General features: G+C 68.5%; 51 protein-coding genes. 31 read left to right on the top strand and 20 right to left on the bottom strand.

Translation table 11 applies throughout. From position 1 onward, the window contains the following. The first annotated feature begins 435 nt into the window (after positions 1-435). From gltB to MHN80_RS19365, 4 genes are all read left to right on the top strand, one after another. Entirely contained in the window at positions 436-5,019 is a 4,584-nt protein-coding gene (gene gltB / locus MHN80_RS19380) for a glutamate synthase large subunit (RefSeq protein ID WP_064569922.1), read from the top strand. Next, positions 5,012-6,466, top strand: a complete 1,455-nt coding sequence (locus MHN80_RS19375; RefSeq protein WP_004021447.1) for a glutamate synthase subunit beta — start codon at positions 5,012-5,014, stop codon at positions 6,464-6,466. The genes gltB and MHN80_RS19375 overlap by 8 nt, the downstream gene beginning before the upstream one ends. Positions 6,467-6,699: 233 nt before the next feature. Beyond that, positions 6,700-7,587 carry a cutinase family protein gene (locus MHN80_RS19370; RefSeq protein WP_239403065.1) on the top strand — a complete coding sequence of 296 codons (888 nt, stop codon included), beginning with the start codon at positions 6,700-6,702 and terminating at the stop codon, positions 7,585-7,587. 127 nt (positions 7,588-7,714) lie between these two features. Next, on the top strand, positions 7,715-8,386 hold the full coding sequence (locus MHN80_RS19365) for a DedA family protein (RefSeq protein ID WP_004021445.1): 672 nt from the start codon (positions 7,715-7,717) through the stop codon (positions 8,384-8,386). A gap of 471 nt (positions 8,387-8,857) precedes the next feature. Here MHN80_RS19365 and MHN80_RS19360 read toward each other — a convergent pair whose 3' ends face one another. Beyond that, complete coding sequence (locus MHN80_RS19360; RefSeq protein ID WP_004021444.1) at positions 8,858-9,103, bottom strand: RNA-binding S4 domain-containing protein; 246 nt, start codon at positions 9,101-9,103, stop codon at positions 8,858-8,860. Between the two features lie 134 nt (positions 9,104-9,237). Between MHN80_RS19360 and lysX the strand changes: the two genes are divergently transcribed. Beyond that, positions 9,238-12,651, top strand: a complete 3,414-nt coding sequence (gene lysX, locus MHN80_RS19355; protein WP_239403064.1) for a bifunctional lysylphosphatidylglycerol synthetase/lysine--tRNA ligase LysX — start codon at positions 9,238-9,240, stop codon at positions 12,649-12,651. 132 nt (positions 12,652-12,783) lie between these two features. Here the strand turns inward: lysX and MHN80_RS19350 are convergent, their stop codons facing one another. Then, complete coding sequence (locus tag MHN80_RS19350) at positions 12,784-13,269, bottom strand: MBL fold metallo-hydrolase (protein ID WP_239403063.1); 486 nt, start codon at positions 13,267-13,269, stop codon at positions 12,784-12,786. Between the two features lie 418 nt (positions 13,270-13,687). Here MHN80_RS19350 and sigK point away from each other — a divergent pair, with 418 nt between their 5' ends. The 7 genes from sigK (at position 13,688) to MHN80_RS19315 (ending at position 20,538) form a co-directional block, all read left to right on the top strand. After that, positions 13,688-14,302, top strand: coding sequence for an ECF RNA polymerase sigma factor SigK (gene sigK, locus MHN80_RS19345; RefSeq protein ID WP_064569920.1), 615 nt, complete (start codon positions 13,688-13,690; stop codon positions 14,300-14,302). A 68-nt stretch (positions 14,303-14,370) separates the two neighbouring features. Then, positions 14,371-15,279, top strand: a complete 909-nt coding sequence (locus tag MHN80_RS19340) for an alpha/beta fold hydrolase (RefSeq protein ID WP_101821804.1) — start codon at positions 14,371-14,373, stop codon at positions 15,277-15,279. Positions 15,280-15,313: 34 nt separating this feature from the next. Continuing rightward, positions 15,314-15,805 (top strand): ribonuclease E activity regulator RraA, encoded by a 492-nt coding sequence (gene rraA, locus MHN80_RS19335; RefSeq protein ID WP_064569919.1) that lies wholly within the window; start codon positions 15,314-15,316, stop codon positions 15,803-15,805. 85 nt (positions 15,806-15,890) lie between these two features. Continuing rightward, entirely contained in the window at positions 15,891-17,444 is a 1,554-nt protein-coding gene (locus tag MHN80_RS19330) for a succinic semialdehyde dehydrogenase (protein ID WP_239403062.1), read from the top strand. A gap of 120 nt (positions 17,445-17,564) precedes the next feature. Further along, a complete protein-coding gene (locus MHN80_RS19325) occupies positions 17,565-18,773 on the top strand; it encodes a sorbosone dehydrogenase family protein (RefSeq protein ID WP_239403061.1) in 1,209 nt (402 codons plus the stop codon). A gap of 3 nt (positions 18,774-18,776) precedes the next feature. Beyond that, the gene (locus tag MHN80_RS19320) at positions 18,777-19,592 is read left to right on the top strand and encodes a cyclase family protein (protein WP_239403060.1); all 816 of its coding nucleotides are present in this window, start codon (positions 18,777-18,779) and stop codon (positions 19,590-19,592) included. 19 nt (positions 19,593-19,611) lie between these two features. Beyond that, the gene (locus MHN80_RS19315; RefSeq protein WP_239403059.1) at positions 19,612-20,538 is read left to right on the top strand and encodes an alpha/beta fold hydrolase; all 927 of its coding nucleotides are present in this window, start codon (positions 19,612-19,614) and stop codon (positions 20,536-20,538) included. Here MHN80_RS19315 and MHN80_RS19310 read toward each other — a convergent pair. Beyond that, positions 20,518-21,222 (bottom strand): hypothetical protein, encoded by a 705-nt coding sequence (locus MHN80_RS19310; RefSeq protein WP_239403058.1) that lies wholly within the window; start codon positions 21,220-21,222, stop codon positions 20,518-20,520. The genes MHN80_RS19315 and MHN80_RS19310 overlap by 21 nt on opposite strands. Positions 21,223-21,321: 99 nt before the next feature. Further along, on the bottom strand, positions 21,322-22,014 hold the full coding sequence (locus tag MHN80_RS19305; RefSeq protein ID WP_101821810.1) for a DUF6474 family protein: 693 nt from the start codon (positions 22,012-22,014) through the stop codon (positions 21,322-21,324). Between the two features lie 225 nt (positions 22,015-22,239). Here MHN80_RS19305 and MHN80_RS19300 point away from each other — a divergent pair, with 225 nt between their 5' ends. Further along, entirely contained in the window at positions 22,240-23,970 is a 1,731-nt protein-coding gene (locus tag MHN80_RS19300) for a TM0106 family RecB-like putative nuclease (protein ID WP_239403057.1), read from the top strand. Here the strand turns inward: MHN80_RS19300 and MHN80_RS19295 are convergent. Further along, positions 23,896-24,945: a hypothetical protein gene (locus MHN80_RS19295; protein WP_239403056.1), complete on the bottom strand. Its 1,050-nt coding sequence runs from the start codon at positions 24,943-24,945 to the stop codon at positions 23,896-23,898. The genes MHN80_RS19300 and MHN80_RS19295 overlap by 75 nt on opposite strands. A gap of 293 nt (positions 24,946-25,238) precedes the next feature. Between MHN80_RS19295 and MHN80_RS19290 the strand changes: the two genes are divergently transcribed. From MHN80_RS19290 to MHN80_RS19280, 3 genes are all read left to right on the top strand, one after another. Next, positions 25,239-25,814: a helix-turn-helix transcriptional regulator gene (locus MHN80_RS19290; protein WP_004021431.1), complete on the top strand. Its 576-nt coding sequence runs from the start codon at positions 25,239-25,241 to the stop codon at positions 25,812-25,814. Between the two features lie 124 nt (positions 25,815-25,938). Then, positions 25,939-26,451, top strand: a complete 513-nt coding sequence (locus MHN80_RS19285; RefSeq protein ID WP_004021430.1) for a hypothetical protein — start codon at positions 25,939-25,941, stop codon at positions 26,449-26,451. A 48-nt stretch (positions 26,452-26,499) separates the two neighbouring features. After that, complete coding sequence (locus MHN80_RS19280; protein WP_374206395.1) at positions 26,500-27,666, top strand: MAB_1171c family putative transporter; 1,167 nt, start codon at positions 26,500-26,502, stop codon at positions 27,664-27,666. A gap of 109 nt (positions 27,667-27,775) precedes the next feature. Here the strand turns inward: MHN80_RS19280 and MHN80_RS19275 are convergent, their stop codons facing one another. From MHN80_RS19275 to MHN80_RS19265, 3 genes are all read right to left on the bottom strand, one after another. Next, positions 27,776-28,537: an SDR family NAD(P)-dependent oxidoreductase gene (locus MHN80_RS19275; protein ID WP_239403054.1), complete on the bottom strand. Its 762-nt coding sequence runs from the start codon at positions 28,535-28,537 to the stop codon at positions 27,776-27,778. Between the two features lie 137 nt (positions 28,538-28,674). Continuing rightward, positions 28,675-29,370: a TMEM165/GDT1 family protein gene (locus tag MHN80_RS19270; RefSeq protein ID WP_033204719.1), complete on the bottom strand. Its 696-nt coding sequence runs from the start codon at positions 29,368-29,370 to the stop codon at positions 28,675-28,677. Between the two features lie 148 nt (positions 29,371-29,518). Continuing rightward, entirely contained in the window at positions 29,519-30,040 is a 522-nt protein-coding gene (locus tag MHN80_RS19265; protein WP_239403053.1) for a peptidase, read from the bottom strand. A gap of 215 nt (positions 30,041-30,255) precedes the next feature. Here MHN80_RS19265 and MHN80_RS19260 point away from each other — a divergent pair, with 215 nt between their 5' ends. Further along, on the top strand, positions 30,256-32,400 hold the full coding sequence (locus MHN80_RS19260) for an ABC transporter ATP-binding protein (protein WP_239403052.1): 2,145 nt from the start codon (positions 30,256-30,258) through the stop codon (positions 32,398-32,400). Beyond that, positions 32,397-33,149, top strand: coding sequence for an energy-coupling factor transporter transmembrane protein EcfT (locus tag MHN80_RS19255; RefSeq protein WP_004021424.1), 753 nt, complete (start codon positions 32,397-32,399; stop codon positions 33,147-33,149). The genes MHN80_RS19260 and MHN80_RS19255 overlap by 4 nt, the downstream gene beginning before the upstream one ends. Positions 33,150-33,218: 69 nt before the next feature. Here the strand turns inward: MHN80_RS19255 and MHN80_RS19250 are convergent, their stop codons facing one another. Together MHN80_RS19250 and MHN80_RS19245 are read right to left on the bottom strand one after the other, a co-directional pair. Next, positions 33,219-33,848, bottom strand: a complete 630-nt coding sequence (locus MHN80_RS19250) for a superoxide dismutase (protein ID WP_004021423.1) — start codon at positions 33,846-33,848, stop codon at positions 33,219-33,221. Between the two features lie 219 nt (positions 33,849-34,067). Then, positions 34,068-34,220 carry a hypothetical protein gene (locus MHN80_RS19245; protein WP_231895856.1) on the bottom strand — a complete coding sequence of 51 codons (153 nt, stop codon included), beginning with the start codon at positions 34,218-34,220 and terminating at the stop codon, positions 34,068-34,070. A gap of 175 nt (positions 34,221-34,395) precedes the next feature. On the opposite strand from MHN80_RS19245, the gene msrA reads away from it, so the two are divergent. Continuing rightward, entirely contained in the window at positions 34,396-35,106 is a 711-nt protein-coding gene (gene msrA, locus MHN80_RS19240) for a peptide-methionine (S)-S-oxide reductase MsrA (protein ID WP_064569904.1), read from the top strand. Positions 35,107-35,157: 51 nt separating this feature from the next. Beyond that, the gene (locus MHN80_RS19235; protein ID WP_239403051.1) at positions 35,158-36,231 is read left to right on the top strand and encodes a winged helix DNA-binding domain-containing protein; all 1,074 of its coding nucleotides are present in this window, start codon (positions 35,158-35,160) and stop codon (positions 36,229-36,231) included. Positions 36,232-36,269: 38 nt separating this feature from the next. On the opposite strand, the gene MHN80_RS19230 is transcribed toward MHN80_RS19235, so the two are convergent. Continuing rightward, the gene (locus tag MHN80_RS19230; RefSeq protein WP_239403050.1) at positions 36,270-37,019 is read right to left on the bottom strand and encodes a VOC family protein; all 750 of its coding nucleotides are present in this window, start codon (positions 37,017-37,019) and stop codon (positions 36,270-36,272) included. A gap of 96 nt (positions 37,020-37,115) precedes the next feature. On the opposite strand from MHN80_RS19230, the gene MHN80_RS19225 reads away from it, so the two are divergent. The 5 genes from MHN80_RS19225 (at position 37,116) to MHN80_RS19205 (ending at position 41,532) form a co-directional block, all read left to right on the top strand. After that, the gene (locus MHN80_RS19225) at positions 37,116-37,979 is read left to right on the top strand and encodes a S49 family peptidase (protein ID WP_004021419.1); all 864 of its coding nucleotides are present in this window, start codon (positions 37,116-37,118) and stop codon (positions 37,977-37,979) included. A 394-nt stretch (positions 37,980-38,373) separates the two neighbouring features. Beyond that, complete coding sequence (locus tag MHN80_RS19220; RefSeq protein ID WP_033204771.1) at positions 38,374-38,724, top strand: rhodanese-like domain-containing protein; 351 nt, start codon at positions 38,374-38,376, stop codon at positions 38,722-38,724. 227 nt (positions 38,725-38,951) lie between these two features. Beyond that, positions 38,952-39,746: a DUF4328 domain-containing protein gene (locus MHN80_RS19215; RefSeq protein ID WP_239403049.1), complete on the top strand. Its 795-nt coding sequence runs from the start codon at positions 38,952-38,954 to the stop codon at positions 39,744-39,746. Beyond that, on the top strand, positions 39,743-40,552 hold the full coding sequence (locus tag MHN80_RS19210; RefSeq protein ID WP_064569901.1) for a glycerophosphodiester phosphodiesterase family protein: 810 nt from the start codon (positions 39,743-39,745) through the stop codon (positions 40,550-40,552). The genes MHN80_RS19215 and MHN80_RS19210 overlap by 4 nt, the downstream gene beginning before the upstream one ends. A gap of 56 nt (positions 40,553-40,608) precedes the next feature. Continuing rightward, positions 40,609-41,532 carry a DUF5926 family protein gene (locus MHN80_RS19205; RefSeq protein WP_004021415.1) on the top strand — a complete coding sequence of 308 codons (924 nt, stop codon included), beginning with the start codon at positions 40,609-40,611 and terminating at the stop codon, positions 41,530-41,532. 129 nt (positions 41,533-41,661) lie between these two features. Here MHN80_RS19205 and MHN80_RS19200 read toward each other — a convergent pair whose 3' ends face one another. Both MHN80_RS19200 and MHN80_RS19195 read right to left on the bottom strand, forming a co-directional pair. Beyond that, the gene (locus tag MHN80_RS19200) at positions 41,662-42,198 is read right to left on the bottom strand and encodes a ferritin (RefSeq protein WP_033204722.1); all 537 of its coding nucleotides are present in this window, start codon (positions 42,196-42,198) and stop codon (positions 41,662-41,664) included. An 85-nt stretch (positions 42,199-42,283) separates the two neighbouring features. Next, positions 42,284-43,210, bottom strand: coding sequence for an LCP family protein (locus tag MHN80_RS19195; RefSeq protein WP_004021413.1), 927 nt, complete (start codon positions 43,208-43,210; stop codon positions 42,284-42,286). A gap of 595 nt (positions 43,211-43,805) precedes the next feature. On the opposite strand from MHN80_RS19195, the gene MHN80_RS19190 reads away from it, so the two are divergent. Further along, positions 43,806-45,209: an APC family permease gene (locus tag MHN80_RS19190; protein ID WP_239403048.1), complete on the top strand. Its 1,404-nt coding sequence runs from the start codon at positions 43,806-43,808 to the stop codon at positions 45,207-45,209. 189 nt (positions 45,210-45,398) lie between these two features. Here the strand turns inward: MHN80_RS19190 and MHN80_RS19185 are convergent, their stop codons facing one another. The 3 genes from MHN80_RS19185 to MHN80_RS19175 all read right to left on the bottom strand — a co-directional run bounded on the left by MHN80_RS19185 (position 45,399) and on the right by MHN80_RS19175 (position 48,451). After that, entirely contained in the window at positions 45,399-46,646 is a 1,248-nt protein-coding gene (locus MHN80_RS19185) for an oxygenase MpaB family protein (protein ID WP_239403047.1), read from the bottom strand. Between the two features lie 184 nt (positions 46,647-46,830). Beyond that, entirely contained in the window at positions 46,831-47,628 is a 798-nt protein-coding gene (locus MHN80_RS19180; protein WP_239403046.1) for a CPBP family intramembrane glutamic endopeptidase, read from the bottom strand. A gap of 70 nt (positions 47,629-47,698) precedes the next feature. Further along, positions 47,699-48,451 carry a DUF2470 domain-containing protein gene (locus tag MHN80_RS19175; protein WP_239403045.1) on the bottom strand — a complete coding sequence of 251 codons (753 nt, stop codon included), beginning with the start codon at positions 48,449-48,451 and terminating at the stop codon, positions 47,699-47,701. Positions 48,452-48,608: 157 nt separating this feature from the next. Here MHN80_RS19175 and pheA point away from each other — a divergent pair, with 157 nt between their 5' ends. After that, the gene (gene pheA / locus MHN80_RS19170) at positions 48,609-49,580 is read left to right on the top strand and encodes a prephenate dehydratase (RefSeq protein WP_239403044.1); all 972 of its coding nucleotides are present in this window, start codon (positions 48,609-48,611) and stop codon (positions 49,578-49,580) included. Beyond that, positions 49,580-50,239: a histidine phosphatase family protein gene (locus MHN80_RS19165; RefSeq protein ID WP_239403043.1), complete on the top strand. Its 660-nt coding sequence runs from the start codon at positions 49,580-49,582 to the stop codon at positions 50,237-50,239. The genes pheA and MHN80_RS19165 overlap by 1 nt, the downstream gene beginning before the upstream one ends. 151 nt (positions 50,240-50,390) lie before the next feature. On the opposite strand, the gene MHN80_RS19160 is transcribed toward MHN80_RS19165, so the two are convergent. From MHN80_RS19160 to MHN80_RS19145, 4 genes are all read right to left on the bottom strand, one after another. Beyond that, positions 50,391-50,891 (bottom strand): hemerythrin domain-containing protein, encoded by a 501-nt coding sequence (locus MHN80_RS19160; protein WP_239403042.1) that lies wholly within the window; start codon positions 50,889-50,891, stop codon positions 50,391-50,393. Positions 50,892-50,986: 95 nt separating this feature from the next. Further along, entirely contained in the window at positions 50,987-51,337 is a 351-nt protein-coding gene (locus MHN80_RS19155; protein WP_004021405.1) for a metallopeptidase family protein, read from the bottom strand. Between the two features lie 4 nt (positions 51,338-51,341). Then, complete coding sequence (locus MHN80_RS19150; protein ID WP_101822587.1) at positions 51,342-52,499, bottom strand: septum formation family protein; 1,158 nt, start codon at positions 52,497-52,499, stop codon at positions 51,342-51,344. Between the two features lie 109 nt (positions 52,500-52,608). Further along, positions 52,609-53,352 carry a PaaX family transcriptional regulator C-terminal domain-containing protein gene (locus MHN80_RS19145; protein ID WP_239403041.1) on the bottom strand — a complete coding sequence of 248 codons (744 nt, stop codon included), beginning with the start codon at positions 53,350-53,352 and terminating at the stop codon, positions 52,609-52,611. A gap of 123 nt (positions 53,353-53,475) precedes the next feature. On the opposite strand from MHN80_RS19145, the gene MHN80_RS19140 reads away from it, so the two are divergent. The 3 genes from MHN80_RS19140 to MHN80_RS19130 all read left to right on the top strand — a co-directional run bounded on the left by MHN80_RS19140 (position 53,476) and on the right by MHN80_RS19130 (position 57,616). After that, complete coding sequence (locus tag MHN80_RS19140) at positions 53,476-55,125, top strand: acyl-CoA dehydrogenase family protein (protein WP_239403180.1); 1,650 nt, start codon at positions 53,476-53,478, stop codon at positions 55,123-55,125. After that, the gene (locus MHN80_RS19135; protein WP_239403040.1) at positions 55,118-56,137 is read left to right on the top strand and encodes a crotonase/enoyl-CoA hydratase family protein; all 1,020 of its coding nucleotides are present in this window, start codon (positions 55,118-55,120) and stop codon (positions 56,135-56,137) included. Before MHN80_RS19140 ends, MHN80_RS19135 begins: the two co-directional genes overlap by 8 nt. Positions 56,138-56,506: 369 nt before the next feature. Continuing rightward, the gene (locus MHN80_RS19130) at positions 56,507-57,616 is read left to right on the top strand and encodes a DUF222 domain-containing protein (protein WP_239403039.1); all 1,110 of its coding nucleotides are present in this window, start codon (positions 56,507-56,509) and stop codon (positions 57,614-57,616) included. Positions 57,617-57,671: the final 55 nt, after the last annotated feature.

Genomic DNA, 57,671 nt, shown 5'->3' with positions numbered 1-57,671 from the left:
GACGGCGTCGCAACCGACATCGACGGCTTCGCGGAGAGTCATGCGGGGGAGTCCTCGAAACGCCCGATTCCCGTCTGACGTGCACCTGCGGTGCCATTGTGGTAGCCGGATTTCTTGACTCGGCCCTTCGCGTGGAAAAATGGCTCACAATGCTCATACGGCTGCCCGGGGGCGCTCTGGCGTGCTGCGCGCGGTAGCTGCGATGAGCAGGGTGGTTCGGGTCCCGACGATGCGGCCCGAAGGGACCGTCAGCAACGGCGCTGACCGGGACTCACCGCCGCTGTGATCGTCGGCTCTGCCCAGGTCAGCCCCGATGCGGGTGGATGACGACGACGCCGGGGACATCGTGGTCCGCGGTCCGACACGGCCGGGTGTGGCCCCAGACATTGACGACGGGTAGTGCGTGCACCCCTCGTGCGCAAAGTGAGGCGAACTATGAAGCAGGCTCCGGGACCGGTGGGTCTCTACGACCCACGCAACGAGCACGACTCGTGCGGCGTGGCGTTCGTCGTGGACATGCATGGGCGGCGCAGTCGCAACATCGTCGACAAGGCGATCATGGCGCTGGTGAATCTCGAGCACCGCGGCGCCGCGGGCGCCGAGCCGAACACCGGTGACGGTGCCGGGATCATGATCCAGGTCCCGGACCGCTTCCTGCGGGAGACCGTGGACTTCGAGCTGCCCGCCGAGGGCAGCTACGCGACCGGTATCGCCTTCCTGCCCCAGGGCTCGGAGGACGCGCGCCTCGCCTGTGAGGGCGTGGAGAAGGTCATCGAGGCCGAGGGCCTGACCCTGCTCGGATGGCGCGAGGTGCCCACCAACGAGAGCTCGCTCGGAGCGCTCGCCCGCGATGCCATGCCGACCTTCCGCCAGGTGTTCGTCGGCGGCGCAGAGGGCATGGAGCTCGAGCGTCGCGCCTACGTCGTGCGCAAGCGCGTGCAGTACGAACTCGGCAACAAGGGTGCAGGCGCCGACGGCCCGGGCCGCGAGACCGTGTACTTCCCCAGCCTGTCCGGACGCACCTTCGTCTACAAGGGCATGCTGACGACCCCGCAGCTGCGGGAGTTCTACGTCGACCTGCAGGACTCGCGCGTCGAGAGCTCGCTCGGTCTGGTGCATTCGCGCTTCTCCACCAACACGTTCCCGTCGTGGCCGCTGGCGCATCCGTTCCGCCGCGTCGCCCACAACGGCGAGATCAACACCGTCACCGGCAACGAGAACTGGATGCGGGCCCGCGAGGCGCTCATCGACACCGAGGCCTTCGGGGCCGACGCGGCGTCGAAGATCTTCCCGATCTGCACCCCCGGTGCGTCGGACACCGCCCGGTTCGACGAGGTGCTCGAGCTGCTCCACCTCGGTGGACGGACCCTCCCGCACGCCGTGCTCATGATGATCCCGGAGGCGTGGGAGCGGCACGAGTCGATGAAGCCCGAGCACCGGGACTTCTACCGCTACCACTCCGCGCTGATGGAGCCCTGGGACGGACCGGCGTCGGTCTGCTTCACCGACGGCACCGTCGTGGGCGCCGTGCTCGACCGAAACGGTCTGCGCCCCAGCCGTATCTGGGTCACCAAGGACGGCCTCGTGGTGATGGCCTCCGAGGTCGGCGTGCTCGACATCGACCACTCCGACGTCGTGCAGAAGATGCGTCTGCAGCCGGGCCGCATGTTCCTCGTGGACACCGCGGCCGGCCGGATCGTCGACGACGAGGAGATCAAGGACGAGCTCGCCGCCGAGCATCCCTACGGGGAGTGGCTCGAGCAGGGACTGGTCCCGGTCGACGACATCGAGGCACCGCCGCACCAGCACATGCCGCATGACCGAGTCGCGCTGCGGCAGCAGGTCTTCGGTTACACCCGTGAAGAACTCGACCTCCTGGTCGCGCCGATGGCCAAGACCGGTGCCGAGGCACTCGGCTCGATGGGCACCGACACCCCGATCGCGGTGCTCTCCAAGCGCCCGCGCATGCTGTTCGACTACTTCCAGCAGCTGTTCGCCCAGGTGACCAACCCGCCGCTCGACGCGATCCGCGAGGAGATCGTCACCAGCGTCGGCGGCACCATCGGCACCGAGGCCGACCTGCTGAATCCCGGCCCCGAGTCGTGCCGGCAGATCGAGCTGACGTCGCCGGTTCTCGACAACGACACTCTCGCCAAGCTGGTGGAGATCAACACCAACGACGCGCTGCCCGGTTTCCGCAGCGTCCACATCCACGGCCTCTACCCGGTGGCCGAGGGCGGTGCCGGACTGCGCACGGCGCTCGACGAGGTGCGTGCCAAGGTCAGTGCCGCGATCGACGACGGCGCGAACCTGGTGATCCTGTCCGACCGCGAGTCCGACGAGACCTACGCACCGATCCCGTCGCTGCTCCTCACCGCCGCGGTGCACCACCATCTCGTGCGCGAGCGCAAGCGGACCCAGGCCGGCCTGATCGTCGAGTCCGGCGACTGCCGCGAGGTCCACCATGTCGCCGCGCTCGTCGGCTTCGGTGCTGCAGCGGTGAACCCGTACATGGCCTTCGAGTCGATCGAGGACATGATCGAGCGCGGTGTGCTCGGCAACCTCGACCTGGCCACGGCGCAGAAGAACTACATCAAGGCCGCCGGCAAGGGTGTGCTCAAGGTGATGAGCAAGATGGGCATCTCGACCCTCGCCTCCTACACCGGCGCACAGCTCTTCCAGGTGATCGGTCTGTCGCAGGAGACGGTCGACGAGTTCTTCACCGGCCTCAACAGCCAGCTCGACGGCATCGGCCTCGACGAGATCGCCGCCGACGTCGCGGTGCGGCACGCGCTGGCGTTCTCCGATCGTCCCTCTGAGCGCGCGCACCGCGAGCTCGAGGTGGGCGGCGAGTACCAGTGGCGTCGTGAGGGCGAATACCACCTGTTCAACCCGGACACGGTGTTCAAGCTCCAGCACTCCACGCGCACCGGCCAGTACAAGGTGTTCAAGGAGTACACCAAGCTGGTCGACGACCAGTCCCGCCAGATGGCCTCGCTGCGTGGCCTGTTCGACTTCAACTTCGGTGATCGCGACCCGATCCCGATCGAGAAGGTCGAGCCGGCGAGCGAGATCGTCAAGCGCTTCTCGACCGGCGCGATGAGCTTCGGCTCGATCTCCGCCGAGGCCCACGAGACCCTGGCCATCGCCATGAACCGTCTCGGCGGCCGGTCCAATTCGGGTGAGGGCGGCGAGGATCCGCGTCGCTTCCACCACGACGAGAACGGCGACTGGCGGCGCAGCGCGATCAAGCAGGTCGCGTCGGGACGCTTCGGCGTCACCTCGCACTATCTGTCGAACTGCACCGACATCCAGATCAAGATGGCGCAGGGCGCCAAGCCCGGTGAGGGCGGCCAGCTCCCGCCGCACAAGGTGTACCCGTGGGTCGCCGAGGTCCGCGGTTCGACGCCCGGCGTCGGGCTGATCTCGCCGCCGCCGCACCACGACATCTACTCGATCGAGGATCTCGCTCAGCTGATCCACGACCTGAAGAACGCCAACCCCAAGGCGCGCATCCACGTGAAGCTCGTCAGCGAGGTCGGCGTGGGCACCGTCGCGGCGGGCGTGTCGAAGGCACACGCGGACGTGGTCCTCATCTCCGGTCACGACGGTGGCACCGGTGCCACCCCGCTGACCTCGATGAAGCACGCCGGGGCGCCCTGGGAGATCGGCCTCGCCGAGACCCAGCAGACCCTGCTGCTCAACGGATTGCGCGACCGCATCGTGGTGCAGGTCGACGGCCAGCTCAAGACCGGCCGGGACGTCGTCGTCGCCGCCCTGCTCGGTGGCGAGGAGTTCGGCTTCGCGACCGCACCGCTGGTGGTCTCCGGCTGCATCATGATGCGCGTCTGCCACCTGGACACCTGCCCCGTGGGCGTGGCGACCCAGAACCCGCTCCTGCGTGAGCGTTTCGCGGGCAAGCCGGAGTTCGTCGAGAACTTCTTCCTGTTCATCGCCGAAGAGGTCCGGGAACTCCTGGCGCGCCTCGGCTTCCGCACCCTGCAGGAAGCCGTCGGTCACGTCGAGGCCCTGGACACCACCAAGGCGCTGGCGCACTGGAAGTCCGAGAAGGCCGGCAAGCTCGACCTGTCGTCGATCCTGACGATGCCGGAATCGCCCTTCATGAACCAGGATCTGTACTGCTCGGGCGTGCAGGACCATGCACTGGACAAGGCGCTCGATCAGCAGCTGATCGCACAGAGTCGTGAGGCGATCGACCACGGGACCCGGGTGTCCTTCACCTCGAAGATCACCAACGTGAACCGCACCGTCGGCACGATGCTGGGCCACGAGGTCACCAAGGCCTATGGCGCACAGGGTCTCCCCGACGGGACGATCATCGTCGACTTCACCGGTTCGGCGGGCAACAGCTTCGGCGCCTTCGTGCCGAAGGGTGTCACGCTGCGCCTCGAGGGTGACGCCAACGACTTCGTCGGCAAGGGATTGTCGGGCGGTCGTCTGGTGGTCCGTCCGGCACGCAATGCGCCGGCCGACTTCGTCGCCGAGCACAACATCATCGCCGGCAACGTGATCGGGTTCGGTGCCACCGCGGGCAAGATCTTCCTGCGCGGCATCGTGGGTGAACGCTTCTGCGTCCGCAACTCGGGTGTCACGGCGGTCGTCGAGGGCGTGGGTGACCACGGTTGCGAGTACATGACCGGCGGGCGCGTCGTCGTCCTCGGTGAGACCGGCCGCAACTTCGCGGCGGGCATGTCCGGCGGTATGGCCTTCGTCTACGACCCCGAGGGCAAGCTGGCCGACAACCTCAACACCGAGCTCGTCGACCTCGAGCCGCTCGTCGACGAGGACATCGAGTTCCTCGCCGCGATCATCGACGAACACCGTGCCGAGACCGATTCCCCGGTTGCCGCCGCACTTCTCGGCGACTGGGACACCGCCCAGACCAAGTTCGCCAAGGTCATGCCGCGCGATTTCAAGCGTGTGTTGCTGGCCATCTCCGACGCGGAGAAGTCCGGGCGAGACGTGAACGAAGCGATCATGGAGGCCGCACGTGGCTGACCCCAGAGGATTCCTCAAGCACCCCGAGCGGGAGCTGCCCGACCGCCGTCCGGTGGAACTGCGTCTGCTGGACTGGAAAGAGGTCTACACCGACTTCGACAAGGGCCACCTGAAGACGCAGGCGAGCCGCTGCATGGACTGCGGTATCCCGTTCTGCCACAACGGCTGCCCGCTGGGGAACCTGATCCCCGAGTGGAACGACCTGGTCTACAAGGACCAGTGGCGCGACGGTATCGAGCGTCTGCACGCGACGAACAACTTCCCGGAGTTCACCGGCCGTCTGTGCCCGGCTCCGTGCGAGGCGTCGTGCGTGTTGGGGATCAACCAGCCGCCGGTCACCATCAAGCAGGTCGAGGTCGAGATCATCGACAACGCCTTCGACAACGGCTGGGTCACCCCGGTCCTGCCGTCGGAGAAGACCGGCAAGTCGGTGGCCGTCGTGGGCTCCGGCCCCGCGGGACTGGCTGCGGCGCAGCAGCTCACGCGTGCCGGGCACGACGTGACCCTGTTCGAGCGGGCCGATCGCATCGGTGGTCTGCTCCGCTACGGAATCCCCGAGTTCAAGATGGAGAAGCGCCACATCGACCGCCGTCTGGCGCAGATGGAGGCCGAGGGCACCGTCTTCCGCACCGGCGTCAACGTGGGCGTCGACGTCACGGTCGAGCAGCTCCGCGCCGACTTCGACGCGGTGATCCTGGCCAACGGTTCGACCATCGGCCGTGACCTGCCGATCCCCGGGCGTGAGCTCGACGGCATCCATCAGGCGATGGAGTTCCTGCCGCAGGCCAACCGGGTGCAGCTCGGCGACGACGTCGAGGGCCAGATCTCGGCGAAGGGCAAGAAGGTCATCATCATCGGTGGTGGCGACACCGGTGCCGACTGCCTCGGCACCTCGCTGCGCCAGGGCGCCGAGATCGTCCACCAGTTCGAGATCATGCCGAAGCCGCCGATCGAGCGTGCCGAGTCGACCCCGTGGCCGACCTACCCGCTGATGTACCGCGTGTCGTCGGCTCACGAAGAGGGCGGCGAGCGCGTCTTCTCGGTCAACACCGAGCAGTTCACCGGCGAGGACGGCAAGGTCACCGGGCTCAAGGCGCACGAGGTTCAGATGCGCGACGGTCGCTTCGAGAAGGTCGAGGGTTCGGACTTCGAACTCGAGGCCGATCTGGTGCTGCTCGCCATGGGCTTCGTCGGTCCCGAGCGCGAGGATCTCCTCGACAAGATGGGCGTCGAATACGATCCCCGCGGGAACGTGAAGCGCGACAACAGCTTCGCTGCTGTCGGACAGCCGGGTGTCTTCGTTGCCGGCGACGCCGGCCGCGGGCAGTCGCTCATCGTGTGGGCAATCGCCGAGGGCCGGTCGGCCGCCGCGGCCGCCGACAAGTTCCTCACCGGGGCGTCGGACCTGCCGGCACCGATCGTGCCCACGCAGGTCGCGCAGCGCTGATCGCGCGGTCGCACAGAACCCCACCGAACTCCCGCTCACCCGCTGAGGGTGGGCGGGAGTTCTGCGTGTAGGAGACAGGCGTGTCGGGTAGGTGTCTCCCGGCCCTGCGACCGGGGCGGGGTCAGCGTTCCTCGGGTGTTCCGCGGGCCGCAACGCATCGGCGGGTCGCCGGTCCTACACTCGCCTCATCGCTGTCGGCCGGCCCTCACCGGCCAGTACGAAGGGAACGGACCATGCGTCGGATCGTCGCGACCGTGTGCGCGCTGCTGTGTGCCGTCTTGGCCGGAGGTGGCCCCGCCCTTCCGAAAGCCGACGCCGCGCCGCGCGGGTGCCCGGAGATCTATGTGCTCGCCGTGCCCGGCACCTGGTCCAACGGTGCCAATCCGGGCCTGCTCGCCGAGGTCACCGCCGGACTCGGACCGGAGACCCGTGTGCAGTACGTCGGATACGACGCCACGGCGTTCCCCTGGGAGAAGGCGATCTACGGGAAGTCGAAGGCACAGGCCGTGGCGAACACCACCGGACTGGCCCTGCAGATGCTGCGCCGATGCCCCGGCACCCGGATCGCGTTGGTGGGTTACAGCCAGGGCGCCGACGCCGCCGGCGACCTCGCCTCCGAGATCGGCACCGGACGCGCAGCCATCAAGCCGGGTCAGGTGGCCGGCGTCGTGCTGATCGCCGACCCGCGCCGGTCCAAGCGCGACAACCTGGTCGGCCCGCCGCTACGCGGCGAAGGCAGCGGCGGACCGCGCCTCGACAGCATGGGTTGGGTACTGCCGAGGGCGTTCACGATCTGCGAACCCACCGACGTCTACTGCAACGTGCCCCGCGACTACTACGTGACTCGGATCGTCGGTTACCTCGCGGAGACCAGTGACCCGACGCCGAGCCAGATCGGCCAGTACCAGGCGGAGGCGGGGGCGATCCTCGCCGAACTGCTCACCCTCGGTGGTCCCGGGGAGATCGTGCAGGAACTCGGCGACGAGCGGGCCCGCGAACAGATCAGGACGTTCAACCGCTTCCTGCAGTCCGGATCCCACGGCACCTATCGCGACTTCGAGGTCCGTCCCGGGGTGACGGCGGTGCAGTGGGCCAATCGCTTCCTCGCCGGCCTCGCGTGAGGGATGCCGGTCGGCTGACCTGTGCCGAAACCGGATGAATCGGACGCCCGGCTAGAGTGGCGGCCGAGGCGGTCACCGATGCCGGAGACCAGCCACCCGCCCGCCCTCGGACAGACGGACTCAATCCTTGTCAACGCAGCTCGCCGCCGTACTCGCCCAGACCGACCCGTCCCAGGGTCACAGCGGTTTCATCGGCTGGATCCTCGACCTGATGGACACGCTCGGGGAGCTGGGCGTCGGGGTGGCGATCCTGCTCGAGACCTTCCTGCCGCCCATCCCGTCCGAAGCGGTCCTTCCCGGCGCCGGGTTCCTCGCCTACGAGGGCCGCATGAACGTCTGGCTCGCCTGGGCGGCCGCGACCGTCGGTTCGCTCGTCGGCGCCTGGCTCTGGTACTGGATCGGTGCCGCTCTGGGGCGCGATCGCACCCGACGTCTCGTCGGACGGCTCCCGCTGTTGGACTACGACGACTTCGACAAGGCGGAGGAGTACTTCGTCCGCTGGGGCGGTTTGGCGGTTCTGCTCGGGCGGTGCGTGCCGCTCGTGCGATCGTTCGTCTCGATACCCGCCGGCATCGAGAAGATGCCGTTCTGGCGCTTCACCGCCTATACGACGCTGGGTTCGGGGGTGTGGAACGCGCTGTGGATCGGGATCGGTTTCGGGTTCGGCCCGGCCATCGCTCCGGCGCTGGAACGCTGGAGCGGCGTGCTGTCGAACATCGTGATCGTCGTACTGGTCCTCATGATCGCCTGGTTCGTCGTGAAGCGGATCCGCCGCCGACGCGTGAGCTCCGCGGGATGAGAAGGGCGTCGGGAACGCCTCCCGGTGCCGGCCCCGATGAGGCCACGGACGACGCCTGGGTCATTCATGCAGGTGAGGGGCGCGTCGCTCCCCGCGCGGTAACGCTTCGCGTGCGACGATCGATCTAGCCGTCGTGTGCGGCACTCGCCACTCCGAGACCCGGACGAGCGAGATCCACACGTGTCGGTGGTCGGGGGGACGTGGCGAAAGCCACGCGAAAGTCCGGCGACATGATCCGGATCAGCCGCTACAGTAGAACAAAGTTTGAGTCCGTTGTAACGAATGTGAAGTATCAGGAAGTGATTGGTCATGAAGTTGGCTGACACCTTTCATGCACCCCGCCGGGGCTCCCTGCTGAACTCGCTCACCGGTGGGCGACTCGGGGGCCGCCCCTCCACGCCGGTGTTCCCCGCTGAAGCGGAACGCCTCATCACCCCCGCCGAACTCAGACGGTTCGGCGTTCGGACCTAGTCAGGGGGCGGGCTGCTCGTCGCTCTCCGAGGCGACTCGTACGCTCATCCCGCCGACGGACACCACGTCGCCGATCGCCAGCTGCCGGCCCCGCCGGGTCTCCACCTCGTCGTTGACGGTGACCAGGCCGTCGGCGATCACCTCCTTGGCCTCGGCCCCGGACTCGATCAGGTTCGCGAGCTTGAGGAACTGGCCGAGGCGGATGGACTCGTCGCGGATCGTCACGTCGTACACGGCTTCGATCATGCCGGTACCGGGCGTGCGCGGCCACCCCGGTCGGAGCTGCGACGACATGCGCCGAGGCGAGACGATCTGAGCCGGACATGGCCGATCCGCGTGGAGTGCCGGGACAGATCCCCGTTCCCGACTACCGTTTACGCATGGCCACCGACACCCCCCTCGCGCCGGTCGACCCCGAGAACCCCGACGAGCACCACATCGGTACCTCGCGCGCACCCACCGCGGCCGATCGTCGTTCCCTGGCGCTCCTCGACAAGATCAGGCGCCCCACGGGGTTCGGGACCCGCGCACCGCACGTCGCGGGCACCGTCGTCGGTGTCCTCGCCGCTATCGCGTTGCTGTCCAGTCTCTTTCCCGCGATCCGGCATCTGATACACGACCCGCGACGCTACGTCGACGACTACATCATCACCCTGCCCGACACCAGTTTCGCCTGGGCGTTCGTCCTCGCGCTCCTCGCGGTCGCCCTGTCGGCGCGCAAGCGGATCGCCTGGTGGATCAGCGTCGTCTATCTCGTGCTGTTCATGACGGCCAACGTTCTGTATCTGATACCGGCACTCGAAGACGACCTCGGAGTCACGGCATGGGACCGCACCAACATCTACCTCGGCCTGTTCATCGACGCCCTCGCGTTGATGTTCCTGCTCTCCACCCATCGCCAGTTCTATACGCGGGTCCGCAAGGGGGCGATCCCCGCGGCGTTCGGCACCCTCATCGCCGGACTGGTCATCGCGACGCTGCTGGGCTGGGCGCTGGTATGGGCGTTCCCGCACACGCTGACCCGGGGCGACCGGTTGCCCTACGCGTTCAACCGGGTTGTCGCCTTCGGTGCCATCGACCAGGACGCGTCGTTCGACGGCCGGCACACGCACCTCTTCGTCAACGGGTTGCTCGGGTTGTTCGGTGCGCTGGCGCTGATCGCGGCGGCGATCGTGCTGTTCCGGTCGCAGCGGCTGCGCTGGCTGATCACCGCCGAGGACGAAGCACTCATCCGCGCACTGATCGCGCGGTTCAACGACGACGACTCGCTGGCGTACTTCTCGACCCGGCGCGACAAGGCCGTGGTGTTCTCACCCGACGGCCGCGCGGCCATCACCTACCGCGTCGAGGTCGGCGTCGGACTCGCCGGCGGTGACCCGATCGGCGACCCGGAGTCGTGGCCCGACGCCATCGCCGAATTCCTCACGCTCTGCGAGAAGTACGGGTGGCATCCGGCGTCGATGGGGTCGAGCCCGCGCGGGGCGGCCGCCTTCGACGCCGCCGGCTTCGTCTCGCTCAACATCGGCGACGAGGCCATCCTGCACACGCGCGAGTTCAGCCTCAGCGGGTCGGCGATGAAGGCGGTGCGCCAGGCCGTGACCCGCACCCGCCGTGCCGGGGTCGGCGTCCGCATCCGACGGCACAACGAGATCGGCGACACCGAGATGGCGCAGATCGTCGCGCGCGCCGACGACTGGCGCGACACCGACGAGGAACGCGGCTTCGCGATGGCGCTCTCGCGCATCGGTGACCCCGCGGACGGCGACTGCCTGCTGGTCGAGGCCGTGCTGGACGAAGGCGAACCCGGCGAACGGGTCGTCGGCATGCTGTCGTTCGTTCCGTGGGGGCGTCGTGGCGTCTCACTCGACCTGATGCGTCGTGACCGGCACGGACCGAATGGTGTCGTGGAGACGATGGTCGCCGAATTGTGCCGTAACTCAGAGCAGTTGGGCATCACCGAGGTGTCGCTCAACTTCGCCGCGTTCCGCGCGTTCTTCGAACAGGGACCCCAGATCGGTGCCGGACCGGTGATGCGGATGGGCTATTCGGTGCTGATGTTCGGCTCGCGGTTCTTCCAGATGGAGTCGCTGTACAAGTCGAACGCGAAATACCTGCCGGACTGGCAGTCGCGCTACCTGTGCTTCGAGGACAGTCGGATTCTGCCCCGGGTGGGCCTGGCCGCCATCGTGACCGAGGGTTTCATCACGTTGCCCCGGTTCGGCCGGGCCAAGCACTACACGCAGGGGCCGCCGTCGATCCCGACCGGTGTCGACGCCCCCGCCCTCATCGCCGAGCTCGAAGCCGAGACGGCCACCCCCGAGGGTGCGGTCGTCCATCGACCGGAACAGGTCCGTGTCCGGCTCGAGAAGATGGACCGGCTCGTCGAGCGGGGTTTCGATCCGTACCCGCCGGCAGATCAGCCCACCCACACGATCGCGCAGGCCAAGGCCGAGCCCGAGGGAACGGTCGTCACCGTCGCCGGCCGCGTGACGCGGCTCCGCGACTTCGGCAAGGTCGTGTTCGCCGACGTCCACGACTGGTCCGGCGAGGTCCAGGTGCTGGTCGAGGACTCTCGGGTGATCCCGGGAACCCCCGATTTCGGCACAGACGTCGACCTCGGCGACCTCATCCAGGCGCGTGGCGTCGTGGGCACCAGCCGCAAGGGTGAACTGTCGATCCTGATCGACGCCTGGCGGATCAACGGCAAGTGCCTGCGTCCGCTACCCGACAAATGGGCCGGCCTCACCGATCCGGAAGCGCGTGTCCGCCAGCGCTATGTCGACCTGGCGATCAACGAGCAGACGCGAGCATCGCTCGCCACCCGCAGCCTCGTCGTGAAGTCGTTGCGCGACTTCCTCTCCGCGCGTGGCTACCTGGAGGTGGAGACGCCGATCCTGCAACAGATCCACGGCGGCGCCAACGCGACCCCGTTCCAGACGCACATCAACGCCTACAACCTCGACCTGTATCTGCGCATCGCTCCGGAGCTCTACCTCAAGAGACTCTGCGTCGGTGGCGTCGAGAAGGTCTTCGAGATCGGCCGCAACTTCCGTAACGAGGGCGTGGACTTCAGTCACAACCCGGAGTTCACGAGCCTGGAAGCGTATGAGGCGCACAGTGATTACCTCAAGATGCTCGACCTCACCCGCGAGATGATCCAGCACGCGGCGACGGCGGCCTACGGGGAGCCGGTGATCGTGCGCACCGACGCCGACGGAAACGAAGAACGCGTGGACATCTCGGGGGAGTGGCCGGTCAAGACCGTCCACCAGGTGGTGTCGGAAGGTGCGGAGCAGGAGATCACGCCGGAGACCTCCGTCGAGGAGTTGCGCGCGGTGTGCGATCGCCTCGAGATCAACCACCGGCCGGATTGGGATGCGGGGCAGATCGTGTTGGAGCTCTACGAGCATCTCGGCGAGGACCGGACCACGTTCCCGACCTTCTACACCGATTTCCCGACGTCGACATCGCCGCTCACGCGCGCACACCGGAGCAAGCCGGGCGTCGCGGAGCGATGGGACCTCGTCGCCTGGGGCGTCGAACTCGGCACGGCCTACACCGAACTCACCGACCCGGTCGAACAGCGCAAACGTCTCACCGAACAGTCGATCCTGGCGGCCGACGGGGACCCCGAGGCCATGGAGCTCGACGAGGACTTCCTGCAGGCGCTCGAATACGCGATGCCGCCCACTGGTGGTCTCGGCGTCGGCGTCGACCGGGTGGTCATGCTCATCACCGGGCAATCCATCCGCGAGTCGCTGGCGTTCCCGCTCGCGAAGCCGCAGGACGCCTGAGTCGACCGCGTCAACCGCAGAGGCCGTCGACGGCGTCGTGGTCGTGCGTCGGGATCACTCGCAGCGCGTGACGGGCCAGGTGGAGAGCGCCCCTCGGACACCGCCGACCGGTGGATCGGTGCCGGTCAGCACTCACTCGCGTTCCACCCGGTGCAGCCGCACCGGCAGGTCGGTCAGGTCGTGCAGCCCGCACACGTGATCCCAGTGAGCGTGTGTCGGCAGGGCGAAGTCGGGGGTCCGGCGCAACGGCCGCAGCTCGAGACCCTCGGCCGTGCTGATCGTCGAGCGAGGCGGGGTGATCAACGGACGCAGGACAGTCGGGAGCTCGGGTAGCACCCGGAGATGAGCGTCCCGGCAGAAGCCCGGATCGACCAGAAACGTCGCCTCGGGGTGTTCGACCACGAAGGTCGTCATCGCGGAGGGCAGGCGACGGAAGGTCAGGGCTCCCTCGACGAGTCCGGCGGCCGGCACCCGACGCGCGACCTGAGGCAGAGCGCGCACGCGCACCGTGGTCATCGCCTCGGGAAGTCCGGCGTCCACGATCGCGCTGATGAGCCGCTGGTCGGGTGATCGTGGCCGGATGGCGCCACGTACGGCGAGCGCGCTCGTGCGGAGCATCTCGGTCGGTGTCGGACCCGGTTGGCGAAAGGTGGCCGCCGCGTAGTACTACCCCGACGGCCAGGTGCGCGCGCCGATTCCGGGCATGTGGTTGTCACATGTAGTTCACCGGGGGGAGGTTTTGGGTAGCACTCCGCCGTCGTTGAATGGTCCTGGCTCTCCGAAGGGCTGCTGTCGTCTCAACGGGCTACAACAGATCACAATGTGTAACGACGGGCTAGGGTCGAACGACCTACTTCACGACCCCCGCCGTCTGACGAGAGGTGCCCCGGATGATCCTCCAAGAGCCCGTACAGCAGGACCCTCGGGCGGGCCGTCGTTGACATGCACCCGGGTCAAATTCCGTTCACGGCGACGGTTCTCGCGGAGCCTCTGAGTCGGCACGTGCCTCGACCTCGAGCCGGCAGCAGCTGAACCCGTGGCGCCGAGGGAGAGCGACGCGACCGCGGATGCGGATCATGGGGGCGGGGGCGAATCGCAGGTGCTCAGCGACCTGCTGGCTCTGGTGGCCGACGGGGATCGCGCGGCGTTCACACGCTTCTACGATCTGACCAGTTCCCGGATCTACGGCCTGGCCGTCCGGGTGGTCCGTGATCGGCACTACGCCGAAGAGGTGGTCCAGGAGGCCTACCTGCAGTACTGGCAACAGGCCGTCGACTACGAACCCGCACGTGGGTCGGTGATCACCTGGATGATGACCATCGCGCACCGTCGCGCCGTCGACCGGGTCCGCACCGAGAACATGCAGACCGAGAGAATGTCGGAGTACGGGGTCAGGAGCGTGGAACCCGAAGCGACGCAAAATCTTCCGTTGGAGGCCGTGGTCCGCACGGCGGAGGTGAACGCGGTGCGCACCTGCCTCGGACACCTCACCGATCTGCAGCGCGGAAGCCTCGAGATGTCGTACTTCGGGGGACTCTCGTACCCGGAGGTGGCCGCACGCATGGACACGCCCCTGCCCACCACGAAGTCTCGGATCAGGGACGGCCTGCGAAAGCTGCGCACCTGCCTGGACTCTCATGAGGACGGCTGATCACACCGCACTGAGCCCGGTCGCGTCGTCCGACGACGCCGTCCGGCTCACCCGGGCACACTGAACGCGTGCACGAGACGACACGCGACGACGGTTTGAGGTCACCCGGTGAGTTCGTGACGGTCGGGGAGCATCGTCTCCATGTGCTCGACGAGGGTTCGGGTCCGCCGCTGTTGCTCATGGCGGCGCTCGGGAGCAACTGGTTCGATCTCGATCCGCTGGTCGCGCGACTCTCCTCGTCGTGGCGGGTCCTGCGGTACGACCGTCCGGGCTACGGATTGTCCGATCCCATCGGCCGGGGCCACCATCCGTCGCTGCTCGGCGAGGTGGAGCGGATGGCCGCCGTGCTCGACGCGCGTGGCGTCGACGAACCGGTTGTCGTCGTGGGTCATTCGCTGGCGTCGTTGTACGTGGAGGCGTTCGCTCGGCGGTATCCGGAGCGGACCGCTGGCGTGGTCGTGCTCGACGGGTCGTTCGTGTTGTTGCCGTGGCGGATCGTCCCGCTGTCGTTCCGTGTCGGCAACGCGCATCGGCTGGTCGGCGCGGCGCGCGCGGTGACCAGTCGCGTCGGCATTCGCCGCTGGCCGAGTTTCCAGGTGTGGAGCCGTGTGGTGCCGGCTCCCCCCGAGGGTCGCGGAGAGCAGCAGCAGCGGTGGAGCACCCACGTCTTCGGGCAGCCGCCCTATCTGCTCGCCCTGCTCGTCGAGAACGCCGCGTTCGGGTCGATGAACCAGACGTTGCGCAGTCTGCGCCGGTCCGCGCCGATGCCCGGTGTCCCCACGATCGTCGTCGTGGCGTCGTCGAGGCTGCCCGGATGGCGTCACTTCTGGGAGTGGAAGCAGCGGCGATACGCCGAGGTGCTCGACGCCGGTGAGATCGCCGTTCTGCCGCGGGCGAGACATTTCCTCGTCTCCGAACGGCCCGACGACGTCGCCGAGATCATCGATGGCGTCCGATCGCTCCCTACCCGCGAGTAACCAGCTACTTGCGGTTACACCTAAACTGTTCGGCATGAGCGAGCTCACCTTCACCCCGACGGCCGATCTCGTCGACGAGATCGGTGCCGATGTCCGCAGCTGTGACACCCAGTTCACCCAGTTCGGCGGCAACCGGGAGTTCGTCGGACGGGTGTCGACGGTCCGATGCTTCCAGGACAACGCCCTGCTGAAGTCGGTCCTCGGTGAGTCCAACCCCGGCGGGGTGCTCGTCGTCGACGGCGATGCGTCGGTCCACACCGCGCTGGTGGGAGACCTGATCGCCGAACTCGGCCGGTCCAACGGCTGGGTCGGGATCATCGTCAACGGCGCCATCCGCGACGCCAAGACCATCGGTGGGATGGAGATCGGGGTCAAGGCCCTGGGCACCAACCCGCGCAAGTCGACCAAGACCGGCGCCGGTGAGCGCGACGTCCCGCTGACCATCGGCGGCGAGACGTTCACCCCCGGCGACGTCGTCTACTCCGACGACGACGGCATCGTGCTCGTCGCGGCGGAGCCACGGTAGAGGCCCAGCAAGCCCCCGGTCGCCGAGACCGACGATCGTCATCGAACAGAACACCGGATATCCGACAGCGCTGAGGAGCACCGCCATGCCGAAGCCCACCGCCGACCATTTCGCTCGCCTGGGTGCGCTCGTCGCCATCGACGACGCCGCGAGTCGTCCGACGCGCCCCGTTCTGGAGGCGTTCAGCGGGACCGAGATGGCCACCATCCCGGTCGCCACCGCAGACGATCTCGAGGTGGCGGTCGCCCGTGCCCGCCAGGCGCAGCAGGGGTGGGCGGCTCGCACGCCGGCCGACCGCGCCGCGATCATCGACCGTTTCTCCGAGCTGGTCCACTGCAACGCGGCATCGCTGATGGACATCGCCCAGGCCGAGACCGGCAAGGCGCGCATCTACGCGCAAGAAGAGGTCATCGACGTCTCGATCACCGCGCGGCACTACGCGACCAACGGACCCAAGCTGTTGGCCGACCGCAAGGTCAAGGGCATGCTGCCGGGCGCGACGAGCGTACGCGTGCGGTATCTGCCCAAGGGCGTGGTGGGCGTCATCAGCCCGTGGAACTACCCGCTCACGCTGGCGGTGTCCGACGCGGTGGCCGCGCTGATCGCCGGCAACGCCGTGGTCATCAAGCCCGACAGCCAGACTCCGTACTGCGCACTGGCCCTGGCCGAGTTGCTCTACGAGGCAGGTCTCCCGCGCGAGCTCTACGCCGTGGTGCCCGGGCCGGGAGGCGTTGTCGGACAGGCCATCATGGCCTCCACCGACTACGTGATGTTCACCGGTTCCTCGGAAACCGGGGCCACCCTCGCCGAGCAGGCCGGGCGCAGGCTCATCGGATTCTCGGCAGAGCTCGGCGGCAAGAACCCGATGGTGGTCACCGCGAGCGCCGACATCGCCAACGCCGTCCGGGGCGCGGCGCGGGCGGCGTACTCCAACTCCGGGCAGCTGTGCATCTCGATCGAACGGATCTACGTCGACAAGAAGATCGCCGACGACTTCGCCGAGCGGTTCGCCGCGTACGTCTCGACGATGAAGCTGTCGGCCTCCTACGATTTCACCGCCGACATGGGGTCCCTGGCCTCGGCCGCCCAGATCGACACCGCCGAGGCGCACGTGGAGGATGCGGTCGCCAAGGGTGCCAAGGTACTGGCCGGCGGCAAGCGACGCGCCGATCTGGGGCCGTTCTTCTTCGAGCCGACGGTCCTCACCGACGTCACCGACGACATGGTGTGCTTCGCGAACGAGACCTTCGGACCCGTCGTCTCGATCTACCCGGTGGACTCCACCGACGAGGCGATCAAGCTCGCCAACGACACCGACTACGGTCTGAACGCCAGTGTCTTCGCCGGGAGCAGTGCCGAGGCGCAGCAGGTCGCCGAGCAGCTCCGGGCCGGGACGGTCAACATCAACGAGGGTTACGCGGCGGCGTGGGCGTCGACGGCGGCTCCGATGGGCGGCATGGGCATCTCCGGAGTGGGACGCCGCCACGGCGACGAGGGTCTGCTGAAGTACACCGAGCCCCAGACCATCGCCGAGCAGCGCTTCATCGGCATCGACCGCATGCCGGTGGTCCCGACGAGCATCTACCGCGCCATCACCCCGACCGCGGTCCGCGCGCTCAAGTACCTGCCCGGCCGCTAGGAGCAGAGGAGACGCCCGCGAGCTCGCTCCTCCGGCACGTACCGGCCCGGCGAGACGCCGGATGTCCTGCCCGATCGGTGTGAGCGTGGTTACGGTAGCCCTGTGACCCGGAGCCCCCGCATGCGCAGAGACCCCGTAACCCGATCCCGCCGGACGCGTCTGGGGGTGCTGACCGCGGCCGTCTCGGCTGCCCTCGTCGGCGCCCTGGTGTCCGCGCCCGCCGCCGACGCGGCACCCGCACTGCGGGTGACCACCGTCGCCGACGGACTGAGCATCCCGTGGGGCGTCGTGGTGGCCCCGGACGGAACAGTGCTGACCGGAGAGCGGTCGGGACGGTTCGTCGCAGTCCGCCCGGGCGGGCAGCGGGTGAACGTCCGCGCCGACCTGTCGCGCATCTTCGCGCAGGGCGAGTCCGGGCTGATGGGCCTCGCGATCGATCCGCGATTCGAACAGACCCGCCGCGTGTACTCGTGCCAGGCGGAGGCAACCGTGCCGGGTGCGCCGGGGGCGCCCGGTTCGCTGTCGAACATCCCGATCGAGTTCCCGCAGACCGGTCAGACCATCCAGGTCGTGTCCTGGCGGGTCGGCGCCGACTGGACCCAGATGGCCCGTGAACGCACTGTGCTGAGCGGGATCCCGGTCAACTCGTCGGGGCGGCACGGCGGTTGTGGTCTCGCGGCCACCGGGGACAGCCTCTGGGTCGGAACCGGCGACAATGCCACCCCGTGGATTCCGCAGTCCCGGACCTCGCTGGGCGGCAAGGTGTTGCACATCAAGCTCGACGGGACGCCCGCTCCGGGAAATCCGAACCCCCGCAGTCCGATCTACAGTCTCGGGCATCGCAACGTGCAGGGTGTGGCGGTCCAACCCGGTACGGGTCGCGTGTACGCCATCGAGCAGGGCACGACCCGCGACGACGAACTCAACCGGATCGTCGCCGGCGGCAACTACGGATACAAGCCCGACCGCCTGCCGGTGATCTACGACGAGTCGGTGCCGATGACCGATCCCGTCCGTGTCCCGGGTGCGATCGGTCCGGTGTGGAGTTCGGGCGACCAGACGATCGCCCTCCCGGGTATCGCCTTCCTGCCCGACACAGGGTGGGGCGAGTACAGCGGCGGTCTCGTGCTCACGGCGCTCAAGGGCAAACGACTGGTGTTCCTGAAGCTCTCCGATGACGGGCGACGCGTGGTGTCGGAGACCGAGGCCTTGAAGGACGCCCACGGCCGTCTGCGCGGGGTGGCCGTCGCCCCCGACGGCTCCCTGGTCCTGACGACCAGCGACGGTGAGGGTTCGGATCGCATCCTGCGCGTGCGCTGGAACGGCTGAGCCGTGTGCGACGACGCGATCGTCGGACATGCCCACGACGAAGCCCGTCGGATGTCTCGTCGAACCGCGCTGAGGGTTGCTGCCGGTGTGGCGACCGGGATCTCGGCGTCCATGGCGGCCGGAACCGCCCTGGCTGCCCCCTCGCGTGGCGCGCCGGGCGGCGCGGCAGTCGGCCGGGTCGTCGACCTCACCCACACGCTGTCGCCGTCGTTCCCGGTGTGGCCGGGTAATCCGCCCATGGTCTCGGTCCCGACGTCCCGTGTGCGGGGCAGAGATTCGGGCTTCTCGACCAACTGGGTCTCGTTCGCCGAGCACACCGGTACCCACGTCGACGCCCCTGCCCACAAGATCGGGCGCGGGATCACCGTCGACCGCATCGACCCGGCCGACCTCGTGGCACCTCTGGTGGTGATCAGCATCGAGACGAGGGCACGTCGTGACCGGCGGGCCCAGTTGACCGAACGTGATGTCGCGGAATGGGAATCGACTCACGGGCCGATCCCTCGCGGCGCGCTGGTCGCGTTGCACACCGGGTGGCGACCACGCACCGGCGGTGCGGATGCCGCCGGGTTCTCGCCGTCCGCGGTCGGCATGCTCGTGACCGAGCGGGGGGCCGTGGCCATCGGGACCGATACGCTCAGCGTCGACATCCGCGGCGCCACCGGTGCCCACACCGCGATCCTCGGCAGCGGACGATACGCCGTCGAGGCGATGGCGAACCTGGAAACCGTTCCGGCGCAGGGTTCGACGGTGGTCGTCGGCGCGCCGACGTTCGCCGGCGGCACCGGCGGTCCGGCGCGGGTACTCGCGCTGGTGTGAACCGACAGGAAGGTCATCGATGACCACACGCCTCACCCGATTCGGTCGCGGACCGTACACCTTCGATGTCATCGACGCCGGACCGGCAGACGGGGAACCGATCGTGCTGCTGCACGGTTTCCCCCAGCGGGCCTCGTGCTGGGAGCTCGTTGCACCGATATTGCACGACAAAGGGTTTCGGACACTCGCGCCGGACCAGCGCGGCTATTCGCCCGGCGCGCGGCCCGCGCGGCGACGGGATTACTCACAGGGGGAGCTGGTGTCCGATGTGCTCGCCCTGCTCGACTCTGCCGACATCGAGCGAGCGCACCTCGTCGGCCACGACTGGGGTGCGATCGTCGGGTGGACGGCGGCGGCGCATCATCCCGACCGGGTCGAGACGCTCACCGCCCTGTCCGTCCCGCACGCCGGGGCGTTCATGCGTGCCATGCCCCGGGGCCAGATTCTCCGGTCCTGGTACATGGCCGCCTTTCAGATTCCGGTGCTGCCGGACAAGCTCCTCGGCTGGGCGATGCGGACACAACCGGATTTCGGGGAGCGGATGGGACTCCCGCAGCCGTTCGCATCGCGGGTGGCAACCGAGATCGGTGACCACGGTGCATTGCCCGGCGCGCTGGGGTGGTATCGCGCGATGTTCCTGCCGGACAAGCGGTCCGCGCCACGACCGGTCCGTGTCCCGACCACTTTCGTGTGGGGTGACGCCGATGTCGCGATAAGCGGGGCCGCGGCCCGGTTGTGTTCGGGCTGGGTGGAGGCGAACTACGAGTTCATCGCTCTTCCGGGCGCGGATCACTGGCTGCCGGAGGCGCACCCCGACGAGGTCGCGGCCGCGATCATCGCCCGAGTCGGCCGCCCGTACACCGGTTCCGGCGCAGCGGGTTCGGTGCGGTCACACGGACCGGGTGCGGCCTCGGCGGACGAGACGTCAGCGCAGGATACGGCGTAACACGACGAAGACGATCAGCGCGACCGCGGCCGCCAGCCCGGCGAATGCGGGCGTCAGGTTGGTGGTCGGGGCTTCAGTCGGGGAGCCCGAGCGCAACTGTGCGAAAGTCGCTCGGGCAGCGTCTGATTCGGCGACCACATCGACCGGCGGATGTGCCGGCGGAGCCGAGGGTGTGGGCGGGGTGGCGGGGCGGGGGGTGGACGTCGGCTCCGGGGAACGGGTCACCGGCGGGGCGGGAGGAGACGCCGGGGTCGGGGCAGGCACCTGGGGCGCTTCGGGTTCGGGTGCCGCAGCCTGCGATTCCGGCACGGGCGGCGCCGACTTGGCCGGTGCCTTCTTCGGTGGCGCCTTCTTGGCGGCCGACTTCTTCGCCGGTGCGACGCCCGCTGCCTTCTTCGCCGGACTCTTCTTGGCCGGCGCCTTGGCCGGAGGTGTCTTCTTGGCGGCCTTCTTCGGCGGGAGCTGGTCGCCGCCGGACTCCGCGGCCGCCGTCTCCGGTGTGGTCTTCTTCGCGGGCGCCTTCTTGGCCGGCTTCTTCGCTACCGGCTGCTCGGGCGCGGGCGCCGGAGCGTCGGGTGAGCTGCTGGACCCGGGATCGCCCGGTGTGGCGATCGGGAACAGTGCCTGCTCGTCGCGGTTCGGGTCATCGTCGGACGGTGTGACGTTCGGATCCGGCTCGGTCATTCGGCGCTCCCTCGCAAGTGTCCGGCACGCGCTCGGAAACCACTCCGCGGCGCGACCCGTTTGGGGCCATCTTAGTCGTTGTGTTCCCTGGGATTCGTGTCAGGAACGGACGCCGAGCCGGGCCAGGATGTCGGCGTCGACGGCCTCGAGCTCGTCGGCGATGGCCTTGTGGGCGGTGCGACGCTGACCGGCCGACATCGTCTCGGCGGTCTGTACCGCGATGTCGAGGTTGTCGAGACGCTTGGTCATCGCGGCGACGAAGTCCTTGGCATCGGCACTGGTGTCCTGGCCCACGACCTTCTCCAGGGCCGTGCGGGTGGTGGCGATGCGCGCGGACAGGGCGGCGCCGTGACCGCTGAACTGGCGCAACACTTCCGGCGAGACCCCGGCACGACTCGCCTGTAGCGTCGAGAGCTGCTCGCGACCGGCGACCGCGGCCCGGTAGACGACGGGTACGGCGATCGGCGCCACGAGTCGCGCGACGGTGAGGTAGCGCTTCACACTGGCCGGGCTGAGCGCCTTCGCGTCGGCAGCCGCCTGTGCCTCGACGGCGAACTTCTTCGCCTCGGCCTTGCTCACCTTCGTCTGGGACTTGGCGAGCTGCTTGGCGGTCTTGCGCTCGGCCTTCATCTCCTTCTGGAAGTACTTGTGCTCGTTCTTGCGTCGAGCCTTGTGTTCCTTGCGCCGCGACTTGGCGTCGAACTTCGCCTCCAGCTTGGCTTTGGCCTTGAGGGCCTTGGCCTCTGCCTTGCGCTGCGCTCGAGTCGTACCGTCGGACGAGAACAATCCCATCGAATGCCCTTTCGCTGGTGGCGAGAAGACCGCAGTCGACCCCCGGCCCGCTCTCGTTCCGCTCCCGGCGCCGGTCGACCGGCTCGCTGCCCGCGTCCGGCGCCGCACTTCCGTGGCCCCGCTCGCATCGCTCCCGGCGTCAGGTGCGCGTGATAACAAGTACAAGCATGACATGTGGTTGTAATTGACCATGTGTCTCCTCTGCCCGAGCCAGGAAGGGATGGCGTGGCCCCTGTCGTGTTGTCGCCGCGCGACCTCGCCGGCTGCGAGCACCGCGTGGCCCTCGACTTCGCCCACGCCCGGCGTCCCGCCGACGAGCCCGACCCGCCCGGTGTGCAGCGCCGGAAGGAGGCTGCCGCCGATCATCGCGCTGCGATCCGCGAACTGCTCCGAGGCGTGCACAGCGATCAGCCCGGGGTCTTCGTGGTCGTCGACCCCGACGCGAGCGCATCGGACCGCGTCGCGGCCACGCTGCGAGCCTGCGATGACGGCGCCGGATGGATCTGGAACGCGACGCTGCCCATCGACGAGGCGCACGGGCGGCGCGGCCACTCGGAGTTGCTGGTCCGGGTGGGTGACGGATACATCCCGGTCATCGTCGTGAACCACCGGGTCAGCCAACCCGCGAAGTCGGCGCCAGACCCGGACGGACGCCCGACCGGCCTGGTGACGAGTCCGTTCTGGACGTGGGCGCCGAGCCCCGATCCCTACCGGACCGGCCGGCCCAACCGCCGGGACAACCTCCGCCTGGCCCAACTCACCGCCATGCTCGTCGAGATCGGCCGGGCGTCGTCGACCGACACCGCGGATCTCCGCGGCGGGATCATCGGGGTGGACGCCGACTGCATCGTCGTCCTGGACACCGGTGCGATGCTCGACGACTATTCCGCCGTCCTCGAGCGACGACTGGCGGTCGCCGCGGGCACGATCCCGACCGAGCCCCGGCGGATCAGCGAATGCCGATCCTGCCCGTGGTGGGTGCGCTGCGGACCCGAGCTGGAGGAGAAGCGCGACGTCAGTCTGGTGGCGTCCGGCAACCAGGGAACGGTGCTGATCGACGCCGGGATCACGACGATCGATCAGCTCGCCGCCCAGCGCGGGGCACCCCCGGAGGGGTGGCCGGGTGGCGTGCGGTTCGGCGACGCGGTCGTCAACGCGATCGCGTGGCTGACCGGCACCGAACTCGTACGCCGTGTCGACTCGCCCCGGGTCCACCGCGCCGACATCGAGATCGACGTCGACATGGAGAGCTACGGCGAGCACGGGGCGTATCTGTGGGGAACGCTTCGCACCGACACCACCGATCCGTCGGTACCCGTGGAGTACCGCCCGTTCGTCACCTGGGATCCGCTGCCCACCCGCGACGAGGCGCGGTCCTTCGCCGAGTTCTGGGTATGGCTGATGGCCGAACGGGCTGCGGCGCGGGACGCCGGAAAGACTTTCGCGGCCTACTGCTACTCGCAGCAGGCGGAGAATCGGTGGCTTCTGGGTTCCGCGGACCGCTTTCCGGACGAACCGGGCATGCCGACCCGTGCCGAGGTCCAGGCCTTCATCGGGTCGTCGGAGTGGGTGGACATCTACGAGGCCGTGGGCGAGAACTTCATCTGCCCCCGTGGCAAGGGACTGAAACGGGTGGCGCCGGTCGCGGGTTTCTCGTGGCGCGATGAGGATGCGAGCGGCGAGGCGTCGATGGAGTGGTATCGGGCGGCCGTGGCGCTCGGCGGCGGGCGCCCCGACGCCGGTCAGCGCCGGCGCCTCCTCGAGTACAACGAGGACGACGTCCGGGCCACAAAGGTCTTGCGCGAGTGGATGGCCGACGGCGCGGCCACGCAGGTACCGCATGAGCGCGAGCTGCTCGAGCGGTTCCCGGACGGGAACAACTCAGGGGCGCATGGACCGCAACGAGTCGAGGAACGACCCGCTGCCGAACAGGGCGACGGCGCCCAGCAGGAGTAGCGCACCGGGCGCCACCCCGAGCACGAATTTCCGCATCGACGTCAGTGTCGAGTCGTCGGGCGCCCCCGACGACGCCTGAGGCGGGCCCGCCGGTGGCAGCGGGGCACCTGCGACCGTCTGCGACTCGTCGGTGTCGTCAGATGAGTCGTCGGGGTCGGCCTCGGCTTCCGGTCGGCCGGCACCCGACTCGCCCGCCGAACCGGCGGACGGGGTCGATCCGGACGTCCCTGCCGAACCGCCGCCGCTCGGCGGGGCGACCGACGGTACGTCGCCGATCGCCGGCCCGGTGCCGGACGGAACACCTGCAGGATCAGACCCGCCCGCACCGCCGTCCGGCGTCGACGTGGCGGCCTCCGGCATGCGGCGGCCGCGGATGATGACGCCGTCCTCGCCGTCGCCTGCGGATGACGTCTGGGGTTCGGTGGTCGTCGGGTCCGGATCATCGGACGTCGTTGTCGTCGTTGTCGTCGTTGTCGTCGTTGTCGTCGTGTCGGTGGTGTCCGTGGTCTCGGTGGTGGTCGGGTCCGATGTCTCGGTCGTGGGGGTCGACGGTCCGCATCCACAGGGATGGAACGGCGACGAGGGCCCGTCCGTGGTTTCCGGATCGGTGGTCTCCGTATCGGTGGTCTCGGGATCGGTGGTGCCGCCGTCGGTCGAGTCCGAGTCGGAGGTCTCGGACTCATCGGTCGCCGAGGACCCGGATTCGTCGGAGTCGGTGCCGGTGCCGGTGCCGTCATCGTCGTCGGTGGCGTCGAGGACCGAGTCCGAATCCGCACCCGTCGAATCCGCCGAGTCGGACCCCGCCGAGTCGGACCCCGCCGAGTCGGACCCCGCCGAGCCGGGGTCCGACGGCGCGGGCGATGCGACCCCGGGCGCCAGGACGATGAACGCGATCGCGGCGATCACGACGACGAGGACGGCGAGTCCGCGCGGCCTGGGACGGGCGCCGGGGTCAGACGGGAGACGGTGGGTCATTCTTCGTCAGGCGTACAGTCGGTGGGGAGAGACAACGCCGCTGAACCCGCGCAGCACACCGCCACACGCCCCGCGCCGGAGCCGAATGTTCACCTGCCGGATCCGTGTCGGCAACCGATAACCCCCAAGAATGTGAAGAACGCCACACTAACGATCGTTACACCATCTTCACAGGTGATACGCGCCGAGCGCGGCAGTCCGGTACTTTCTGAGCGTACCGATCGTTGCGACGGCCGTGTGCAGCGGGCTTTAATGCTTGCAAATTCAAATTTTGCGTTTCGGAGAAGATTGTCATGACTTCAGGAGGGGCGGAGAAGCCTATGGGCGACACCGGACGCACCGACTCCGATCGTTCGAGGACGACGGACACGGATGCTCTCGACCCCGGGCTGTTCGCCCGGCGGCTCGAGGAACTGTTCCGGACTGTTCCTGGTCCGAACGGTAGGGCGTACAGCGCGAAAGCGATCGCGGCTCGATCGACCGAGCGGGGGTTCCGGCTCGGCGAGTCGTATCTGAGCCAGCTGCGATCGGGGAAGGCCAAGTCCCCGTCGTTCCGCACGGTGGAGGGCATCGCGGCCGCTTTCGGGGTCGATGTGCATTATTTCCTCGAGGACCGGGCGGCGCAGCGCACTCGCGACGAGATCGATCTGATGCGGTTGCAGGCCGACACGAACGTCCAACTGGCGGCATTCCGGCTGGCCGGACTCTCGAGCGATTCCGTCACGGTGGTCAACGAGTTGATCAAGGTGCTCCGGGAGCAGCAGGGTCTGCCCAAGGATCCGCCGGACGTCATCGCGGCCGGACTCGGTGACAGCAAGCCGTCGGCCGATTCACGTCTGCGGGTCGTCGGGGACAACAGCGACGACTGACCGTAGCCGGGGCGTTCGCAGAGCCTGATCGTCCGGACCGAGGGGTGTCGGCCCGGACAGGCCAGTGACGTCGATCGCTGCGGGTGGATCGCGGCGTCGTGAGTGCTCATGATTCGATGAGGCCATGCGTCGATCAGAGCGCGCATTGCGTACGTTGTGCCGGACCACGTTGAAGGGGCTCGATCTCGATCTGCCCCTCGACGTCACTCAGCTGTGCGAACGGTACGGCGATCGCCGCGGTCGGCCCATCCGGCTGATCGCGCATCCGCTGCCCGCGGGTGTCCCCAACGGCATCTGGTTGGCCGCCACCGATGCGGATTACTTCTTCCACCAGGCCGAGACGTCACGGCTGCACCGCGATCAGATCGTCATCCACGAGTTCGGCCATCTGATCGCCGGCCACCAGGTTCTGGGTGAGGCCTCGGCACAGGGCATCGCCGCCCTCACGCAGGACGAGTCCACGGCCGCGCTCCGGCGCACGTGCTATTCCGACGACGCCGAGTGGGAAGCCGAGATGCTGGCCTCGCTGATCCTCGGTTGGGCCGAGGACGCCAGTACCGGCGTCGGGAGCACCGCGTCGCACGACGAACTGCGCGGGTTGCAACGGCTCCTCGGTGGACATCGTGGGTGGTTGTGACGTGCCCGCCGGTTGCGACCGCGCTGAGAATGTGAGTCCCTGTTGGGCGTGATCACTGTCGCGGGCGGGGGCCCGACGGTCAACCTGTCGTCCGGGGTCGACGTCGGCATCGGCGCGGTCAACGCGGTCGCCGCCGTCGTCTTCGCCTTCGCCTTCTGCTGGCGCCTCGATCAGATCCGGCGCGGCGGGTGGGGGCTGCAACCGCTCGCGATGATGGTGGCCGTCGCGGCGCTGACCCTTGCGTTCGTCGTCGTCGACGAGTCGGTCGCCGACGTGTTGAACGAAGTGGGCTTTGCCGGTCTGTCCCGGATGGCGTTCTACGCCCTCCTGGCCATCGGGGTGGCGGCGCTCGTGGTGGTGTTCTTCTTCCCCGGGCAGGTCACGCGTGAACGCCGGGCCGGCTGGGAGGCGCTGCCACTGGTGATGGCACTCGTCGGGCTGCAGGTGACCATGCTGGTCATCCCGGTCGAGATCCGCACCGCGACCATCGACGAATGGACCGTCCAGAACTGGGGTTTCGCACTCTTCATGCTGATCGCGAGCGGATACCTGACGTACGGCTTCATCGCATGCGTCAACAGTGTCCGCAAGTTCTATGCCACCGCGGATGGTTATCTCCGTGTGTCCCTTGGTCTTCTGATGACCGGCCTGACCTGCTTGGCGATCGGCGCCGTCTGTCAGATCGTCTTCGTGGTCGTCTCCGCGACGAATGTCGTTCGGTCACCGTGGCTTCTGACGACGAACCGGGTCGTCGCCGTCGTCGGTGCCGTCGCATTCCTGATGGGGATCAGTTATCCGATGATCTACGCGCGGATTCAGACGGTCGCCGCGAACCGGCGTCGCCGACGCCTCGACACCGAACTCCTACCCCTGTGGCGGCTGGTGACCGATGCCGTGCCGGAGGTGGTCCTGCCCGACGCCGGGCGTCTGGCGCCGACCACACGTCTGCATCGGCGCGTCGTCGAGACCCGAGACGCGCTGACCCAGTTGAGTCCTCGGATTCCCGCGGTGTTCGGTTATGCCGAACCCGCGGTGCAGGCGAGGTTGCTGCGGGCCGCCGTCGCCGAGCACGATCCGCGTGACGGAACGGGCGGCACCGTCCGGGATCTGGCCCCGGCCGAGGGGGACGGACTGGAGGCCGACGCCGCACCGCTGATCCGGCTGGCCCGTGCGCTGGCGACGCCACAGGCCGTCGAGGAGCCGGCCGGTCGATGATCGGCCGGCCGGCTCTCACGCGACGGAGTCGCTCAGGTCAGCCGCGACGGAGTCGCATGGATCAGCCGCGACGGAGTCGCACGGATCAGCCGCGACGGAGTCGCATGGATCAGCGCGGCGCCATGCGGATCGCACCGTCCATGCGGATGGTCTCGCCGTTGAGATAATTGTGCGCGACGATGAACTCGGCGAGCTGTGCGTACTCGTCGGGTTCGCCGAGACGCTGTGGGAACGGGATGCCCTCGGCGAGGGTCTTCTGGAACTCGGGGGTGACGCCCGCCAGCATCGGGGTGCTGATGGTTCCGGGGGCGATGGTGCACACGCGCACGCCGACCCGCGCGAGGTCGCGCGCTGCGGAGATGGTCATCGCGTGCACGCCGCCCTTCGACGCCGCGTACGCGATCTGCCCGATCTGGCCTTCGAAGGCAGCCACCGACGCGGTGTTGATGATGACGCCGCGCTGGCCGTCGCCGTCGATCGTGGACTCCTCCTGCATACGGTTGGCGGCCAGTCGCATGACGTTGAAGGTGCCGACCAGGTTGATGTCGATGACCTTGCGGAAGAGGTCGAGTTCGTGCGGGCCCTTCTTGCCGAGGATTCGTGCGGCCCAGCCGACGCCGGCGCAGTTGACCGCGACGCGCAGCGGCGCACCGGATTCGACGATGGTGTCGATGGCGGCCTGGACCTGGGTCTCGTCGGTGACATCGGCGGCGACCAGCGTGACTCCGTCGGTGGGCGCGGCCTTGTCGATCGAGGCCTGCAGGTCGAGACCGAAGACCTGGGCGCCGGCTGCGGCGAAACGCCGTGTGGTGGCTGCGCCGAGGCCCGAAGCCCCGCCGGTGACCAGTACGGAAGCGCCTGAAACGTCCATGTGTGAAGTGATCCTTTCGCGGTACCCGACCCGTTCTCCTGCCGGCCGCGTCACCGTCGTCGGCGACGCCGCTCCGGCTCATGCTGCAGTTTCACGATAGTCAGGTGCCGGAAACGGCCCTCGATCAGCCCTCTGTTTTACCGAACGAGCGCTCGGGCGCTGTCCTGAGTGCGGAGTCGGGTCTCGCGGCGGATCAAGACGACGCCGACGCCGGTGATGACCACGACCGCGCTGAGGGTGCCGGCGATCACGGGTACCGATGCACCGATCAGACCGTCGGCGATGAGCCAGGCCGCGAAGGCGAAGAACAGAACGGCCGCCCCGATGGCGATGACCCGCTCGGGGAGGTGACGGCCCAGCAGCACGCCCACGCCGATGGCGAGCGCGTCGGCGGCGACCATGCCGAGCGTGGACCCGATCCAGACCCCGAGCCAGTCGTTGTCCGTGGCGAGCGTGATGGTCGCGAGCATGGTCTTGTCGCCGAGTTCGGCGAGGAAGAACGCCGACATGACCGCGAAGAACACCGAGGCGCCCACGCGAGTCGCACGGCTGGACTCCTCGTCGTCGAGCCGGTCGCCGCGGAGGGTCCACAGACCGAAGACCAGCATCGCCAGTCCGGCGAGGATGGTCAGGAGCGCGGTGGGTATGGACAGCCCGAGGAAGTGGCCGAAGAAGACGGAGACGGCGTGGACAGCGGTGGTGGCCACGGTGATCGCGAGGAGGATGACCCACCAGCGGTAGCGCAGGGCATAGGTCATCGCCATCAGCTGTGACTTGTCACCGAGCTCGGCAACGAAGATCACGCCGAAGCTCAGGAGCAGGGCGGCAATCACGGACGCCAGGTTAGTCAGGGCTAACTCGCGGGCGCAACTCGTCGAATGGCCGTATTTTCCCAGGTAGGGCCATCAAAAACGGATGTTCGGGTGGCCGTAATCCGGTGCCCGGGAGCCCGTCGGAACGGCTTCGGGGAGCCGCCCCGCCCTACGCTGCGAGAAGCATCGCGAGCACCGCCGTGTCGGGGTCGGCGTTGGGGTCGATGCCCACCTGGTTGCGGAGGTTGACCACCGTCCCGTCGGCCTCCGCCTCGGCCCAGCCGGCCCGGTGCTCGAGCCCGAGTTCGGGGAGACCGGGCAGCAGTACACACCCGGAGGCGACCTGCGAGCATTCGGGCAGCGACGGGCGCGTCTGCGAGGGCGGGTGCAGCATGACCAGCGCCGGCGGGTTGTTCAGAAACCGTCCCGCTTCGACGAAACTGTCGTCGACGACGTTCCCGATCGCGACCATCATGCCGACGGTGTCCGCCTCACCCGGTTCGGGACGCTGCTCGACCACGCCGAAGATCGTCGTCGTGGGTAGGAAGCCCGGCCGGCAGGCGATGCGGACCGATGCGACGAGTGTCTGCGTCCACTCGAGCGTCGACTCCGGCCACCGGCCGGAGATGAGAATCCCGTTCAGGGTGCCGTCGTGCTGGAACGGGGTGAGGCCGATCGGAATCGATTGCATCTTGTCCTCCTCCGACCCGGGTGAGACCTCGCCGCCGACCCACGGACTGGGGATCGGCGACCGAGCCGGGTGAGAAGACCATCCACCCGCCGCGCGACGTCGACAACTCGAATCACCGTGTTGTGATGGATCTTTAACATGCGAACGACCGACAGCCGCGGTCCGGGGACGCTGCGCCCGCCGGTGGGGAGCGCGACACCAGGCACACTGGACCGGTGAAGAACTCGCCCCCGCTGCGACCCATGGAGTTCGCGTCCGTCGCGATCTTCGGCGGACTGACCGTCGCGGCGGTGGTCATCGCGTCGGTCATCCCGCTGGCCCAGGCGGCCGGACTGCTCGCCCCGGTGCCGCTCGCCCTCATCGCGGCGCGCACCAGGCCGCGGGCCCTGCTCACCGCCACGGTGGCCACCACCGCCGTGGCGTTCGCGATGGCGGGGACCGGCGCGATGGCAACCGTCCTGGGTTCCGCGCTGGTCGGTGGGCTCGTCGGTGACATCAAGCGTCGTGGCCGGGGGATCGGCGTGCTCGGGGTGGCCACCCTGGTCGCGTCGCCGCTGCTGGGCGGGATCTCCGTGCTGATCCTGCTCGTGCTGGTGCCCCTTCGTGAACTGACGATCGAGGCGATGACCAACTCCATCCACGGTGTCGCGAAATGGTTGCACGGATGGGGCCCGACCGGGGGCGTCGCCGACGGGCTCGACGCCATGAGCCGGAGCATCGCCGACCACTGGTGGGCGTGGGTCTGGGTGTCCGGGACCGTCGGCACCGCGATCTCGCTTCTCGTCGCGTGGTGGATTCTCGGTTCCGTCATCAGCCGGTTGCGTGATGTGCCGAGCGAGGACACGCTCGACGCCGCCACGTCGGGATTCGCGGCGGCCACCGCTGCCGGCGTACCCCGTGATGCGGGCATCGCGCCACTTCCCGTGGTCTTCGAACGTGTCGGATTCGCTTATGCGCCCGAGGCCCGCCCGGTACTCCACGAGATCGACCTGCGGATCGACCCGGGTGAGTTCGTCGCGGTCGTCGGCGCCAACGGCTCGGGGAAGTCGACGCTGGCGAAGATCCTCGCCGGTCGCCACCCGTCGACGGGCACGGTCCGTCGGCCGGGTCTGCCGGGGCTGGGCGCGCGCGGCGGGACCGCTCTCGTCCTGCAGCGGCCGGAGATCCAGATGTTGGGCTCGCGTGTCGCCGACGACGTCGTGTGGGGTCTGCCGCCCGGCGTCGACGTGGACGTCGAGGCGCTGCTCGCCGAGGTCGGACTCGACGGCCTCGGCGACCGGGAGACCACGGACCTGTCGGGCGGTCAGCAGCAACGGCTGGCGATCGCCGGGGCGCTCGCCCGTGACCCGCAACTCCTCATCGCCGACGAGGTGACCTCGATGGTCGACCCGGAGGGTCGGGGACAACTGCTGGCCCTGCTCGCGGCTCTACCGCCGCGCCGGGGAATCGCCGTCGTGCTGGTCACCCACCGCGGCAGTGAGGCGGCCGCGGCCGATCGGGTGATCCACCTGGCCGCGGGTCGACTGGTGCCGCACGCGCCGGACTGGATGCCGAGTCCCGACGCCGACCTGGCGGCGCCGGCGCAGACACGTCCCTCGACGCCTTCGGCGCCGACCTCGCGGATCGGCGGGCCGCTTCTCGTTCTCGACCAGGTGGGCTACGCCCACCTCCCCGGGTCTCCGTGGGAGGTCGTCGCGCTGCATGACATCTCGCTGACGGTCTACCGCGGCGAGGGGCTCCTCATCGTCGGCGGCAACGGATCGGGCAAGACCACTCTCGCGTGGATCATGGCGGGGTTGCTCACGCCCGGGACCGGAACGTGCCGTCTGCTGGAGATCCACGAGAAGATCAACCCCGGAGCCGGTTTCGACGCCGGCACACCGATGACCGACCGTGTCGGTGCGGTGGGGCTGGGATTCCAGCATGCGCGCCTGCAATTGCAGAAGGTCACCGTCGCCGACGAGATCATGGCCGCGGGTGGCGAAAAGGTGGGCACCGCGGAGGTCGCGCGCGTCCTCGAACTCGTGGGGCTGCCCCGCCAGATGGCGGCGACCAAGGTCGATGCGCTGTCGGGTGGGCAGATGCGCCGCGTCGTGCTGGCCGGTCTCATCGCGCGCCGCCCCGACCTGCTCGTCCTCGACGAACCGCTGGCCGGTCTCGATCCACCCGCTCGCGAGGAGATCGTCGCGCTTCTGGCTCGACTGCGCGCCGACGGGATGACCATCGTGATCATCTCCCACGACTTCGAATCGCTCGACTCGGTCTGTACGCGCCGGGTCCGACTGGTGGACGGCCGTCTGCTGCCCGATTCGCACCTGATGATCGACCAGGCTCCCGGCTGGGATGGAGAAACCCGATGACGATGCGTACCGTCCCGCTGCGGCAGGTGCCGGGCGACTCGTTCGTGCACCGCCTGTGGGCGGGTACCAAGCTCGTGATCGTCCTCATCCTCGGGATCATGACCTGGGTGCTGCCGTCGTGGCCTGCGCTCGGGATGGTCGCCGCGGTGGTCGTGATCACCGCGCTCGTCGCGGGAATCCCGTTGGGCGCCATACCTCGTCCGCCGTGGTGGTTCTGGGGACTGATCGGCATCGGTGTCGCGTTCAACGTGTCGTTCGCCGGCATTCCCGGCGCCCTGGTGTTCCTGCGCGCGATCACTCTCGCACTCGTCCTCGTCGCGAGTTCGATCCTCGTCATCTGGACCACGCCCATGGCGGATGTGGCGCCCGCGCTGGCGCGGCTGATGCGCCCACTGCGGTGGTTCCGGCTGCCCGTCGACGAGTGGGCGGTCGCGATCGCGTTGTGCCTCAGGGGTCTTCCGCTGCTGATCGAAGAGTTGCGCATGCTGCGGGCGGCACATCGACTGCGTCCGACGGCCAAGGGGCGTAGCGACCACCCGTCGGCGGAGATGGGGATCATGGATCTGATCACCGCGGCGATGTCGTCGGCGCTCCGACGCAGCGCCGAGATGTCCGAGGCGATCACCGCCCGCGGCGGTACCGGCCGCCTCACCGCCCATCAGGCCGGCCCGGGTCGCGCAGATGTGGTGGCGCTCATCGTCATCGGCTTGGCCTGCGCGGTCGCCATCACGGTCACGCTCGTACTGTGAGGGCGGGGACACACACGGCGCCGGCCACCCGAAGGTGACCGGCGCCGTTGATGTTTCGGCGAACCGGGGTCAGGCCGGGACGACCAGTCCGCTGCCCTGGCTCTTCGCGCGGGCGAGACGCTCGTTGGCGTCGGCCCAGTTCACGACGTTCCACCACGCCTTGACGTAGTCCGGCTTGACGTTCTGGTAGTCCAGGTAGAAGGCGTGCTCCCACATGTCGAGCATGACGACCGGGATGATGGCGGCGGGGATGTTGCCGCTCTGGTCGGTCAGCTGCAGGATGACGAGCTTGCCGCCGATGGTGTCGTAACCCAGGATCGCCCAGCCCGACCCCTGAAGGGTGGTGGCTGCGGCGGTGAAGTGGGCCTTGAACTTGTCGAAGCCACCGAACTGCTCGGTGAGGGCGGCCGCGAGGTCGCCGTCGGGCTCGCCACCGCCGTTGGGCGACAGGTTCTTCCAGAAGATGGAGTGGTTGGTGTGACCGCCCAGGTGGAACGACAACGTGGCGGAGAGTCCGTAGACCTTGCCGGCGATGCTGTCGTCGTCGCGGGCCGCGGCCAGCTTCTCCAGGGTGTCGTTGGCGCCCTTGACGTAGGTGGCGTGGTGCTTGCTGTGATGGAGCTCCATGATCCTGCCGGAGATGTGCGGTTCCAGTGCCGCGTAGTCGTAATCGAGATCCGGCAAGGTGTATTCAGCCACGATGTTCCTCTCTGAGGTGCTACTCGTTTTCCCTGTCCACGCGTGGCGCCGACCACTCGGTCGGGAGCCACACGAACGCTTCCAGCCTTCCCCAGTGCACTAGTGATTGCAACAATCCCGCGCAAGAAACATCAAGCGCGGTTGAGCTTTCAACGACGCCGGACCTCTGCGTCGGGCGGTGGGAACAGCGGCGTCAGCGCTGCGTCGGGTGCGTGGTGCTCAGATCACGATGAGCAGAACGAACACGATGACGAGAGCGAGAATGGTGAGGGCGCTTGTGCGGCAACTCCTCGCCACGTCGTAGGTGGCCCGCGGGGCGGTTCGGCCGACCCCGGGGGCGCGTCGGAGATCTCCGCTCGCGTGCGTCGCCATCGTCGCCCTTCGTCGGTGGACCGGCTGCACATCCCCTCGTCGAACAGACCGAGATGACATCGAAGTGATCGGTATCACACTGCGGTGGATGTGACCGCCATCATAAACAGACTCGAGCGATGACCTCAACTCGTCGTCTCCGGGGTCCGGCGTCTGCCGCGCGTAGACTTGGTCCATGTCTTGGCTCGACCAGCTCTTCGCCGCCGGCTCACGCAAGCAGGACCTCGTCGCCGCCGACGCCGCGCTGCCCGGCCGCACGTCCGAGATCACGGTCCCGGGCGACCACCTGATCCTCGGAACGCCGATGCGCGGCCGGCCCGAATCGGACGGGACATACGAGCACGGGATCGGCGGGTTCGACGACGGTCTCGCCTCGATCGTGCTGGCCGGTGGCTGTTTCTGGGGAATCGAGGAGATCTTCTGGCAGGTTCCCGGCGTGTACACGACGGCGGTCGGTTATGCGGGCGGGTACACGCCGAACCCGACCTATGAGGAGACGTGCACCGCGCGCACCGGACACACCGAGGCGACGCTGGTGGTCTTCGATCCGGCCGTGATCGATCTCGAGGGCCTGCTGAAGATCTTCTGGGAGTCGCACGACCCGACCCAGGAGATGCGCCAGGGCAACGACATCGGAACCCAGTACCGGTCTGCGGTGTACGCCCTGACCGATGCGGATCTGGCCACCGTCCAGGCCACCGCCGCGACCTTCCAGACCGCGCTCGACGCCGCCGGTGAGGGTGCGATCGCCACCGAGATCAAGCCGCTCGCCGAAGCGGGCGACGGACGGTTCTACTACGCCGAGGATCACCACCAGCAGTACCTCGCGAAGAATCCGCACGGGTATCGCTGCCACGCCGCGACCGGCGTCGTCTACCCGGGCTGACGCCGCGGTGCCGGGCCGAGACGACCGCCCTTCATCTCGACGAGACCTGCGGTGACCGAACGGATCTCGCTGCGGCAATGGAACCGCACCCTCTTGCAGCGCCAGCACCTGCTCACTCGTGTGGCCGAGGATGCGATCGAGGTACTCGACCGCTGCGTCGGGCTGCAGTCCCAGGACCCGCGTGCCGCTTTCTTCGGACTGTGGTCGCGCATCGAGGATTTCGACCCGCTCGAGCTGGAAGATATGCTCACCGACCGCGAGGTCGTGCGGATGGCGTTGCTGCGGTCGACGATCTTCCTGATCGACGCCGAGGACGCACGCTGGATTCGTCCGCTCGCCGATCCGACGCTGCACCGCGAGCTGACCGACATCCACGCGCGGAAACTGGCCGGGGCCGATCCGGCGCAGGTTCTGGCGTCGGCCGCGGAGATCCTCGCGGGCCGCGAACTCGCCGGCGCCGAACTCGGGAGAGAACTGGCCGCCCGCCACCCCGCCGAGAACCCGTCGACACTCACCACGATCGCCCTGTGCGGTCTGCCGCTGGTCCAGGTTCCGCCGCGCGGCCTGTGGCGGGGCCGGGGCGGGCCCACCTACCGCCTGTTCGACGAGTGGGTGGGTCCCGGCGAACCGGCCGTCGTGGACGATGACGCCCGCGCCGACCTGATCAGGCTGTATCTACGCGGGTTCGGTCCGGCGACCGTCAAGGCCATTCAGACCTGGTCCGGGCTCACCAGGTTGCGGCCCATCGTCGAGAAGCTTGAAGCCGATTGGGAACTCGTCCGTCTCGCCGGGCCGAACGGCGAGGTGCTCTACGACCTCGACGGCCTCGCGCTCGCCGACGCGGATGCGCCGGCACCGGTCCGGCTGATCGCCCCGTTCGATCATGTGATCGGCGCGCAGGCCGACCGGATCCGGATCGCCGAGCCGGAGATGTTCCGCCGCACGGTGACCGCCAACGGCCGGTCGCCCGGATTCGTGCTCATCGACGGATTTTTGGCCGGCACATGGTCTCTCGACGCCGACGAGCTCCCGGTGGTGGACTTCCTGCGCCCGGTGTCCGCCGCCGAACGACGCGACGTCGACGCCGAGGTCGACCGGCTCCGCGAGTTGACGACCGGCACCTGAGGGTGAGGCGGTGCGCGCCGGCAGTTCCGGTTCGCGACTCAATCTCCGGTGCGGGGGTTCCGCGAGGTGATGCAGTAGGTGCGGCCGACCGGATCCGCCATCGTCGTCCACTGCGGATACTTCTCGATTGCGCGGGCGCCCCAGTCCTCGTGCCGAGCCACCTCGTCGGCGACCGAGTTGGTGGCGATGTCGAGATGGGCGGTCGCCGGTCCGCTGTCCGACGACCCTTCTTGCTTGCGTTGCAACAGGATTCCGAGGGTCACCGCCGGGTCGCGATGCAGCGCGATCAGCTCGGGCCGGCTCCGCGGTGTGGTGGCCCAGCCGGTGAGCCGTGTCCAGAACCCGACCTCGGCGTCGAAGGCGTCGGCGGGGATGTCGATGCACAGCTGGTCGATGATGCTGATCGCGTCACCGGGCCATCGAATGGGGCGCGATCGTTTCGACTCGCCCTCCCAGGGCACGAGGCAGAACACGAACCCGGCCGGCGATCGGAGCGTGAGGTGGGTGCCGGCGTCGTGGACGAGGGTGGCCCCGAGCGCGAGTGCCTCCGCGGTGGCGGTGTGCGGGTCGTCGGTGTGGATGTCGAGGTGGACTCCACCCGGACCGTCATCGATGCGCTGGACCCGTAGGTGCGGGTCGCCGTAGAACGGTTCCAGCGACGCGAACTCACGATGCTCGCCCCGTGGCGGGGAGACAGTACTGCCCGAGATCGCGCGCCAGAAGGTCACCTCGCTGCCGAACACGTCGGCGGGGAAATCGAGGAATGCGCTGAGCCACCGCACCTGCACCCGGCAGATTCTACGGTGCGTCCGACGGCGCCGGGTGCCCCGGCGCATGCGAACGGGAGACGGACGCTGTCCGTACACGTCGTTACACTCGGGCAGATGACTGTCGGACCGCTGGGGGCGGTGGGGAAGAAGTTCTCGAAGGCGCGGACCGAGCAGGTCGCCGTGGTTCGTCTCGACGGCCCGATCGGCATCACCGGGATGGGCAAGCACGGCGTCAACACCGAGTCCGTCGAACCGGTCCTCAAGAAGGCCTTCGCCACGGAGCGTCTGCGGGCCGTCGTGGTGGTCGTCAATTCGCCCGGCGGTTCGCCGGCACAGTCGGAGTACATCGCCGAACGCATCCGCCAGCTCTCCGCGGAGAAGGGGGTGCCGGTCCTCGCGTTCTGTGAGGACGTCGCGGCCTCCGGTGGCTACTGGATCGCGTGCGCGGCCGACGAGATCTTCGCCGCCCACACCTCCATCGTGGGCTCGATCGGCGTCGTGTCGTCGGGGTTCGGTTTCTCGGCCGTGCTCGACCGGTTCGGGGTCCAACGCCGGCTCTACACGACGGGTGAGAACAAGGCGCGGCTCGACACGTTCTCTCCCGAGCAGGCCGAGGACGTCGAATGGCTCAAGGGTCTGCAGGGGCAGTTGCACGAGGCGTTCATCGCGTGGGTCCGTCAGCGGCGCGGCAAGAAGCTGACGGCGTCCGACGACGAACTGTTCAACGGTGACGTCTGGATCGGGAGCCGGGCCGCGGAGCTCGGTGTCGTGGACGGTATCGGCGTGATGCGGTCGGTTGTGGCCGAGCGATATCCGGATGCCGAGATCACCGTCGTCGAGACACCGAAGCCGCTGTTGATGCGACTGGTCGGGAGTCAGACCTCGGTCGCCGGGTTTGCGGAGAGTGTGACGACCGGAGTCCTGGCGGCATTCGATCGTGCTCCGTCGTTGCGGACGTCGCTCATGCACCGGGATTGAAACCCGTCGGCGGGGGCCATCGCACTGTTCTTCTTGTGCATTGTCCCCAAGTTATCCACAGGTGTTGTTCACTGAAGTGGAATTTCAGGTCGCCTCGGGCCATTCACTGACGTGAATTTCCTACGCGCACATTCGATCGATCAAGTGACCGCTGTCACAAGTAGATCCGCTGTGGCCTGCGTTTTTCCACAATTCCACAGTCTCATCCCCAACTAGACGGTCAGTCTGTGAGCGGGGGTCAAACGTCCAGAACACGCATGTGGATAGAATTATGCAGGTCGACATAACGGCAGTTCGACGCGTGCCGGAGGCTGACGGAGGCGCCGCGCAGGCCTCGTCGTGGACAGGTGACGTCGCGCCCGGCCGTCTCTGTGCCACCATGGAAAACGTGACCATGGGCGACATCACTCAGGTGCCGGTGACCGAACTTCCGGACGACTTTACCGGGCGGGCCGACGCGGTCATGCTCGATGTCCGTGAGGACGACGAATGGGCCTCCGGCCACATCCGAGGAGCTGTGCACATCCCGCTGGCCGAGGTCCCGGGCCGACTCGACGAACTCGACCCCGATCACGATCTGTACGTGGTCTGCCATTCCAGCGGCCGGTCCATGCGTGTCCTGCAGTATCTCGCCCAGGTCGGCTACGACGGAATCTGCGTCCGCGGCGGCATGCTCGCCTGGCAAGAACACGGCAAGCCCGTGGAGATCGGCGACCCGCGACCCGAGGGCGACGCCGGCCGATGATCGACCTCTGCCCGCGGTGCCGAATCCAGGCGCCGCATCGTCCCGGACGCGAACGCTGTCCCCGGTGTGGCGGTCCGCTGAGCGTCGTCGACGACGCCGCGCGTGCCCTGGCGGCGCGACGAGAGTCCTCGGTGCGTCCCTCGGGCCCCGGACACCCGGGCCCCCGGCATCCGGGCCCGACTTCGGCGCCCGCCGGGCGTCTGTACCGCAGTCGCAACGTGCGATGGGTGGCCCGCCGCCCACCCGAGGCCGTACCGGCCCGCCGCGGCCCCGTAGAGCGTGGTCCGCGACTCATCCCTCGCTACGTCTACGTACCCACGTGGGGTCTGCACGACGAACCGACGCCGGCCGACGCCGCGCACCAGAAGCTCGACGATTCCCGCTCCCGACTGGGGCTCGCGCTGGTGCTCGCGGGTTCTGCGCTGACCGCGTCCGCGCTCGTCCATCTCGTCCGCTACATCCTGCTGGTCCTCAACCGCGACCGTCCGCTGCCCGAGTTCCTCATCATCGCCTCGGACTGGCTCACCGTCTTCGTCGGGGTCGTCGCCTTCCTCGGATTCGTGTTGGCGACACTGGCTTTCATGCGGTGGGTGCTGGAGCTGCGCGCCGACACCTATGCGTCGGCGGGTCTGCTCGACCCGCGCCGGCCCGGTTGGGTCGCGGCATTGTCCGGGCTGCCTCTGGTCAACCTGATCGGCGCTCCGCTCGTGCTGCAGGAGGTCGCCGCGCACCGTGTCGGCCAGGACCCGTCACTCGACGCCGACCTCGTGGGCCGCCGACTCCGCAAGTTGTGGGTCGCCTGGATTCTGGTCAACGTGGCGGCCGGGGCGGCGATCGTCGCCCGGCTCATCGCCTGGCGCTCGGACTCGCTGCAGACCGGGGCGAACGCGCTGGCGATGGTCATCGTCAGCACGGCGATCTCTGCAGCGTTCGCCTTCTGGATGGCGCGCCGGGTGCGGACACTGTTCGGGGTCGCCGCGGCGGCCCCGGTCCAGACGAGACGGTGGGTGGCGGTCGGATGAACTCAGGGGTGAACGTGGGCGCGGCCGAGAAGGTCTCGCGTTCGGGAAAGCCGGCGGTGGTGGCGCACCGCGGGGCGTCGGGTGACTGCCCGGAGCACACCCTCGCCGCCTACGAACTCGCCCTCGCACAGGGCGCGGACGGACTCGAATGCGACGTCCGGCTGACCGCCGACCACGAACTCGTCTGCGTGCACGACCGAACTGTCGACCGCACGTCCGACGGCTCGGGCATCGTCAGCGAGATGACCCTCGCCGAACTGCGCGAACTCGACTTCGGCAGCTGGCACGCGTCGGGTGGGCCGGCATCGATCCTGACACTGCGGGAGCTGCTGACGCTCACCCTGGACTGGCGTCGTCCCGTCCGGTTGTTCATCGAGACCAAGCACCCGGTTCGTTTCGGCAGTCTCGTCGAGCAGAAACTCCTCGAGATGCTGCACGAGTTCGGGGTGGCGACCCCGCCGTCGGCCGATCACAGCCGCGCCGTGGTCATCTCGTTCTCCTCGGCGGGGGTCTGGCGGATACGACGCCACGCACCCATGCTGCCGACGATCCTGCTCGGCGACACCGCTCGGGTTCTCGGCGGCGGTGCCGCCACAGCGGTGGGAGCGACCGGCATCGGGCCGTCGGTGATGACCTTGCGGCAATATCCCGAGATCGTCGACCGCGCCGCGGCAGCCGGTCGGGTCACCTATTGCTGGACCGTCGACGAGCAGGTCGACGTCCAGCTCTGCGCCGACCTCGGTGTGCGGTGGCTGGCCACCAACCATCCGGCGAAGGTCCGCGACTGGCTGGTCACCGTCGACTGACCGCTGCGCGTACGAGGCTGTCGGGCGTCGCGGTGGGGGCGTGAGAGAGTGGACCGATGGGCAAGAAGAGCAAACGGGGCAGTGGACCACGTCCGGGAAGCAATCGAGCCGAGCGCGTGGCGGCACGGAAGGCACGGCAGGCGGCAGCTCTGGCGCCGCCGCCCCGGCCGTTCGCCGGGTTCGCGTCCGAGTGCGACTTCGTCGCGCTGCGGACCTTCGTCGCCTCGGCGACCGCGCGACTGGAACTCAACGAACCGGCCGGATCGCGCAACGACGTCTCCATCGTGACGATCCTGCCCGGTGCGGTGCCCGCTCTCGCGCGCGAGGTCGACGGTGCCACAGAGGGATTCGTGGGTCTGCAGACCGACCCGGACCGGACGGCGCTGGCCGTCGAACTGGCTGCGGCCATCGCATGGTCCGCGCATGCCGAGGCCGGCAGTGAATTCGACCTCGACGCCGCCGACGAGGCCCCGACGCTCGACGAGGTCGTGAACACCGACGCCGTCCTGGACATCACGGTCCACCAGGACTTCGGCTGGTGGTTCGTGGAGGGCACCGACGTCCCCGCCGAGATCACGGCGATGTTCGAGCGCGCCAACGACTCCGTGCTGCCGACGGCGCGACTGGTGGTCGACAGCGGCGCGAGTGCGCCCTGGTGGGTCGACGCCGGAGAGCGTGCCCACCTGCGCTGGATTCGGCCCGAGCCGGAAGATGATCTGATGTCGGCGATGGCGCGGCTCCACGCCGCCGGACGGCTGACGATCGGCGAGGGGTCGCGCTTCGCCGGGTCGTTCCGCACCCATGGGCTGCTCGTCCCGGTCTTCGACCTCGACAACGAGATGCACCACGAGGAGTGGTACGCCGGTCTGAATCAGTTCGACCAGTGGCTCGGCGAGGCGCTCGCCGACACGTCGCCGCTGACCATCGAACAGCGCAGCTCGCGAGACGGCATCCGCGGTCGACAGGTGACCCTGCGCTGATCGCCGCGCACTTCTGCTCCCTGAGGTGCGAGGAGCGATAGCGACGAGCCACGAAGGGCATGGCGAGGCAGCCACCATACCCTCGTGGCTCGCTTCGCTCGCATCTCAGGGAGCCAGAACGCTTCGGCGTCAGATGTTCCCGCCGGCCGCAGGGGGTGCGGTGGCGTCGGAGGTCTTGTCGCCGTTGAACTCTCGCTCGACGAAGTTCTCGAGGTCGAAGAGGTTGCCGTTGCAGCGCTCGGCGATGGTCTGCAGGGTCGTCATGGTCGCGACCTCTTCGACCTGCTCCTTGAGGAACCACTGCACGAACTGCTCACCCAGGTAGTCGCCGGTGTCGCGGGCCGACTTGGCGAGGTCGACGACCTGCTGGGTGACCGTCTTCTCTTGTGCGAGAGCGAGATCGATGGGCGCGCGGTAGTCCTCGAAGCGGTTGTTGGGCGCCGGGATGCCGGGGATCTCGACCTCCATGTCCCGGTCGAGGAAGTACTGCACGATCATCATCGCGTGATTGCGCTCTTCGACTGCCTGGCGGTAGAAGAGCTTCGCGAGCTGTGGCATGTCGTGGTTGTCGAAGTAGGTGGCGACCGCGATGTACTGCTGAGAGGCGTAGAACTCGTTGCTGATCTGGTCGTGCAGCAGTTGGTGGAATTTCGTGTGTTCGGTCATGCGGCCCATCGTAGAGCCGAAAAATGGCTCCCACCAGCAAGTTCAGGCTAACTAAGGCAAGTCTCGCCTGCGTTTGGGAACCCTTCTACGACGGCCCGCCGGCGTCGACGAGGAGGTCGTCGGGGATGGGTTGACCTGCACGGAGGAGTGCGAAGAACTCCTCGGTCTGTTCGTTGACCGGTAGTGCGAGTCCCTCATCGGTGAAGGTGCTCTCGCCGGCGGGTGTGGTCGTGGTGATGGGGTCCCGAAGAGCGAACATGAGCGACGCGAGGTTCCAGATGTGATCTCGCTCATCGACTGTGAGCGCATCGATGGCGCCGCCGATGAAGCCGAAGAGCCGGAACGGATTCAGCAGCACCGTCGGACTGGTGGCGCGAGAGACCAGTGCCGCGAGGAACTTCCGCTGGTTGACGACTCGCTCGAGGTCGGCGCGGGGGAATGCACGGGTGCGCACCAGGCCCAGTGCCTGGCGGCCGTCGAGGCGGTGGCAGCCCTTCGCAAGGCGCAGTCCGGCTTTCGGGTCGTTGAGCGGCTGGTCGATACACATGTCGACGCCGCCGACCGCGTCGACCAGGGTGTCGAACCCGCCGAAGCCGATCTCGGCGTAGTGGTCGATGTGGATTCCGGTGAGGTTCTCCACGGTCTGCACGAGCAGCGCCGGACCGCCGATGCTGAACGAGGCGTTGATCTTCAGACTGCCCTGGCCCGGGACCTCCACGTACAGGTCGCGCGGGATGCTCACCACGATCGCTTTGCCGCCGCCGGGTGGGTTGTGGACGAGCATGATCGTGTCGGTGCGGGATCCGTCGGCGTCACCGGTCGCGAGTGCCCGGCGTTGTTCCTCGGTGAGATCGGAGCGCGAGTCGGTGCCGACGATGAGCCAGTTGGTGCCGGGGGTGTCCGACGGGCGTCCGGCATAGGCCCGCAGCGCGTCGATGCGGTCGAGTCTGGAGTCGTAGTAGAACAGCAGTCCGACGGACCCGAGGACGACGACGAGCAGCAGGATCAGCAGGACCTTGCCGATGCGGACCGCGCGACGGCCGCCGCGTCGGGGACGGGGCGGCGTGGTCGGGCGCGGGGGCGCGGGTGGGGGACCGGCGGATCGGTCACGGCTCCGACGGTCCGCGGGTGACGACCGACGGCCGCGGGAGCGATCGTCCGGGATCGGCTCGGGTTTCTGGGTGGGGGCATACCCGCCCGGACCGGGTTGCCCCGACGGGGAGGGCCGGTCGGCCGGGGCGGGATGCGGCGGACGGCCGCCGGCACCGGGCGCCGGGGCGCGGCGCGGATCGGGTCCGCGTGCGGGGATCCGCGGCATGGCCTGCGGATGAGCGGACGGGCCGACAGCGCCGGGAGGTGGGCGATGGCCCTGGCCGGGCGGTGGTCCCGGGCGCAGCGGCGGGCCCGCTGGCCGCCCGGGCGGCATCGGTGGCCCGGGGCGACCTCGCCGGAGGATCGGCGGGTCCTGCTCGTTCATCCCATCAAATGTACGCATGGGCGGCCGTGAGGGATGTCGGTCGGTTGGTGTGTGCGGTGGCGTCGACGCCTCGGGGGAGTGATTCGTCACCGAGGTCTCGATCCGGCCCGAACGGGGTACAGGACTCGCCATGACCGACAAACATGTCGCCGAAGCGGGCGACTCCGAGGAGACCGGGACCGGCGCCGGGGCCGACGGTGGGCACACCCCGCTGCGGCGGGCCATCACCGGCAAGTTGCTGTTCCTGTTCATCCTGGGCGATGTCCTCGGCGCGGGTATCTACGCGCTCGTGGGCGAGGTCGCCGGTGAGGTCGGCGGCGCGATCTGGGTCCCGCTGGCGCTGGCCCTGGCGCTGGCGATGCTGACCGCGGCGTCGTATGCCGAACTCGTCACCAAGTACCCGCGGGCCGGCGGCGCCGCGGTGTTCGCGCGGCATGCCTACCGCCATCCGCTCGTCTCGTTCCTGGTCGGCTTCTGCATGCTGGCGGCCGGCGTGACGAGTGCCGCCGGACTCGCACTCGCCTTCGCGGGCGACTACCTGCAGGTCTTCCTCGACGTACCGACCACCGTGGCGGCTCTGGTGTTCCTCCTCGCGGTCGCGGCGCTCAACGCCCGCGGGATCAGAGAGTCCCTGAGCGCGAACGTGGTGATGACCATCGTGGAGGTCTCCGGGCTCGTCCTCGTCGTCGTGCTGGCCGGCATCGTCCTCGGTCGTGGTGACGGAGAGCCGCAGCGGGTGCTGGAGTTCACCGACGAGACGACACCGGCGCTGGCCGTTCTCGGTGCGGCATTGCTCGCCTACTACTCGTTCGTCGGCTTCGAGACCTCGGCCAACATGGCCGAAGAGGTCCGTGACGTGCGGCGGGTGTATCCGAAGGCGCTGTTCGGTGCACTGCTCGCGGCCGGCGTCGTGTACGTGCTCGTCGGCCTCGCGGTGTCGGTGGTCGCACCACCCGAGCGGCTGGTGGAGTCGTCGGGGCCGCTGCTGGAGGTCGTCTCGATCGCCGATGTCGGGATACCCGACCAGCTGTTCTCCCTGATCGCGCTGATCGCTGTCGCGAACGGTGCGTTGCTCACGATGATCATGGCGTCGCGCCTGACCTTCGGCATGGCACGGGACGGGCTGCTCCCGGGTGCACTGGCAAAGGTGCTGCCCGGTCGTCGCACGCCGTGGACGGCGATCGTGGCCACGACCGCGGTCGCAATGATCCTCTCGGCGACGGGCACGGTCGCGGCGCTCGCCGAGACGGTGGTGCTCCTGCTGCTGTTCGTCTTCGTCAGCACCAACGTCGCGGTGCTCGTGCTGCGCCGCGATCGCACGGACACCGACCACTTTCGGACCCCGACGATCGTTCCGATACTCGCGGTGGTCTCCTGCATCGTGCTGATGACACAGCAGAGCGCGTCGACATGGCTGCGCGCAGGCATCCTGATCGTCGTCGGACTCGTGCTCTATCTGCTCGCGCGGGTCACCGGGTCGGGTGGACGGCCGGTCGCCGAGGATCGTCGCGATGACGCCGAGCGCCTCACCTGACGCAAATGCTGCTCGCGCGGAGGTCGTTTCGTCACCTCCGGTCGGAGGTCAGAGGTGCGGGCCCATGACCGGGGAATCCGTGTGATCTCGAGCCCGGAATCCGGGCACAACATCATCCGGATCCGGTGCCATCGGCTCCCGGGTCCCGGACCGCGTCACGACGGCACAGCGACAACCCTGATGCGGCGATCAGCGCTCCGCGAGTGACCCGATCTCCGGTGCGTCGGGGCCGAAGTGGCGGAAGAGGGCACGACGCCGTGCGCGAGCGCCGGTCCATTCCAGATAGCGCGGGCCGACCGGCGTCCGCGCGATGACCTGGTAGGTGAGCGTGTTGCGCACCCAGGCGAGACCGAAGGCCCAGGGCAGGGCGGGACGCAGGCCGAGGTCGCGCATACCGCGTACCCCCAGGAAGCCCTGCAGCATGCTGACCAGGCGCGCTCGGGTGTAGCGCGCGGCCACGCGGGGGAAGCGTCGGTAGTGCAGGCGGTTCTGGGCGTCGACGATCGCGGTGGTGAGGGCCGCACCGGCGTCGGTCACGTCGTGTTGCGTCAGCAGGACCGCGTAACTCAGCTGATGCTGGTCGCGTTCGGAGTCGAAGAGCCAGTCGTCGTCGACGCCGATCAGCCACCCGACGTACTTCCACAGATGCATGAGGGCGCGGGAGTCGTCGCGGCTCACGGGGACCCCGAGCGCACGGACGCCCATCATCAAGGCGCCGCTGAAGAGGTTGAGGGTGGCGGCAAGGTCGGACTGGTTGATCGGCAGGCCCCACTGGTCGATGTCCCAGCGACCGTTGTGTTCGTACCTCTCGTTGACCAGGGCATGCATCAGGCGCACGTGGACGGTGAGCCGCCAGCCCCCGCCGTCGCGTGCCATGCCACCCGGCTCGCCGACCGCGATGGCCCAGGTCTGTGTCTCACCGAGTCGTCGGATGACGGTGTTCCCGGTGAGTCCGCCGGTCGCGACCAGCAGGTCGGCGGGTCCGCCGAAGCGGTAGCCGCCGATCAGGGAGAGCTGCAGCAGGACGTCGTTCGCGTTCTGGCCGAAGCGTCGGTAGACAGCGGCGCCGCGGTCGCAGAGGTCGGGATCGACCCAGTCGGGCGTGTTCTCGACCAGCGCGAAGAAGTCACGAAGCGCGGCCGGGGCGTCGGACGGCATGTCGCCGGCGAGCGCCTGCTCGAACTGGCGCATCGTCACCCGGCCGTCCACACCTCGGGGCAGGCGCATGGCCCGGACCAGCGTCGCGGCGGGTTCGTCCCGTGTGCGCAACCGGCGTCCGAGCTGCGCGAGCTCGTCGTCATCGGGTTCGCGAAGGTGGTTGTAGACCTTCAGGAGTTTGCCGATGCGTCGGCCGCGGGACTCGGCGGCCCGATGCCGTCGCGGAAAGGGGAGGCTCGCCGGCTCGGTGGCCGGGCCGGGCGGCACATCGACAGTCATGAGACGAATCTAGCGAATCATCTCACCGTGTTCAACGGTGCTCGGGTAGGGCGCACAGTCGACGGAAGTGGACGCACGGTCGACGAAAACGGACGCACAGTCAACGGAGATGGACGCACGGTCGACGAAAACGGGGGCACAGTCGGCGGGAAACGATGCACGGTCGACGGGTGTCGGGGCCCGCTCACCCGACCCACGACAGGTGGTCCCGGAGCAGTCCGTATCCGACGAAGGCGACCACGTCGATGACCGCATGGGCGATGACGAGAGGCCACACGCGACCGCTGACTTGATAGAAGCGGCCGTAGACGAGGCCCATGACCAGGTTGCCGACGCCGGCACCGAAGCCCTGGTACAGGTGATAACCGCCGCGGAGGATCGCGCTGGCGGCGAGCGACGCGCCGTCGGACGCCCCGAGCTGACGCAGCCGGGTGATGAAGTACGCGACCACGACGATCTCCTCGGCGGCGGCATTGCCGATCGCGATCAGCACGAGAACCGGCCACTCCCACCAGGTGTCGGCCTGACTGGGTACGAGACTCGCGTTCAGACCGAGGGCGCGCGCCACGGCGACCAGCGCCAGCCCGGGCAGACCGATGACGGCGGCGAGAACGAGTCCGGCGGGGACGTCGCGGCGTGGCGCCCACCGCCCCAGGCCGACGCGCGAGAGCCCGATTCCGCTGCGCCACAACAGGTATACGCCCAGGGCTGCGATGGCGAACAGGCGGAGCCCGCTCATGATCTGCCGGATGGCGTCGATGACGCCGAGGTCGGACCGGCTGGGATTGAGTGCGACGGTCGTCCCGCCGATGCCGCCGGCGAGTTGTGCCTCGAGCAGAGCGAGGGCGGCCGACAGGGCCGAGAATGCGAACGTCAGGGTCCCGACGATGACCAGCTCGACGATGATGCCGCGTCGCTCGATGCGGTCGGTGACGACCGGGATGCCGTGCGGGGACGGCTTCAGGTACTCGCGCAAGGCCATGCAGGTCAGCCTAGGGCCCCGCGACCGGTGGCGATGATGCGGAACAGCGCGGTGGTTCGCGAGACGCGGGTCAGTCGGGAATCGAGTTCAGGAACGGACAGCCCGCGAGGTTGCGCAGTGCGCGGGACAGTTCGAACACGTCGGAGACGGGACGTGCGAAGGGGAGTCGGACGTCGGAGTCGCCCTCGAGTCCCTCGATCCGGAAGCGGATGCCGAAGCGGTCGAGGCCGAGTGGCCGCACGCGCCCGGTGCGGAGATCGGCGGGTAGCTTTCGGACCAGTTGTCCGACGATGTCGGCGTGGTCGGTGTCGAGGTGTTCGAGCCAGCTGCCCTCCTGCTCCCAGAACGGGTCGGGGTCGGCGTCGGCGAGTTCGCCGGCCGACACCGAGGCCGCACCGGCCGACGAGGCGATCACCGCGGTGTCGATCTGCAGTCGCAGCATCGATGCGCCGTGTCCGATGTCGAGCAGTCCGTCGTCGGGGTGTTCGGTCGCGATCTCGATGGCCAGGTCGCGCTCCAGATCCCGGGGGACCTCGTGCAGGGTGCCGTTCAGCCAGATCACCGAACGCACCCGTTCGCGCAGGTCGATGGGCGCCCAGTCGGTCACTTCGAGCATGGCGGGCACGCCCTCGGCCTCGTCGACCGCCTGCATGGCGTCGCCGGCGGACGGGACGAGGACGAACGCCTGGGACTCGAAGAGGTGGACGACGTCGATCGGGGTGGCGTCGGCACCTTCGACGGCCAGGATGGCGGAACCGACCCGACGACAGGCCGTTTGGATCATCTCGGCATCCGTCGGGCGGTCGGTCGTCGTTCTCGTCATGACAGTCTCTCCGGTCGGCGTCGCGTGACGGGGTCGTTGGAAGGTAACCCTAACCTAAATTCCCGGACCGCATGCGTCAATGGTTTCGGCACTGATGCGTCGATGTCGAGACGCATGCCGGCGAACGGTCCCACCGGCCGGCTTCCACTAGGCTCGTGTGGTGCCTGTGATCGCCTACTTCGGCCCGCCCGGAACCTTCACCGAAATGGCACTCGACGCGGTCCTCGCCGCACATCACGACGACACCGCCGGCCTCGACCTGTCCGGCGAGATCGAGCGGGTCGCCGCGTCGAGTCCCGCCGCGACCATCGCCATGGTCCGCAGCGGTGATGCCGAGTACGGCTGCGTGCCGATCGAGAGCTCGCTCGAGGGTTCGGTGCCCGCGACGATGGATGCGCTGGTGCCGTCCACGAGCGGCGCCGCCATCGGGCGCGTGCAGGCCTTCGCCGAGACCGTGCTGGACATCTCGTTCGCGATCGCCGCGGTCACGCCGCTGCCCCCGGACGAGGTCCGCACCATCGCCGCCTATCCCGTTGCGTCCGCGCAGGTGCGTCGTCGGGTGGGTGAGCTTTTCCCGAATGCCCAGTTCGTGATCTCGAGCTCCAATGCCGCTGCCGCGCAGGACGTCGCGGCGGGCAAGGCGGATGCCGCGGTCACGACCGGACTCGCGGCGAGCCTGTCCGGGCTGGTGGTGCTCGCCGACGGTGTCGCCGACGCGCGGGACGCGACCACGCGGTTCCTTCTGCTCGGTCGGCCCGGGGTCCCGTTGCCACGCACCGGCGCCGACCGGACGTCGGTCATCCTCGACCTGTCGAACGAGCCGGGCAGCCTGATGGCGGCGATGAACGAATTCGCCTCGCGCGGAATCGACCTCACCCGTATCGAATCGCGCCCACAGCGCGACGAGGCACAGGGGCGCAGCATCGCCGGACGGTACCGGTTCTTCCTCGACGCCGTCGGTCACATCGACGACGCCGCCGTCGCCGAAGCGCTTGCCGCCCTGCATCGCCGGTGTGAGCGCGTGGTGTTCCTCGGGTCGTGGCCCGCGGTGCGCACCACCGGCGCCACGCCGCCCGATCACACCGAGTCGCTCGCCTGGGTCGACTCGATGCGCCGAGGAGACAACTGATGGCGCGCCTGCACCTGGTCCGCCACGGCGAGACCACCTCGAACGTCATGCGGCGCCTCGACACCGCCCTGCCCGGTGCCGCACTCACCGATTTCGGTGCGCGGCAGGGCGTTCGGTTCGGCCTGGAGAACGCTCCGGAACACCACGCGGTGTTGCTCAGTTCGCGTGCACTCCGCGCACGCCAGACCGCCGAACTCATCGGCTCGGTGTGGGACGTGGAGACCGCGGCCGTCGACGGTGTGCACGAGGTGCAGGCCGGCGATCTGGAGGATCGCACCGACCGCGAGTCCTATGAGGTCTTCCAGGACATCATGCACCGCTGGCACGACGGCGATCTCGACGCACGCATCCCGGGCGGCGAATCCCTGGCGATGGTCTACGACCGGTACCTGCCGACGGTCGAGGACCTGGCCGACATGTACCTCACCGGACCGGACCAGCGCGATGTGTTCCTGGTGAGTCACGGTGCGGCCATTCGCCTGGTCGCCGCACGGCTGGCCGGGATCGACTCCCGGTTCGCCGCGGCAACCCACCTGGGCAACACCGGTTCCATCGAACTGGAGTACTCCGACGGGCTGTGGGTGTGCCGGCGATGGGGTGCCGCGACGGCCCCGTTCGAGGTGGTCGACGAGCCGCTCGTCGACGAACCGATGGGCTGAGGGCGTCACCCCGTTCCCTGAGGAGCGAGCTTGCGAGCGTCACTCCGTTCCCTGAGGAGCGAGCTTGCGAGCGTCACCCTGTTCCCTGAGGAGCGAGCTTGCGAGCGTCACCCTGTTCCCTGAGGAGCGAGCTTGCGAGCGTCTCGAAGGGCTACTTGATGATGGCGTCGACCGTCTTCTTCAGGGCCGAGGGTTGCGAGGGCCGGCGCGGAGCCTTCTCCCGGCGGCGCAGCATCTCCTCACCGATCTCGCGCAGTTCCTTGCGGCTCAATGCGTCTCGGACCTTCGGGAACCATTCGTCCTCTTCCTCGTCGATGTGGTGCTCGACGTTCTCGATGAGGACGGTGGTCTTGGCGTCGAATCGCTCGGCGTCCGGCGAGAGGGCGGCCAGCTCGACGACGAGGACGTCGGCGACGTGGTGCTCCTCGTAGGACTCGAGGATGTCGTCCTCGAGGTCGGGCACGCGCTTGCGGATCTCCGGGTACATCACCTCGTTCTCGATGTACGTGTGCACGGTGAGGGCCTCGATGATCTTGTCGACGATCTTGCCCTTGGTCTTGACGGCTTTGTCGCCCTGCGACTTGAAGTCGCGGAACAGTTTGCGGATCTCTTTGTGCTCATCCCGGAGGATGACGATGGCGTCTGAGGACATGGACGTACTCCTGAGATAGAGGGCTGCTCGATCTGCTACCCCTCGTACCTCGTTCCGTCGCAGGTCAAACATCGAACCCGGTGGACGCGGCGCCACTACCCCCAGCCGTTGGCGTGCAGCCAGTCGTCGTCGATGCCGAAGTGGTGCGCGATCTCGTGGACGACGGTGACCGCGACCTCGTGCACGACCTCCTCCCGCGAGTGACACATCGCGAGGATGGGATCGCGGTAGATGGTGATGGTGTCCGGCAGGAAACCGCCGTAGTCGCTGGTCCGCATCGTCAGTGCCACACCGTGATACAGACCGAGGATGCCCGGCTCCTCGGGGTTGGACGGCTCGACGAGGATGACCACGTTGTTCATCGCGTCGGTCAGATCGGTCGGGATGGTGTCCAGGGCATCGGAGACCAGCCCGTCGAACTCGTCGTCGGACATCGGAACGGGCATCGGCTCAGCCCGCCGGGGCCGGGGCTTCGTCGGGGTTGGGCGCGATCCCCGGTGGAAGCGGCACCGGGGTGGGTAGAGCACGCCCCGGAGGAGCCTCCGGAGGCGCGACCGGTGCCCGCCCGTTGATCAGCAGGGCGCCGCCCTTGGCGTCGCCGACGAGGGTCGCGAACCCGCCGCGCTTGTCGGGGAGGCCCAGGTAGCACACCACCTTGCGGCTGCCGGCGAGCCAGCTCGGCTCGCTGAGTACCGACCACTGGACATTGAGCGTGGTCGCGTCGAGCGGCTTGCGCCCGCCGGCGAACCGTTCGGCCTGGACCGGACAGATCGACCCGAGGTAACCGTTCTGTGCACCGGTCGGCGGCCACGGCTTGTTCGACATCCGGTCACCGAAACGGACCGACAGATCGACGATCCCGGTCGTCTGGAAGGCGTGGGGCTCAGCGCAGTTCACCGCGAAGCCGGTCGGGGCGCGGGTCTCGGTGTCGATACCGACGCACGTTCCCTCGGGCCAGACGTAGGACTGGTTCTGATCGGCCACCCGGCCGGAGAACTGGACCGGCGCACCGTCGGCGCCGTTCTCCTGGACCCCGCAGCGCAACTGACGCGCGCCCTTGTCCCACTGTGCCTGTGACGGGTACATCATGCCGACCGCGAAGCGGCCCTGCGGGTCGAGGCGCCCGTCGAGATACTGGTCCACCATCACCGGGCACTGCTCGTCGCGGATCGCGGCGAACCGCTCGGCACCCGGCCAGAGAGCGTCCTCGCCGAACTCGGCGCCGGGGATCAAGGCGGTGTCGATGGCGCCCGCGACCTCGAAGCGGTGCTTCTGCTCGCACGGTACGTCGACCGGCTGCCCGGGGTTCCCGGCCGGCCAATCGAGGCAGTCGCCCGCCACCGACTTGGTGAAGGCGTTCTCGATGAGCCGTTCGCCTTCGCCGATGTTGCTGCCGCCGACGCTGCCGCTGTCGTCGAAGACCCCCGTCGCGAAGGCGATCCCGCCCGCCACGATCGCGCCGACGACGATCGCGCCGAGGATCACGAAGACCGGATTGCGGGCGAAGTTGCCTGGTCGGCGGGCTCCACCGGCCGGCCGGCCGGATGCGGGCGCGGTGGGCGCGTCGGCATCGGCGGGGCGGCTGTGGTCGGGGTCGGGCGCGTTCATCGGGATCCATCATGCCTAACGGACCCGACCGGGCACACCCTCGTGCTCGGATGCTCCGACGCAGCCATGCCCAGGATGGACGCCGGCGCGCGGTCTGGTGCCTGTTCGGTCACCCGTGGTCGGGCGCCAGGTGTCGTGCGGCGAGTCCGGTGAGCTCGTTGCGGAACTCCTCGTACGCGTCGCGGAGACGATCGCCCGGCCACGGCTCCGGTAGTAGTTCGCCGGGCAGGAGCGGGTCGCGCAGGATGTGGCGCACGATGGCTGCGGCGATCTCGAAGCGGTTTGCGATGCCGGGCGCCGCCGCGAGCGCGTCGAGCAACTCATCGGCCGACGATGCCCAGGCCGACGGTGTGAACAGGCGGGAAGCCAGGTCCGTCGACGCCTCCTCGGGAGCTGCACGGAAGAGGTTCAGGCGTCGGCGCAGGTCCGGGGAGAACTCGAGGTCGAGATTGGCCGGACGCGCCCACACGCCCTCCCGGATCTCGCCGAGTCGTGCTTTCTGCAGTGTGTCGCGCAGGAGCGCACGTTCGGTCGAACTCTCGGAACCGACGGTCACGACGGCGAGATCCCACATCCCGTCCCAGTCGCGCCGCGCCGGATGCAGTGCGTGGTCCTGTCGTTGCTGTCGTTCGAGGAGCCGCGGCGAGAGCCGGCAGCGACCGTTCGTGCGTTCCAGATCTCCCGCGGCGACCAGTCGCGTGAGGGCCACGCGGACGGTCGATTCGCGCAGACCGAGGTCGGTGGCCATCGCCAGGATCCCGGCGATCGACGCATCGGGCGAATCGAGTCCGAGCAGCGCACTGAGAATGACCGAACGCGCCGTGAGCTTGGGAATCTCCACGCGTCCGGGCACGCGGTCGATGCTATCGGCCGACTCGTCGCACGTCGCCACACGCGGATATTACTGAACTATAGCGAGCGCGTGAGAAGTGTAATACGGTGGATGGCGACCCCGATCGGGAAGGTGGGTCAGGCCATGTTCACCCATGTCGTCACCAATCAGGTCCCCGAACTCGTCGACTTCGACTCCGCGGACACCCCGGCCATCGCCGAGGCGGTCCACCGCGCGGGCGCCGACCACATGCTCGAGGAGTTGCACCGGATCGGCCGGCTGGCCGGGGGCGCCGAGGCGCTCGGTTGGGGCGATCTCGCCGAGTCCCACCCCCCGGAGCTGCGGACCCATGACCGGTACGGCAACCGGGTGGACGAGGTCGTGTACGACCCCGCCTACCACCACCTCATGCGGACGGGCATCGGCCTCGGCCTCGCCGGAACCGCGTGGTCGAACCCGAGCCCGACAGCGCATTTCGAGCGAGCCGTGAAGTCGAGCGTGTGGGGACAGGTGGACGCCGGACACGGATGTCCGATGTCGATGACCTACGGGGTGGTGCCTGCCCTGCGCGCCAACGCTGAGCTCGCTGAACTCTATGAACCGCTTCTGGTCTCGACGACGTATGAGCCCGGGCTCCGGAGCCCGCTGTCGAAGGCGGGACTGACCGCCGGGATGTCGATGACGGAGAAGCAGGGCGGGTCCGATGTCCGCGCGAACACGACGACCGCAGTCGCGCAGTCGGATGGCTCGTATCGCATCACCGGGCACAAGTGGTTCACCTCCGCGCCGATGTGCGATGTGTTCCTGGTGCTGGCACAAGCGCCGGGAGGTCTGTCGTGTTTCTTCGTCCCGCGGGTGCTTCCCGACGGGTCGCGCAACACCTTCCAGCTGCAGCGGCTGAAAGCCAAGTTGGGCAACCACTCCAACGCGAGCAGTGAAGTGGAGTACGACGACACCGTCGGATGGCTCGTCGGTGATGAGGGCCGCGGCGTGGCGACGATCATCGAGATGGTCAACATGACCCGCCTGGACTGCACCCTCGGGTCGGCGACCGGCATGCGGGTCGGCGTCGCCCAGGCCGCCCACCACGCCACCCACCGTCGGGCCTTCGGTGCCGCGCTCGTCGATCAGCCGTTGATGCGCAACGTCCTCGCCGATCTGGCGATCGAGTCGGAAGGCGCGACGATGGTGGCGCTGTGGCTCGCGGAGCTGACCGACCGGGCCGTCGCGGGCGACCAACGGGCCGACGCCCTACGACGGATCTCGCTCGCGGTCAGCAAGTACCACGTGTGCAAGCGGGCGCCGATCCATGCCGCGGAGTCGCTGGAGTGCCTGGGCGGCAACGGATATGTGGAGGAGTCTCGGATGCCGAGGCTCTACCGAGAGGCCCCGCTCATGTCGATCTGGGAGGGGTCGGGCAACGTCGCCGCCCTGGACGTGCTGCGGGCGATGGTCAAACAACCGGACACGGTGACCGCGTTTCTCGACGAGATCGACAGCGCGGCAGGGGCCGACCGCCGCCTCGACGCCGCTGCGGCCGACCTGCGGAGCGAGTTCGATGACCTCGATGCGATGCAGTACCGAGCCCGCCGGGTGGTCGGCCGCATGGCCCAGCTCCTGCAGGCCTCCCTGTTGGTGCGCAACGGGCACCCGGCCGTCGCCGATGCGTTCGTCGTGAGCCGCCTCGGCAACGACCGGGGTGATGTGTTCGGCACGTTGCCGACGGGGGTCGACACGGCGTCCATCATCGAACGCGTGATCCCGAAGACGGTGCAGGAGAACACACATGGTTGAGTCGAGCGGCTCGCGCCCGGCCGCGTGGCGCGACGATCTGCGCCACGGTGAGGACTCGTTGTTCGCCGGACGCGCGGAACGCGAGCCGGACATCGACTACCGCACGCTCACCTACGAAGTCACCGGCCGGATCGCCCGCATCACCTTCGATCGGCCCGAGCAGGGCAACGCGATCACCGTCGACACCCCGGTCGAACTGTCGCATGCGGTGGAACGCGCCGACCTCGACCCCGGTGTCCACGTGATCGTCGTATCCGGGCGGGGCAAGGGTTTCTGCGGCGGATACGACCTGTCGATCTTCGCGGAGAACGGTGGCGACCCTTCGCAGGCTGTCGATCCCCGGACCGGCTCCGTCCTCGATCCCGTTGTGCAGGCGCGCAATCACGACCCGGGCCGGACCTGGGACCCCATGATCGACTACGCGATGATGAGCAGATTCAACCGCGGTTTCGCCAGCCTGCTCCACGCGAACAAGCCGACGGTCGCGAAGTTGCACGGATTCGCGGTCGCCGGCGGCACGGACATCGCGCTATACGCCGACCAGATCATCTGCGCCGACGACACCAAGATCGGCTATCCGCCCACCCGGGTGTGGGGAATTCCCGCGGCCGGTATGTGGGCACACCGTCTCGGCGATCAGCGCGCCAAACGGCTGCTGTTCACCGGTGACTGCCTGTCGGGCCGGCAGGCCCACGAGTGGGGACTGGCCGTCGAGGCCCCGCCGGCCGAGGACCTCGACGCCCGCACCGAGGATCTCCTCGAGCGGATCGCGCGGATGCCGGTCAATCAGCTCGTGATGGCCAAGCTGGCACTCAACAGCGCGCTCCTCGCCCAAGGGGTCGCCAATTCGGGAATGATCAGCACGGTCTTCGACGGGATCTCCCGCCACACCCGCGAGGGATACGCCTTCCAGCAACGCGCCGCGACCGCGGGTTTCCGGGAGGCGGTCCGCGAGCGCGACGAGATCAACGGGGACTGGAAGCGGGCCCAATTCCGTTCGCCGTCTGAGTGATTCGCTGCTCCCTGACCCGAGAGCAGCGCCCCCATCTGCTCCCTATCCGAAATCAGCGACCCCCCCTTCTCTCCTCGCCCGGTGGACGACACCCGATCACCACTCAGGTGGCTTCACAACCCTGACGCTGAAGGGAGCAGTGGAGACTCGCTTCGCTCGCGCATCGGGGGCAAAAATCGGGCCACATGCTCCAGAGTGAGGGTTCTTCTGAACCATCCACCTGTGACTGATGGGGTTTCTGTTCACTGCAGTTCACCCCGGTTCACCGCTGATGCGTGAGTGAAATCAACTGTGGCACAGTTGAAATCGAGAACAAGACGGTTGTGGATAAATCTCGTCGTCGAACGTTCTGGCGAGTACCTTGGTGTCATGCCCTCGATCACCGAGCTCCGCGACACCCTCATCGGTCTGACTCCACCGCCCGACGACGGGACCGGTCGCGCGGTGCTCGACCGACTCGACGAACTACGGGTGCTGCGCAACGTGCTCGATCACCAGATCGCTGTGCACGTAGCTCTTTTGGACGCTTCTGGCTGGGCGGCGCGTGGAGGCACCACCACGCGCAAAGCTCTGATCGACATGGGGATGCCACCGTCGGTCGCCTACCGTGATGTGCGGATCGCCACCGGGCTGGCGTGGTTGCCGAAACTCGCCGACTGCGCAGCCGAGGGATATCTGTCCGTCGAGTGTGTCGATGCGGTCGTCCGCGGTATCGCTTTCGTCAATAGAGTTGCTGCGGCAGCGCTTTCCGATGGCGAGCGGCAGCTGTTCGAGACCGAGTTGCTCACCCAGGCGTTCTCCGGTGCCACGCCCGCCGAGATCGACACCCACGCCCGCTCGATCGCCATGCGTGTCGCCGACGAGAACCCGGACGCGGTTCCGGCCGCCGATGACGCATCACTGAACACCGTCCACACTCGGGTGACCGACGAGGGCCGAGTCGCCATCACCGGCGATGTGACGGCGGTGATCGGGGAGAAGTTCTTGTCGATGATCGACGAACGTTCCGGTCCGCGTCCCGAACCCGACGGCGCCGACGATCGGCGCAGTGTCGGGGAGCGTCGGGCGGACGGTCTGGAGTTGCTGCTGGATCAGGCGGCGATCGGTGCGGCTATGACCACCGCCGGAGCCCCGCGTACGCAGGTGCTGGTCACCATTCCCGCCGATGGTCTCGATCCGGCACGCCTGCCGTGGGTGGGTGCGGTCACGGCTTCGACGGCCCGGCGGTTGTCGTGTGACGGCGCGGTGGCCGAGATCGTCCTCGACGACGAGGGTGTGCCGTTACGGATGGGGACCACGAAACGACTGTTCCCGCATCATCTGCGGCAGGCGATCATCGTGCGGGATGCGTGTTGTGTGAAATGTGGTGCCCCCGCTGCACATACGCAGGTCCACCATCTGGTCCATGTGCGCCCTGAGGCGCGTTGTTACCGATCGGGGGTGAGAGACCCCCGATCTCGGGTCGTCACAGCGGCCTGAGGAAGCTGGGAGGCAGCTCGGATCTCGTTGGGAGTGTGTGAGGTTCGGGTGGCAA

The organism is Gordonia sp. McavH-238-E, from assembly GCF_022348225.1.
Classification (GTDB): domain Bacteria; phylum Actinomycetota; class Actinomycetes; order Mycobacteriales; family Mycobacteriaceae; genus Gordonia; species Gordonia terrae.
This window is presented reverse-complemented; position numbering and strand designations above follow the sequence as displayed.

Bases quoted from the DNA above. Each gene is read 5' to 3' on its own strand.
- MHN80_RS19245 (WP_231895856.1), bottom strand. From the start codon at position 34,220: ATGGCGACGCACGCGAGCGGAGATCTCCGACGCGCCCCCGGGGTCGGC.
- MHN80_RS19305 (WP_101821810.1), bottom strand. From the start codon at position 22,014: ATGGGATTGTTCTCGTCCGACGGTACGACTCGAGCGCAGCGCAAGGCA.
- MHN80_RS19140 (WP_239403180.1), top strand. From the start codon at position 53,476: ATGTTCACCCATGTCGTCACCAATCAGGTCCCCGAACTCGTCGACTTC.
- rraA (WP_064569919.1), top strand. From the start codon at position 15,314: ATGAGCGAGCTCACCTTCACCCCGACGGCCGATCTCGTCGACGAGATC.
- MHN80_RS19135 (WP_239403040.1), top strand. From the start codon at position 55,118: ATGGTTGAGTCGAGCGGCTCGCGCCCGGCCGCGTGGCGCGACGATCTG.
- MHN80_RS19175 (WP_239403045.1), bottom strand. From the start codon at position 48,451: ATGACGAGAACGACGACCGACCGCCCGACGGATGCCGAGATGATCCAA.
- MHN80_RS19225 (WP_004021419.1), top strand. From the start codon at position 37,116: ATGACTGTCGGACCGCTGGGGGCGGTGGGGAAGAAGTTCTCGAAGGCG.
- gltB (WP_064569922.1), top strand. From the start codon at position 436: ATGAAGCAGGCTCCGGGACCGGTGGGTCTCTACGACCCACGCAACGAG.
- MHN80_RS19165 (WP_239403043.1), top strand. From the start codon at position 49,580: ATGGCGCGCCTGCACCTGGTCCGCCACGGCGAGACCACCTCGAACGTC.
- MHN80_RS19155 (WP_004021405.1), bottom strand. From the start codon at position 51,337: ATGCCCGTTCCGATGTCCGACGACGAGTTCGACGGGCTGGTCTCCGAT.
- MHN80_RS19295 (WP_239403056.1), bottom strand. From the start codon at position 24,945: ATGACCCACCGTCTCCCGTCTGACCCCGGCGCCCGTCCCAGGCCGCGC.
- MHN80_RS19180 (WP_239403046.1), bottom strand. From the start codon at position 47,628: ATGGCCTTGCGCGAGTACCTGAAGCCGTCCCCGCACGGCATCCCGGTC.
- MHN80_RS19210 (WP_064569901.1), top strand. From the start codon at position 39,743: ATGAACTCAGGGGTGAACGTGGGCGCGGCCGAGAAGGTCTCGCGTTCG.
- MHN80_RS19350 (WP_239403063.1), bottom strand. From the start codon at position 13,269: ATGCTCCGCACGAGCGCGCTCGCCGTACGTGGCGCCATCCGGCCACGA.
- MHN80_RS19205 (WP_004021415.1), top strand. From the start codon at position 40,609: ATGGGCAAGAAGAGCAAACGGGGCAGTGGACCACGTCCGGGAAGCAAT.
- MHN80_RS19360 (WP_004021444.1), bottom strand. From the start codon at position 9,103: ATGATCGAAGCCGTGTACGACGTGACGATCCGCGACGAGTCCATCCGC.
- msrA (WP_064569904.1), top strand. From the start codon at position 34,396: ATGTCTTGGCTCGACCAGCTCTTCGCCGCCGGCTCACGCAAGCAGGAC.
- MHN80_RS19285 (WP_004021430.1), top strand. From the start codon at position 25,939: ATGCGTCGATCAGAGCGCGCATTGCGTACGTTGTGCCGGACCACGTTG.
- MHN80_RS19185 (WP_239403047.1), bottom strand. From the start codon at position 46,646: ATGACTGTCGATGTGCCGCCCGGCCCGGCCACCGAGCCGGCGAGCCTC.
- MHN80_RS19200 (WP_033204722.1), bottom strand. From the start codon at position 42,198: ATGACCGAACACACGAAATTCCACCAACTGCTGCACGACCAGATCAGC.
- MHN80_RS19220 (WP_033204771.1), top strand. From the start codon at position 38,374: ATGGGCGACATCACTCAGGTGCCGGTGACCGAACTTCCGGACGACTTT.
- MHN80_RS19130 (WP_239403039.1), top strand. From the start codon at position 56,507: ATGCCCTCGATCACCGAGCTCCGCGACACCCTCATCGGTCTGACTCCA.
- MHN80_RS19370 (WP_239403065.1), top strand. From the start codon at position 6,700: ATGCGTCGGATCGTCGCGACCGTGTGCGCGCTGCTGTGTGCCGTCTTG.
- MHN80_RS19150 (WP_101822587.1), bottom strand. From the start codon at position 52,499: ATGAACGCGCCCGACCCCGACCACAGCCGCCCCGCCGATGCCGACGCG.
- MHN80_RS19290 (WP_004021431.1), top strand. From the start codon at position 25,239: ATGACTTCAGGAGGGGCGGAGAAGCCTATGGGCGACACCGGACGCACC.
- MHN80_RS19330 (WP_239403062.1), top strand. From the start codon at position 15,891: ATGCCGAAGCCCACCGCCGACCATTTCGCTCGCCTGGGTGCGCTCGTC.
- MHN80_RS19325 (WP_239403061.1), top strand. From the start codon at position 17,565: ATGCGCAGAGACCCCGTAACCCGATCCCGCCGGACGCGTCTGGGGGTG.
- lysX (WP_239403064.1), top strand. From the start codon at position 9,238: ATGGCCACCGACACCCCCCTCGCGCCGGTCGACCCCGAGAACCCCGAC.
- MHN80_RS19255 (WP_004021424.1), top strand. From the start codon at position 32,397: ATGACGATGCGTACCGTCCCGCTGCGGCAGGTGCCGGGCGACTCGTTC.
- MHN80_RS19190 (WP_239403048.1), top strand. From the start codon at position 43,806: ATGACCGACAAACATGTCGCCGAAGCGGGCGACTCCGAGGAGACCGGG.
- MHN80_RS19310 (WP_239403058.1), bottom strand. From the start codon at position 21,222: ATGACCGAGCCGGATCCGAACGTCACACCGTCCGACGATGACCCGAAC.
- MHN80_RS19275 (WP_239403054.1), bottom strand. From the start codon at position 28,537: ATGGACGTTTCAGGCGCTTCCGTACTGGTCACCGGCGGGGCTTCGGGC.
- MHN80_RS19315 (WP_239403059.1), top strand. From the start codon at position 19,612: ATGACCACACGCCTCACCCGATTCGGTCGCGGACCGTACACCTTCGAT.
- MHN80_RS19265 (WP_239403053.1), bottom strand. From the start codon at position 30,040: ATGCAATCGATTCCGATCGGCCTCACCCCGTTCCAGCACGACGGCACC.
- MHN80_RS19160 (WP_239403042.1), bottom strand. From the start codon at position 50,891: ATGTCCTCAGACGCCATCGTCATCCTCCGGGATGAGCACAAAGAGATC.